Below are 50568 nucleotides of genomic sequence, written 5' to 3' on the forward strand. Positions count from 1 at the left end.
GGGCGGGTTCTGGCCGGTGAACAACACCATCCGCACCATGGGACCGGTGGCCGGGTCGAGTGAGGACTGGGCCGAGTGAACGCGCTCGGTCATCGCTTCCTCGGACCGGTCTGCGGGGAAGCCGGCCAGGTCCATCGTCTCCACGGCCGGTCCGACTTCCCCGGCCTCGTCGATCCGGACGTTGCCCGAAGCATCCATCCGGAGCCGGAGCATGTCGTGGTGCTCCAGGAGCGCTTCGGCCACCCGGGCCAGTGCGTCGGTGTCGGCGTCCTCCGCCAGATCGAGCAGCACTGACATGTTGAAGTGTTCCAGAGCCACCGGGTGGGTCTGCAGGAACCACCGCATGATGGGGGTGGTGGTCACCGGGCCGGAGACCGGTCCGGTCCAGGTGGGTTCGGTGTCCTGATCGGTCCGGGCGACCCGGGCCAGGGCCGCGATGCTGGGGTGGGAGAAGACCTGTTTGGAGGTCAGGGTGATGCCTGCCCGGCGGGCGCGCGAGACCAGCTGGATACTCAGGATGGAGTCGCCGCCCAGGGCGAAGAAGTCGTCGTGCACGCCGATCTCCTCGGTGCCCAGCACGGACGCGAACACTTCGCCCAGCTCCCGCTCCACCTCCGAACGCGGAGCAACGAAGCGACCCTCACCGTTCCCCTCGGTGGGCGGCTCGGGCAGTGCTCGGCGGTCCACCTTGCCGTTGGCGTTCAGCGGCATCGTCTCGAGCGGCACCAGCACCTGGGGCACCATGTACGCCGGGAGCTGACGGCCCAGGTCGCCCCGCACCTCCTCGAGATCCTGCCCGGTGGGGGAGCCGTTCGGGCCCACGACGTAACCGAGCAGGTACCGGCCGCCGGAGGCAGATCGGTGCACGAGTACCACTGCCTCGGCGACTTCGGGACAACGCAGCAGCGCCGCATAGACCTCACCGAGTTCGATGCGGTGGCCGCGGAGTTTGATCTGTCCGTCGGCGCGGCCGACGAACTCGATCTGCCCGTCAGCCTGCCACCGGACCAGGTCGCCGGTGCGGTAGAGGCGTCCGCCGGACCCGAAGGGGTCGGCGACGAACCGCTCGGCGGTCAGTTCCGGTCGCCGGTCGTAGCCGCGTGCTACACCATTGCCGGAGATGTAGAGTTCGCCGACCACGCCGGCCGGGACCGGCCGCAGCGCGCCGTCCAACACGTAGGTGCCGGTGCCGTCCATGGGGCGGCCGATCGGGCAGTTCCCCTCCCGTGCGCGTCCCGGAGCGATGGGGACGCAGGTGGCGAACGTGGTGGTCTCGGTCGGGCCGTAGACGTGCACGATCTCGGTGTCCTCACAGGCTTCCAAGACCCGGGTGAAGGAGGCCGGGTCGGCGGCCTCACCGCCGGTCCACACCTGACGCAACCCGGAGAAGCAAGCGGGATCCTGCTGGGCGAACAGGTTGAACAGGGCCGTGGTCAAAAAGAGCGCGGTGACCCCGTGCTCGTCCACGCCGGCTCGGACCCTGTCGGCGGTGATCCCGTGCTCGGGGGCGACCACCACGGTTCCGCCATTGAGTAGGGGAGTCCAGACTTCGTAGGTGGCCGCGTCGAAGGCGTGCGGGGAGTGGAACAGGACCCGTCCGTGCGCGTCGGTCCAGCGGGTGTCGCGGGTCAGGGCCACGATGTTGCGGTGGTCGACCACCACACCCTTGGGCTTGCCGGTGGAGCCGGACGTGAACATCACATAGGCGGCCGAGCCCGGCCGGGCCTGCTCGGGAGCCTCGGCGTGGCCGAGGGCCGGCTGTTTCGGTGGATGCTCGGCCGATGCGGTGAGCCCGGCCGGGCCGTAGCGGTGCACGGTGACGGGGAGACCGGTGTACAGCTCCAGCATCCCCGGGTCGGTGATCGCGGTGTCCACCCCGTTGTCGGCGGCCAGGGCGGCGACCCGTTCGGCCGGGACGCTCTCGTGCAGTGGGACGTAGGTGGCTCCGGCTTTCAGGACCCCGAGCATGGCGACCACGACGTGTGGCGAGCGCGGCATGGACAGGAACACCCGGGTCTCGTGGCCGGCCCCGTGGGCGCGCAGGTGATCGGCGACCTCCTCGGCCCGCCGGTCCAGCTCAGCGTAGGACCACTGCGTGCTGTCGCCGATGAGAGCGGTTTTCTCGGGATGGTTGCGCACCCGCTCGGCGAAAACCTCGGGGACGGTGACCAGGGGTCCTTCGGTCCCCTCCCCCTGCCAGGAGGACAAGGTACGGCGCTCTTCCTCCGGGCTGATGTCGAGCCGGGCCACCGTCAGATCGGGGGCGGACCCCATCAGTTCGGCGATGGTCCGGAGGCCTTCGGCCAACGCGGTGATCCGGGCGGCATCGTAGAGGTCGGTGTTGTACTCCAGGTACAGACGCAGCCCGTCGTCCTGCTCAGTGAACTCGAAGACCAGGTCGAACAAGGACGAGGTGCGCGGCAGGTCCACGGGGTACACGTCCACTCCGGGCAGGGCGAGCTCCCCGGAGTGGGCGTTCTGGAGCACCATGAGGGCTTGGAAGAGCGGGGTACGGCTCGGGTCGCGTTCGTCCATCACCGCGTCCACGATCAACTCGAGGGGCAGTTCGTGATCCAGCGCTGAGACGGTGGTCCGGTGCACTCGGTCCAGGAAACCCTCGAGCGTGGAGGAAGGGGCGACCTGCGACCTGATCGCCACGGAGTTGACGAAGAAGCCGACCATGTCGTCGACCTGGGGATGCTCCCGCCCGGCCGAAGCCACACCGAGTGTGATGTCCTGACTGCCCGAAGCGGTGGACAGCAGCAGTTGGGTGAGTGCGGTGAGCGTGGTGAACAGGGTCGTCCCACGCCGGTGCCCGAGCTCTTCGAGAGCTCGGGTCAGTTCCGGACCCAGGTCCATGCGGTGCACAGCACCCGCCGTGGTACGGACCTCCGGGCGCGGCCGGTCCGTGGGGAGGTCCAGTGCCTGGACCTCCCCCAGCTCCCGGTGCCAGAACTCCAGACGGTCGCGTGTCCTGTCCTTGCTCCAGCGGTCCTGCTCCCAGACCGCGAAGTCGGCGTAGTCCAGCTGCTCGCCCTCGGTCCCCTGCCCGGAACGGCCCTCCACTTCCTCCCGGTAGAGCGCGGCCAGGTCCCGGGTGAGGAGGTCCACCGACCAACCGTCGCAGGCGATGTGGTGGATGCTCAGCACCAGTACGTGCTCGTCGTCCGCGAGCCGGACCAGGAGAGCACGGAAGGGTGTGCCTTCCACGAGGTCGAACGGCCGTTCCACCTCGGCGGTGAGTACCTCCGTCAGCTGTTCCCAGTGGTTCCGGCCGTCCCCCTCCAGCACGTGCTGGTCCAACAGTTCGTGACCGGGCCACGGTCGGCGGACGGACTGGACGGGGCCCTGCTCGGAGTCGGCGTAGGTGGTGCGGAGGACCTCGTGTCGACGTTGAAGCCTGTTGAGGGCCTCCTGCAGCGCAGGAATGTGGAGCCGGCCGAGTAGCTGGTAAGCGGAACCGGTGTAGTACTCGACGCTGCCAGGATCGTGCTGGTACAGGAACCACAAGCGGCGTTGAGCCGCCGACAAGGGAAGAGGACGTTCCCTACCGGTACGTACGATCGGCTGGACGGGGGTCGCCACTTCGGCGCCCCGGGCCGCGAGCAGGGCAGGGGTCGGCAGGGTGAACAGCACCCGCCGGTCCAGGGTCGTGCCCAACCGGTCCTCGATCCGGGACAGAGTACGCAGCGCCAGGATGGAGTCGCCGCCCAGGGCGAAGAAGTCGTCGTGCACGCCGACCTTCTCGGTGCCCAGCACGGAGGCGAACACCTCGGTCAGCCCTTGCTCCAGCTGTGAACGCGGGGCCACGTACTCTTCCCGGTTCCTCGCTGCCAGGTCCGGCTCGGGCAGTGCACGCCGGTCCGCCTTGCCGTTGGCGTTCAACGGCATCCTCTTGAGCGGTACCAGGACCTGGGGCACCATGTACGCCGGGAGCTGACGGCCCAGAGCGTCCTGGACCTCTTCGAGGTCCTGCCCGGTGGGGGCGCCGTTCGGGCCCACGACGTAACCCACCAGCTGCCGGACCCCGGAGGCCGATCGGTGCACGAGTACCGCTGCCTCGGTGATCTCGGGCCGGCGCAGCAGGGCCGTCTCGACCTCACCGAGCTCGATGCGAAAACCCCGGATCTTGACCTGGTCGTCGGCACGGCCGTTGTATTCCAGCTGGCCGTCATGGTTCCAGCGGGCGAGGTCGCCGGTGCGGTAGAGGCGTCCGCCGGATCCGAAGGGGTCGGCCACGAACCGCTCGGCGGTCAGCGCAGGACGGTCGTGGTATCCGCGGGCCACACCTGCACCGCCGACGTAGAGTTCACCGACCGCGCCGGTCGGGACGGGCCGCAGCAGTTCGTCCAGCACGTAGGAGCGCATCCCGTCGAGCGGGCCGCCGATCGGGACCGGGGAAGGGGCAGGCCCCCCGTCCGCCAACGAGAAGTGGTTGGCGAACGTGGTCGTCTCGGTCGGACCGTAGGCGTTGGAGACCAGCAGGCCCGGACACGCGTCACGGACACGTTCCAAGGCCCCGGGGTTGGCGGCCTCACCGCCGCTGAGTACTTCCCGCATCCCGGTGAAACAGGCCGGGTCCTGGGAGGCGTACAGACTGAACAGGGAAGCCGTCACGAACGTGGCAGTGACGGCATACCGCTGCACCACGGCCGCGAACCCCTCGGCATCCAAGTACCCGGGCGGGGCGACCACGACGGTGCCGCCGTTGAGCAGTGGCGCCCAGATCTCGTAGGTGGCTGCGTCGAAGGCATGGGAGGAGTGGAAAAGCACCCGCTCGTGGCCACCGCTGCTCCAGCGGTGGTCCTTGGCCAACCGGACGATGTCGTCGTGGGTGACCATGACCCCCTTGGGGGCGCCGGTCGATCCGGACGTGAACATCACATATGCCAGACTCTCCGGGCGGATACGTACCGGATCGGCCCCGAGGGTTCCGGGCGGGAGCACCTCGTCCACGTGCACCACGGACAAGCCGGACCGATCCGGGACGTGTGCGGCCGTGGAGGAGTCGACCACCATGCAGCTCGCTCCGGTCTTCCGGGCCAAATGCAGGATCCGCTCGTCCGGGTCATCGGTGCGGACCGGGACGTAGGCCGTGCCCGCGCGCAACACCCCGAGCATTGCCGTGATCACGTGTGTGCCCCGCTCCAGGGCCAGGAGTACCGGGGACTCGGTGCCGGTCCCGTGCGCGCGCAGCCGTGCGGCCACGGCGGCCGAGGCAGTGTCGAGCTCGGTGTAGGACAGTTCGCCGTCCGGCCCTGAGACCGCGACCGCGTGCGGGGCGCGGGCCACCTGTTCGGCGAACGCTTCGGGAACAGTTGCCGAGGGGCCGTCGGCCCCGCGTCCCTGCCCGGAGAACGAGGTGGGGACGGACAGGTTCTGTGAGGACAGCACGATCAACTACTCCTGGGCTCGGTATGGGGGAGCGGCGAACCGATGACAGAGGTCGCGGAGGGGAGGGAGGAAGAGGGCGGGCAGCTCAGACCTGTGAACGGACCGGGAGCGGTGTCCGGCGGAGCGTGCGGCCGTTGTACTGCATCGATGCGATCGTTCCCGGGGCCTGGGGGGCGGGGAGGAAACGGCCGGTGAAGGAGATGCCGCCGAGGTCTCCCACGGTGACGGAGAAATTCAGGTCAGAGGTCGCGGTCAGGGGACCGGAGAACCCGTTGGCCAGGCCGAACCAGAACTCGTCGGAGCCCAGCCGGGTGACATCGACCTTCAGGTCGCCGTTGACGTATCGCCCGGTGATCTCCTCGCGGGTGACCGCTTCCGGGCTTCGGGGGGCCGACTGGCGGTAATGGCCCAGATCCAGGCCCAGGTCGCGCAGGCCGACCACCAGTTCCTCCCAGAGCTGCAGACCGGAGGTGCCGTTGGTGGTCAGGGCCAGAGCGGTGCCCCCTTCGGGGTCAACGCGGAGGTTGCAGGTGCTGCCCTCCAACGTGCCGTCGTGGCCGTACCAGAGCCGGTCGCCGGCCAAGTGCAGAGCCCAGCCGGCGCCCCAGCCGTCGGCCAGACCGAACGGGTCGGCGGCCGGAACCGAACGGCCCATCTCGTGCAGGATCCGCGGGTCGGCGATGTCGGTGTCCAGTGCCGCGTCCTCGGGGGACATGAAGGCGCGGCCGAAGTTCACCAGGTCGGTGGCGCTTCCGGCCAGACCGCCGGCCGGAGTCAGGGCAGGTTCGACGTAGGGGATGACCGCGTCGACCGAACCCGAGGCGGGGTCGACGGTGTGGCCGCTGACGGCCGTGGAGGCGGCCCCGGGGTCGCGGGCGTCATGGACGAAGGCCAGATCCAGGTCGGCGGGGAGGAGCAGGTGCGACTCCAGAGTCTCCCACCAGTTCTGGCCAATGACGGCCTCCACCAGGTAGGCCGCCAGGGAGTAGGCGCTGTTGGAGTAGGAGAAGGCGGTCCCGGGTGTGCTGACCGGCCCCTGCTCCAGGAGGGACATGGCTTGGCGGCGCAGGGAGGCGGATCTGACGGACCCCTCGTCGTGGTCGGAGACCAGGCCCGCGGTGTGGCTCAGCAGCTGTCGGGGGGTCATCGCGTGGACCGGGTGGCCGTCGGGGTGGCCCAGTCCCGGCAGGTAGGCGGGCACCGGAGTGTCGAGGTCGATGTCGCCGTCCTCGACCAGCTGGAGAACGAGTGCCGCGGTGAAGATCTTGGAGACCGAGCCGTAGGCGAAACGCGAACGGGCAGTGACGGGGGCGCCTGTGCCGGTGTGCTCGACACCCATGGTGAGTTCGTGCAGTCCGCCGTCGTGGTAGAAGGAAAGCTGCGCTCCGGGAACCAGTGCTTTGTGGGCCAGCCCTTCGAAGAGCCGCGAAATTTCTGTAATCACGCCATCTCCCATGGTGAACAGAGAATGATGGATCCGTCTGATGCGCGGGTGGCTGAAGATGTAGCCAGCATTACCGACGGCCAGATACTTCACCATACCTTCGAGGGGCGTCAAGGGATCCGGTTGTTTCCTGAAAAGGCACTTCATGGGTTGATCCTGTGGTACGGGAGGCTGCGCGCTCCGATGTCGTGCGATTTGCCTCAGTTGCGCCTCAATAAATGAATCGAAAGGTGCATGCTGTTCATTTTTCGTTGGTGGCGGGCGCGGTCCAGCGGGGCCAAGCGTGGGGAGGGTCGGCTCCTGTGCTTCTCTGACCTGTGTTTTTGCCCGTCCGGGGATACTTGCGAGCGGTGAGGGTTCTGGCGCGCCCTTTGTCCCAGGTGGGGTCGCCGCCTTTCGGTATTCGCTGGCCGGGCGGTGTCAGCCACTCTTTTCGGAGGCGATTCCGGTGAAAGGCGAACGGTCCTGTTAATGTGTCCTGGGTCACCCCGGGGTGCCGACGGAGCAATGGAGAATACGCTGAGGTATGTTTCGGGAGGGTAGTGTAATAACCGTCACCGGCGATTGGCCGATTTCGGTCATAAAAAATGCCCGCCCGGTGTGGGCAGGCTCCATCGGATCGAGCGGTAAGAGTGAAATGCTACCGCTTATGCGCTCAGCTTACGCATCAATTCCTGTGGCGTACATGGTGCATGATGAGCAGGACGATGCACACGACGGTCGACAACCCGAACGCCACGCTGACCAGCGGATGGAAGGGTCCGAAGGAAGTGGCTGCGTTCGCTGCGGCCCCGAGGACGATCAGCAGCCACAGGACCACCCGCACTGTGTGTCGGCTCCGGCGCGGAGAGGTGTCGCCGTTCCGGCCCCCAGAGCGGCTCGGACTCTGCGTGAAGCGGTAGGGATCGCTCATCTCATTCTCCTGGGGGCCTCGGGCGGCAGGACAGGGGGTGGACGCAGCCGGGGACACGGAACATACCCGCACAACCCTAGGGGCCGGGCACCGGTGGGTCGATCCCGCGCACTGGACGGTTCCGGGTACAGCAGGCTGTACCTTTCCCCTTCCTGCTGCCGTGCGGGAGCTCCTGCCGGTATGGTTGCGCATTGCACATGCGGCTCCGGCCAGGAAAAGAACATGCCCCCCACGAACAACGCCACCAGGCCGCTCCGTGAACTCATGGCGATCGGGTTCAACAACGTCTTCCTGAGTATGGAGCGCCTCGCCGGCGGACTGATCACCGCCTTGATGGCACTGTTCTGCCTCTCCGTCCTCGCTGCCGTTCTCCTTGCGAGCCCGCTGGGTGTGGGCCTGCTCCTGCTGCCCGTTGCCCTGCGGCTGATCAGTAAGGTCGCCGACCGGGAACGCCACCGTCTCTCCCGGTGGGGGACGTCAGTACCGTCACCCGCGGCGTTCGATCACCCGAGCGGTCCAGGAGAGGCGTTGCGGGCCCTGGTGTCCCGGCCCCGGGTCCGGCGCGAACTGCTCTGGTTGTTCTGTCACGCCACCCTGGGCCTGTTGACCGGGTTCCTCGGGGTCGTCCTGCCGATCATCGCCGTCCGTGACAGCACGTTCCCCCTGTGGTGGCGGCTGCTGCCCCCAGAGACGGCCGGGGCCTCCATCGGCGTACCCGTGCACACCTGGTCCGAGGCCCTGGCCGTCGGACTGCTCGGGGCGGGCTGGGGAGCGGTCACGTTCGGTGTGCTGCCGTTCTTGGCCCTGCTCCAGTCGTGCCCCGGACGTTGTTTCCTGCGGCCTCGCATACAGGCGGTCCTGGCCGAGCGCATCACGGTCCTCACCGAGACCAGAGCTGCCGCGTTGCGGTCGCACACGGCGGAACTCCGCAGGATCGAGCGCTCCCTGCACGACGGGGCGCAGAATCGGCTGGTGGCCGCCATCATCCGCACGGGCGCGGCACGCCGGGCCCTGTGGACCGATCCGGAGCGCGCGGAGGAGGCGATGGAACAGGCTCAGGCCGCAGCGGAGGAGGCTCTGGCCGAGTTACGGGGGGTGGTGCGCAGCATTCTCCCCCCGGCCCTGGAGAACAACGACCTGGAGGGGGCACTGACTGCTCTGGCCCCCGGTTGCTCGGTCCCCTGCACCGTCGATGTCGGAGACTGTGGTCCGATGGCTTCCTCCATCGAGGCGACGGTCTACTTCGCGGTGGCCGAAGCCGTCACCAACATCACGAGGCACAGTGGTGCCGACCGGGCCCGGATCCGTGTCGCCAGGGACGGAGACAGATTGCACGCCCGCGTCCATGACAACGGACGGGGAGGCGCGGACGAGCGAGCCGGGTCCGGCCTGGCGGGGGTCCGTCGCCGCGTGGAGGCACACGACGGCACACTCACCGTGGACAGCCCCGTCGGCGGGCCGACCGAGATCGGATTGGAGCTGCCGTGCGGATCGTGATCGCCGAGGACGACGCCCTGCTACGGGAGGGGATGGCGGCCCTGCTGCGGGACGAGGGGTTCGAGACCGTCGCAGCCGTCGGCGAGGTCGACGCGTTGGTGGAAGCAGTGGCCGAGCACCGGCCCGACATCGCCATCGTCGACGTACGGATGCCCCCGACCTACACCGATGAGGGCATCAGGGCGGTGAAACAGGCCCGCCGTGTCCGAGCGGGGTTGCCGGTCCTGGTGCTGTCGGCCTGGGTCGAACGGTCCTTCGCCACGGAACTGATGGAGAGCGGGACTTCCGGTATCGGTTACCTGTTCAAGGGGCGTGTCGGCCGGGTCGAACAGTTCCTCGACGTCCTGCGCCGGGTCGCCGGCGGAGAGACCGCCATCGATCCGGAGGTGGTGGCTCAGCTCTTCGTCCGCAAACACGCCGATGACGCCCTGTCCGGACTCAGCACCCGCGAGCGCGAGGTCCTGGCCCTCATGGCTGAGGGGATGGGCAACAGCGCGATAGCCGAGCGGATGGCTGTCACTGACGGGGCCGTGCACAAGCACATCCGTAGTATTTTCGGCAAGCTCGGACTGGCGCCCGACGACCGGTCGGACCGGCGGGTCGCCGCGGTCCTGCGCTACCTGAACGCCACCGGGCGCTGAACCGGTCCGCTGTCCCCGCCCCCGTACACGCGAAAGGCCCCGACCTTCCGGTCGGGGCCTTTCCCTCTGGGTGAGTGACGGGACTTGAACCCGCGGCTTCTTGGACCACAACCAAGTGCTCTACCGACTGAGCTACACCCACCATGTGCGCCTGGCCTCTCGGCCCTGCGTACGTTTCAATCCTAGCCCATCCGGAGGAGTGCTTCGGTCACTTCTCCTCGAGCCCGGCGGCCTCGGCTGCCGACGCCGCCTCCCGGGCCTGCTTGCCGTCACCGCCCTCGGTGATGTCGGCGGCCACGGCGCGGGCCACCGCGGTGCTCGGTCCGGGCTCGGGAACGAAGCCGGCGGCGCGGTAGTACCGCAGCTCGTGGATGCTCTCGGTGATGTCTGCGAGGGCGCGGTGGCCGCCGGCCTTCTCCGGCCCGGCGTAGTAGACGCGCGGGAACCAGCGGCGCAGGAGTTCCTTGATCGAGGACACGTCGATCATCCGGTAGTGCAGGAATTCGTCGATGCGTTTCATGTCGCGTGCCAGGAAGGTGCGGTCCGTGGCGATGGAGTTCCCGCACAGGGGTGCCTTGCCGGGTTCGCGCACGTACTGGCGGATGTGCTCCAGGACTGCGTTCTCGGCCTCCTGGAGTGTGAGGCCCTTGTCGAGCTCATCGAGGAGCCCGGAGGTGGTGTGCATGTCGCGCACGAAGTCGCCCATGCCGTCCAGTGCGGCCTGCGGGGGTTTGACCACCACGTCGATGCCCTCGTCGAGGATGTTGAGTTCCCCGTCGGTGATCAGACAGGCCACTTCGATCAGCGCATCGTTCTCGAAGTCCAGGCCCGTCATCTCGCAGTCGATCCACACCAAACTGTCATTCATACGGGTCAGCTTAAGTGCCACGGAAAGCGGCCGGGTACGCCGTTCGGCCTCGGGCACACGTACGGGCACACGCGTGTGCACCGCCGCGCGCACCCGTGGTGCGGGACCGCATGCGTCGGGGCGGGCACGCACATGCGCGCCCGCCCCGGACCCTGCTCCCGTGGCGGCCGAGAGCCGCCACGGGACCGCGCCGGGATCAGTCCCAGACGAACTGCCGGGGAGAACCGACGTCGAAGAGCTCGTACATCCAGTCGTAGACGCCCCACACCTGCAGGTAGGTCGCGACCAGCGCGACCACCACGATCAGGGCCAGGACGAGGCACCCGCAGCCGCACCCGCTCCGCTTCTTCTTCCGCGGGGGCTGTTGCGGACCGGAGCCCGGATAGGGGTGTGCGCCCCCGTGGCCGCCGGTGGGGCCCCACGGCGGGGGCTGAGGTCCCTGGTGTCCGGGACCGGGCGGCTGGCCGCCGGCGGGGCCGCCCATGGGTCCGGGCGGGTACGCGCCGTGCGGCGGCCCCCCGGGACCACCCGGACCACCGGGCGGCGGCCCGCCGGGGTGCCCCATCGGGCCGGGAGGCGGGCCGCCGGGTCCACCGGGCCCACCGGGGTGGCCCATCGGTGCTCCGGGCGGCGGGGGTTGTCCCGGACCGCCCATGGGGCCGTGCGGCGGATATCCACCGGGCGGGGGATAAGCCCCGGGCCGGGGCGGGCCGAAGCCCTGCTGCCCGCCGGAGTAGGGGTTCTGCCCACCGGGATGGGGAGGCTGTCCTCCGGACTGGTACTGGGGGTGGTGGCCGGGCTGCGGGCCCGAAGGCGGGTACGGGGGAACACCGGCACCGTACTGGGGACCGGAACCCGGGGCCTGCGGGGGCTGACCGGGGGCCCAACCCTGCTGGGGGCCGCTCGCGGGTGCGGGTTGTGCGCCGCTGGGCGCATTCCCGGGGGTCTGCGCGCCACTTGCGGCGGCGGCACCGGGGGCTGCACCGCCGTGGCCGGGGGCCTCGCCGGGCTGCGCCGGGGGCTCACCCTGAGCGGGGCCCTGCTGCTCCTGTACCGGGGCCTGCTCGGAGGAGACCTCCCCCGCCGCCGGTGCCCCGGGCTCGGGGGCGGCGGACTGCGGCTGCTGGGCGGCCTGGGTCCCGGCCTGGCGCTGGGCCCCGGCCTCCTGCTGGGCACGCTCCTCGTCGGCCTTGCGCTTGGCCGCCTCGTCGCGCTGCTCGCGGCGCTCCTCGGACAGGTCGGCCCAGCCCTCCTTGATGCTGCCCAGGAGTTGGTTGAACCGGCCGCCCTTCTTGCTGCCCTCCTCGCTCTGGGGCCCCTGACCGGGTGCTCCGCCGGAGAAGGCCGGGTCGTTCGGGTCGAAGACCGCGGTTCCGGCCACGCCGCCGGAGTTCCCCGCGTCACCGGCCCCGCCCGCGGCGCCGGGGTCGAAGACCGCGGTACGGGGCGCGTCCTGGCCGCCGGCGGGGCTCTCGGGGTCGAACACGGCGGTACGCGGGGCCTGGCCGACGGGGTCCGTCCCGTCCGGTCCGGAGTCCGGGGCGGTCCGTTCGGGGTCGGGATCCCGGGAGTCGCGGAGCTGGTCGGCCAGATCGGCGGTGGGGACCTCGTCGCCGTCGGTCAGGTCTGCGGTCGGCAGCTCGTCGTCGCTTTCCGACGCGTCTCCCCGGTCGGGCAGGTCGGAGGGGCTGATGCGTACGGTGCTGGGCTCGTCCTCGGCCGGGGTGGGGGACTGGTGGGACGGCGCGGGGGAGGAGGCTTGTTCCGGGGGTCGGGGGCCGGAGGGGCTGATGCGTACGGTGCCGGGCTCCTCCTCGACTGGTCGGGGTTCCGGTCCGGACGTACCCAGACGCACGGTTCCTTCCTCGTCGTCACCCGTTGCGGTGCCGTCGAGCCGGGTCGTGGGGGGTTCGTCGTCCTCGACGTCCCCGCCTCCGCCCTGGAGTTCGCTCAGTGAACGGGTATGGCGCGTCCACTCGTCACCGTTCCACCATCTGAGCGTCTGTGCGTCGCCCTGCGGGTCCGCGTACCAACCCGGCTCGATAGATCCACCCATGGCGGACAGACTAAGGGGTTTTGGCTGCGCGCTTAACCAGCGGTACCCGATTAGTGACGTTTGTCAGTAGGTGTTCCTTTTCTGGTTAGGTAGCCGAATTTCACGTGATTGCTGTGACGCGTGCGTTATCGGAGGTGTGCAGTCCGTTTTCCCCGGCCTCGGGGGTGAGGAGATGCCCCACGTCCAGGAGTCCGGGGCCGGGGAGGTGAGACCCCGGGACCTGGTCGTGGCCGAAATGCCCACCGCGCGCCCACATACGCACCGTGCGCTCGCGCGCGAGCCGGTCGCGGTCGGCGACCTCCGTCCCCGGGGGGCCGGACGGCCACCGCCGTACCACCCCCCACGAACCCAGCCAGTCCATGATCGCGGTCAGGCCCAGCATCGGGCCGTCGGTGAAGGGAACACTGCGCCGCGCCACCACCGCCACCACCAGGCACACCCGTCCCTCGTCGGCGTGGTCGACGTACTGCTCGTAGTACCGGGTCTCGCCCAGGGGCAGTTCGCTGCGGCGTGTGGCCGCCAGGATCTGCACGGTCTCGCCGGAGAGCGGGTGCCACACCAGGTGCGGGGCACGGCCCTCCGAGACCAGGCGTTCGGCCTCCGAACGGGCCGCCCCCGTTCCCCGGTCGGGGTCCGTGTCGGTCACGGTCCACACCGCCCGGGGGGCGCCCGCGCCCGGCGGCGCGTGTTCGTTCCCCCCGGTGAGTCGTTGCGCGCCGGGCATCCACGCGTTGGCCATGGCAGTCCAATCCGGTCGTCACGGGTCCGGCCCGAGGGGAGCGGGGCCGGCAAGGCCTCTGGTCCCTTCTGGGTACGCCAGGGCCAGGGAGAAGTCCATAGCCGTTCGGCGCAGGGACAGGGTCATGTCACTTCGGGGACGTGTGAGCGGCCCCCGAAGTCTCTCTCGCACATTTCGCACCCGCACGCCGTGGAGGGAGCGGGTACGGAACCGCTGCAGACCGCACGCGCCCCGGGCCCTCCCACCGAACGCGCCACGGGGCCCGACCGCTCGGCCGGGCCCCGTGGCAGGGCGGTCCTGCGCGGGTCAGCTGTCGTCGTCCCCGTCGCCCTCGTCCTCGATCCGCAGGGAGAACGCCTGCACGAAGATCTCTCCGATGTCGCGGGGGTCCTCGGTCATGTAGGCGGCCCCGCCGGTAGCGGCGGCGATCTCCTGCAGCGGTTCCAGGTGCTGCACGTCCGGGCCGAAGGCGATCGTGATGATCGGGATCGGACGCGAGGGGCTGGAGAGCTCGTCGATGCCCTCCAACAACTCCTCCAGCTCCATGCCGCCGGGGTGGTCGTTGTCGCCGTCGGTCAACATGAGGATGACGTTGGTCCGGTCGGGCCGGTAGGTGCGCGACATCTCCTCGTAGGCGGCCAAATAGGTCTCGTACATGGCCGTGTCACCCTCGGGCCGCGGCTGGAGGCTGTCGAATTCCCGGGCCACGGCGTCGCGGTGGTCGTTCCCGTCGTCGCCGGCGGCCTGCAGTTCCCGGACCGGTGCGAGTTCCTGGTGGTGCAGCCCGTCGTTGATGTCGGTGGAGAACTCCCACAGCCCCAGTTCCGAGGTCGGGGTGAACATGTCCAGCCCGTCGTCGGCGGCGGCCCCCGTGACCTGCATACGGGTCATGCCGGTGCCGGGGACCTCGGCCATCATCGACCCGGATACGTCGACGATGGTCAGGACCCGCGAGTCCATCTTCAGCTGGGTCCAGGACCGGGTGAGCTCCTCGATCGAACCCTCGGAGGGGACCGGGAGTTCCTCGGGCACTTCCTCCTGGAACCCGGCGTCGGCGGTGAGCACCCCGGTGTCCATACCGTCGTCGGTGTCGCGGAAGCCCTCTTCCAGGAAGTGTCCCCGGTTCTCCTCGGCACGCACCGTGTTGCGGAACTCCTCGGCAGCGCGGGTGATGGCGCTCTCCTCGCTGCGGACCACGTACGGGTAGTCGAGGTAGTAGGTGTTGTCCATGTACCCGGCCCGGGCGGGTGCCTCCGAGTGCATGGTGTTGTAGCGCCACACCGCCTGCTCGGACATGACCATGAGCGGCGGGGACTCCTCGCCGCCGCCGCTGAACGCCAGGAACGCGGCCTCCTCGTTGGCGGAGGCCCCCTGGTGCAGGGACTGCAGGGCCGCGGTCATCTGTGCGTTGAAGGTATCGGTGTCGGAGGAGGACTCCTGCAGGGCCCCGTGCAGGAGGTAGAGGGACCCCAGACCGGTGGCACTGCGCACGGGGTCGACCACGCGCACGGTGCGGTCCTGGCCCTCACCAGGGGCACCGGAGGGCACGACGTCCTTCCAGGTGCTCTCCTGCGAGTCGTCGGCGAACTCCTCCAGCTCGGCCAGCACCAGGGGCGTGCGGGCCAGGGAGGTGCCGGTCTCGGTGATGATCGCGTCGCCGGCCTCGCTCTGCACCTGGCGCGGCCACACCGAGGAATCGGGGATCCACACGTCGGACTCGGTGTCACCCATGGTGGCGCCCGACCCGGTGATGGAGTAAGCAACGTCGGCGGAGTCGGCCTGGCGCACGTCCACACGCACGCAGTCGCCGTCGACGGTGTGCTCCTCGGCGTTGAACTCATCGGCCACGGCCTGCACGGGCGGGGCCATCTCGGGGGCGACGGCGACGTCCAGGTTCAGCTGGGAACCGCAGCCGTCGGAGCGGTTGACGAGTATGTAGACGCCGGCCACCACGAGGGCGAGCACGATGGCCAGCGCACCGGCCAGGGCGGCGACGGCTCCGCCTCGGCCGCGTCGTCTCTGGCGGCCGCCGGAGGGTTCCTCTGCGTATTTTCCGCGGTGACGTCCCACAGCTTTCCTCACGGGGTGGTGTACGGACCGTGTGTCCTCAGGGGGATGGAGGCGGCCCGTCGGTAAGGGAGTGAACGGACCGAAACGGTGTTATTGGAGGGAACGGTACTCAACCGCCCCGAACCTTCGGGCGTTCCCTGTCACGTTTCGTGCCGGGGCGAGTGACTTCGTACGACCTGTAACCTCGGTGATCACCGCCAGGTTCGGCTGCTCGGGCGGTGAGGGGGCCGGTGTATTCCGATACCCGATCGAGATCGACGGGCGGGGGCGTGCGAGCCCCCGCCCCGGCCCGGACCTCAGTCGCAGTCGGGCACACACAGGCGCCGGGAGATGGAACTGAGGAAGATGTCGCCGATCTCGTCCGGGTCGTCGGTGACGAAGGCCGAACCGCTGGTTGCCGACGCGATCGACTGCAGCTCGGCCTCATCGGCCTCGTTGCCGAAGGCGATGATGAAGAAGCTGACCGGGCGCTCGGGGTCGAACCGGTCCTGGAGCGTCTCCACCAGCTCCTGGTGGCTGAGGTTGCTGCTGCCGTCGTCGATCCCGGCGGTCAGCATGATGACGCTGTTGATCTTGTCCTCGTGGTAGTTGTCCTGGACCTCGTCGAAGGCGTCGAGCATGTTGTCGTACAGGCGCGACTGCCCGCCCTCGACCTCGATGGTGTCGGCGACCTCCGCGAGTTCCTGGCGGCGGGTGACGTCGGCGTCGTCGGTCGCCCCGAGCTGGTGCATCTCGGCCGCCTCGTCGCGGCCCTGTTCCCCGAACTCCTCGGAGAGCATCCACAGGCCCATGTCGGTCTCGTCGGGGAAGAGCTGCAGCCCCGTTCGGGCCGCCTCCCGGGCCGCGTCGATGCGGGAGGGGCCGCCGTTGAGGTCTTCCTCCATGTTCTCGGAGGTGTCGGCCAGCACCAGGGCCCTGCTGGGCATCGACAGGCGGTTCCAGTCGTTGACGGAGTCCAGGAGAGCGTCTCCGGTCAGGCCGCCGTGTACCTCGTGCCCGTCGCTGACGATGCCCGACCGTCCTTCCAGGGTCGGGGTGGGGGAGCCGTCCGGTTCGCGGAAACCCAGCTCCCGCATCCGGTCGCGGTGGGCATCGCCGCTCACCACCTCGTACAGGTCGGCCGCGGCCGAACGCAGGTCGGGGTTCTCGGTGGTGGTCACGTACGGGTAATCGAGCCTGACGGTGCCCTCCTCCGGGTAGTAGGCCTCCAGGGAGGGAGCGCTGTCGGGGCGGGTCGTGTTGTAGTCGACGACCTCCTGCTCGGGCACGACCGTGAGCGGGTCGCGGCGTTCCTGGGCGGCCTCGGAGCCGCTGTAGAACGTGCGGAGGTCGATCTCCCCGAACGCGCTGTCCTGCTGGACGTCGCGTACGAAGTCGGTCATGTCGGTGTCGGCGTCGTCCCCGGTGCCCAGGTGGTCGCGGATCGCGTACATCGCGGCCATGCCGTCGGCACCGCGGTTGGGGTCGACCATGACGACCTGGCGGTCCGGGTCGAGCTCCTCGGGCAGGATCGTCGTCCACGGTGCTTCGTTGCCGCCGGGCAGGCCCTCGGAGTCGGCGGGCGCGGCCATCACCACCGGCGACGCGGCCAGGGAGGGCGGGTCGGTCTCGATCCCGTGCGCGCCTTCGGCCGAGACACGGGCCAGCTCGACCCAGGCCGAGGACTCGGGTACCCACACGTGGGGGGCGATCGTGGAGTCGTCGGGCCGGGTGCCCGAGATGGCGCTCATGATGCGGTGCGGGGCGATCTCGTCGACCTGTGCGTACACGCAGTCGCCCCCGTAGGAGGACGACCCGGCGTTGAACTCCGAGGCGGCCTCGCGCAGGACCGGGGCCATGCTCTGGGTGGTGGACACCCGCAGGTACCGGGTCTCACCACAGCCGAGCGCATTGAGGCCGACCGGAACCAGGATCGCGGCGACGGCGACGAGCGCGACGGCGATCGCGGTGATCCCCAGTGGCGACCCCACCATCCTGCGTGTGTGGGCGGCGGTCGGTGAGGGAAGTCGATGGCGTCCAGTCGACACAAGCACTCCGGGGCGTAGCTGCGTCCGGCTCCGGTGCAGGGGCGTCCGGGAACCGGAGGGTCGGGGCGGCCGCGGGCGCACGCCCTGGGCGTGGTCGGGCGGGTGCGCGACCGCGAGCACTCTGCGGACGATGGACGTGAACCAACGGTCCGTGGATCACATCACACCTTATGGGTGGAGAAGTACGAACCAAGGGCCGCAAAGGCTTTGAAATGGGACCTTACTCGTTGGTAATGCCGAAGCGAAAGAGGCGCACAGCCGCAGCACACCGGCGGTACACCCCGTTCCGGGGTGCGGGCGCGTGTCCGTAGCGGGGTGATCGCTTTGTTACCGTGCTCCCCCAGAAGCACTCCCGGGCAGCGCTAGTCTTGGGTGCCTCTCCGTCGATCCGTGCGCGACCCACGCCTCCCCCGCGCGCCGGACACCACCGTGACCGACTGACCCCCGAGGGTTTTGGCATGTCCCGAACGCACCGTAAAGAACGGAACCGAGTCCCCCTCGGAACCAAGCTGCTCGCCGGCTCCTGCTGCGCCGGAGCGCTGGCCTACGCGGTTCTCGTCGGCCCGTCCATGCTCCCGCCCCAGGACGTGGAGACCACCAGCACCACAGGCAGCGAGGGACGGGCCGAGGAACCGGTGGAGGAACCGGTCGAGGAACGCGAACTCGAAGGCCCCGTCGGTCAGCTGGAGGTCCGGGTCAGCGACCGCGACCGCGCCTGGGTGCAGACCCTGAGCTGCACCGGCGACCTCGAGAGCGACCACTCCGCATGCAGAGCCTTGGCCGAGACGGCCGAGGAGTTCGAGACCGACAGCGACTCCACCGTCGAAGTCCCCGAACTCCAGGAGGACGAACCGGTCGAGGCCGGTGTGGACGGCGGCGGCCCCACGGAGGCCCCGGAGCAGGGCACCGAGGTGCTCTTCACCGAGGTGCGCGACGGCACGGTGTGCACCGACACGGTCTACGGCCCTCAGGAGGCCACGGTCACCGGCGTGTGGGAAGGACAGGAGATCGACACCTCACTCTCGCGCCAGGGCTCCTGCGAGGAGGCCCGGTGGCAGCGGCTGCGCCCCCTGACGGAAGAACTGGACTGACGGAGGCGCCGGCTCTGCCCCCGCGGGAAGCTCTCCACCCGAGCCGTGGCAGCACCCGAAGGTCGCCCCGGACACACTGTCGGCCCCCGGCAGCCCCGGACCTGGGACCGAGCGGTGTCCCCGCGACAGGAACAGTGCCCGGAATCGGGGAAAATGCAGGACATGGAGATCATCAGGGTCAGTGACCCCGCCGACCCGCGCCTGGCCGACTACACACGACTGCGCGACGTCAACCTGCGCCGCCACCTCGAACACGAGCACGGCCTGTTCATGGCCGAGGGCGAGAAGGTCATCCGGCGCGCCGCTGCTGCCGGGTTCACCCCGCGCAGTTTCCTGCTGACCGAACGCCGGGCCCGCGCTCTGGACGGCCTCGTGACCGGTGCCGACGCCCCCCTGTACGTGGTCGAGGAGGAGACCGCGCGCGAACTGGTCGGCTTCGACCTGCACCGCGGTGCGCTGGCGGCCTTCCACCGGCGCGCGCTGCCCGACCTGGGAACGGTGCTGGAGAAGGCACGCCGCATCGTGGTTCTGGAGGACCTGGTCGACCACACCAACGTCGGTGCGATCTTCCGCAGCGCCGCAGGGCTCGGAGTGGACGCCGTCGTGCTCGCCCCCCGGTGCGCCGACCCGCTGTACCGGCGCTCGGTCAAGGTGTCCATGGGCGCGGTCCTCACCCTGCCGTACACACGTCTGACCGACTGGTACGGCGGACTGGACACACTGCGCGGGGCGGGGTTCCAGCTCATGGCGCTCACCCCGGGGGAAGAGTCGGTGCCGTTGCGCGAGGCCGTCGCGGGGCTGGACGCCGACACGCGTGTGGGGTTGCTGCTGGGAACCGAAGGGGACGGACTGTCCTCGCGGTGGCTGGAAGGGGCCACCGCCCGGGTCCACATCCCCATGGCCGACCGGGACGTGGACTCCCTCAACGTCACCGCAGCCGCGGCCGTGGCCTGCTACGAGCTCGCGCAGAGCTGACCGTCCCCGCTCCGGGCTCCCGGGACGCGCCCGAGCCGAACACGCCCCCGCCCCGCCCCTCCGTCCCCGCCGACGACCTAGTGTGGCGCGTGAGGAGCACCGATGCGGAAAGGTTGTGCAGCCACATGGGCGGCCGAGCACTCGTGCAGTGGGAACAGAACCGGGACAACGCCCCCGCTTCCCTGGAGGTCGACCTCTACGCGGGCGGACCCGCGCCCACGAGGGGGCTGGACGGGGTGACCTTCTACCAGGTGCCCTACGCCCCTTCCACGCAGGGCGTGGACGAGTCCACCGACGTCATCGCGCGCATGCCGAACCTGGAGGTCGTGCAACTGGTCTCGGCCGGCTACGAGCAGGTCCTGCCACTGCTGCCCGACCACGTGACCCTGTGCAACGGGCGCGGACTGCACGACGCGAGCACCGCAGAACACACGCTCGCCCTCCTGCTCGCGGCCCAGCGCGACCTGCCCCGGTGGGCCGTCGACCAGCGCGACCACCGGTGGGGAACGGTGCCGCAGCGCTCACTGGCCGACTGCCGGGTCCTCATCGTGGGATACGGCAGTATCGGGGCGGCGATCGAGCGACGCCTGCTCCCGTTCGAGACCACCGTGACCCGAGTGGCGAGCAGGGCCCGGCCCGAGGAGGACGTGCACGGGGTCGAGGGGTTGCACGAACTCCTGCCCGACGCCGACGCGGTCGTCCTGGTCACCCCGCTCACCGAGGCCACCCGCGGCCTGTTCGGGGCACGCGAGTTCGCGCTCCTCGCCGACGACGCACTCGTGGTCAACGTGGGACGCGGCCCCGTCCTGGACACCGGAGCGCTCCTGGCGCAGAACGGGCGGGTGCGCGCGGCCCTGGACGTCACCGACCCCGAACCGCTGCCGGCCGACCACCCGCTCTGGGAGGCCCCCGGTGTGTACATCACCCCGCACGTGGCGGGTGGTGCGGCCTCCTTCTACCCGCGTGCACGCGCGTTCATGGACGCCCAGCTCACGCGCTGGGCGGCTGGAGAACCCCTGGCCAACGTGGTCCGCACCGGACGCTGAGGCCGTCCGGGCCCCGGACACCGGATCCGGTGTCCGGGGCCTCCTCCCGTGCCCGAATGTCGGTCCCGGACGGGAGCCCGGGGACATGCGGATCGCGGTTGCCCGGTCACGCCGGACGCCACGAGGAACCGCGCCCCCGGGCGCTGCCCGGGCGCGTCTGCACGGTCTCCCGGTACCCGAGGACCCGGTCCGTAGGACGGGGGAGGGCGCCCACACCCAGCCCGCCCTGTTCGAGCCCGACCGCTCCACCCTGCCCCCGGCACCGACCGCCTCACCGCCCTGATCGAGGTCCACGACCAGGTACGCCGCCTGGCAGACCTGCCCGATGCCGGGGACTGCGCCTGCTGGCCGCGGTGGAGTCGGCGGGCGGGCCCGCGGCGGCCGAGACGAGCCGCGACGGTCTCCCGCTGCGCCCCGACCTCCACGACAGGCTGCCCACCGAACTCCTGGGGCCGCGTCCGGCAGCCGGGCAGCGTCCCCGTGTTGCCCGAGGGGCGGGGTGGTTTCCTTCGTGCAGGACGAGGAGGTCCTGCACGTGCCCGCCGACCGTGCCGGTGCGACGGTGGAGGCGGTCGCCGCCGCCGAACGTGAGGCCCGTGAACTGCTCTTTCCCTCCTCCCCAGTCCGGTTTCCGCTGGTCACAACCGTTTCGGGCGAGCGAACCCATATCTGACCGTGTTCCGACGTCACGCACGGAAAATGAACCGTTCCATGAACAATTCTCCCCGCCGGGCAAGGAGGACGAGGATCTTCGTTCGAAGGGTGTGAACCGCTCTCCAGTGGAGTTTTCCCAGGGTACGGAGACCCTGTGCCGCAGGGGATCCCGCACGTGATGCAAAAATCCCGAAAGGACGCGTGGTGTCCGGGGGGTGGACGTCCGATATCGGACAGCTTCGGATCCTTGCAAACTCGGTGCGGCACGACCATTCTGGTCTCCCGGAAACCATCGACGGGCCGTGCGGCGCAGGGGGAACCGGTCCCCGAACGGCCAGAGGAAGGGTGAGATCTCCCCGTGCGAACCCGTGCCCGCGCCTGTAGCTCCGCGGCCCTGGTGGCCGCTTTCACGGCCTTGGGAGCCGGCCCTGTCTGGGCCGAGCCCGTGGTCGAGGACCGCCCGCCGGTGAGCCAGCAGATCGCCGCTGCCCCCGCCGCCCCCGACTCCGAGGCCCGGCCCAGCGGCTCCGACCCCCGTGCGGACGACGAGGCCGAGGAGGCCACACCGGACACCGCCGACACCGACGACCTCGACGGTGACATCCCTGTGGCCCCCTTCGACGGGGCCCGCAGTGTCGAGTACTTCGCGGTCGCCCCCGAGAGCCTGCCGCGCGAGGCCGTGGAGGCGGTCCGCGGCATCGAGGGGGTCGAGGACGCCCTCCACGTGGACGCCGCACGTTTGGAGGTCGAGGGGGAAGAGACCTCGCTGCTGGGCGTGAACCCCTCCCTGTTCCGCAACCACGCGCCCGAACCCTCCGCCGAGTCCGACGACATCTGGCAGGGCGTGGCCGAGGGCGCCATCGCCCTGTCCAAGGACGCCGGCACCGAACGCGGCCTCGACGTCGGCACCGACGTGGCCGTCGCGGGCGGTGAGGGCGAGGTCTCGATGGAGGTGTGGACCCACGCCACGTCCGGGATCTCCGGGATCGACGCCCTGGTCTCCCGCGAGCGCGCGGCCGAGCTCGGTATGCCCGAGGGCAACGCACTCGTGATCTCCGCGCCCGACGCGGACCTGGCACAGCTGAACGAGGACCTCGAGCAGGCCCTGGAGGGCCAGGACGCCTCCCTGCAGCTGGTCACCGACGCACCCGAACCGATGACCGAGGGCGAGGCCGTGCCGCCCACGGTCGTGGAAGAGGTCATCGCCAACGCCGAGACCCAGCTGGGAGTGCCCTACGTGTGGGGCGGCACGACCCCGAACGAAGGGTTCGACTGCTCGGGCCTGCTCCAGTGGGCCTTCGCCGAGGCCGGTGTCAGCATCCCGCGTGTCACCCACGACCAGTGGAACGCAGGCACCCGCGTCGACTACGCGGACATGGAACGCGGTGATCTCATCTTCTGGCGCTCCGACCCCACGGCGCCCGAGTACATCTCCCACGTGGCCATCTACCTCGGTGAGGACCAGATGTTGGAGGCGCCGCGCACCGGCCTGGACGTGCAGGTCACCCCGGTGCGGACGGAGAATCTCGCGGGCGTGGTGCGCGTCCACGCCTGATCCGTGCACTCGCCCCAGGGCACCCCGGTCTTCACACCGGGGTGCCCTTTTCGTGGTACGCCCGGCATGGGCAGTTGCTTGAGGGTGAAAGTCCCTTGCGGGAAGAGATGGTGCTAACCGCGAGCCGGAGGCAACGGCGTCATCGCGAGGTGGGGTCGGAAGGAAGCCCGAGGCGAAACCCTGCACTGAGGAACACGAACCGTGTATGAGGCATATCCGTCGGGGTGAGCCCGCTACGTAGGGTGAAGCCCGTCACCGTCAAGACGGCGGAGTGTAAACACGGCAGGGGTAGGGGGACAGTAGCTGTTCTTACCCGGGGAGGTCTGCCTGGGTGTCGGTTGTGCTGAGGATGTCGCCGCGCCGACGGCTGGTCCTGTAAAGGGCTGGCTGACCAGGCAGAAGTCAGCAGAGGTCGTAGTACCAGCCGGGATCAGATGGTGGGCTGGGAAGGGCCGAACGTTGGAATGAGACGGAATATCTGGTGCTGCTCGTGCCCGCCGCGGTGAGCGCGGCCATCCCACGCGTGTGGGTCAACAGGGGGAGGTAGCGGTGCATACGCGAGATAACCCTGTTGGGCGTAGTGGTGGGTCGGCGCACTCCGGGGAAGCCGTTTCCCGCCCTGAGGGGGCCTGTGGGGGGAATTCCTGTCACCGGCCAACCTTGGGGCGGCGTTGAGACGCGTCCAGGCCAATAAGGGCGCACCCGGTGTGGACGGAGTCAGGACCGAGGAGCTTCGGGACTGGCTGCGCGAGTACTGGGAGCAGGTCCGTGCGGACCTCGACGCGGGGAGCTACCGGCCGCAGCCGGTTCGCCGGGTGACGATCCCCAAACCTGGCGGCGGCGAGCGGATGTTGGGGGTTCCCACGGCACTGGACCGGTTGATCCAGCAAGCGTTGGCGCAGGTGCTCACACCCGTCTTCGATCCCCACTTCAGTGGTGCCAGTTTCGGTTTTCGCCCCGGTAAGTCGGCGCACCAGGCGGTGCGCGCGGCCCGGCGGGCGATCGCGGACGGGCACCGGTGGGTGGTGGATGTGGATCTGGACCGGTTCTTCGACCGGGTCAACCACGACATGGTGATGGCGCGTCTTGCGCGCAAAGTCAAGGACCGTCAGGTGCTCAAGCTCGTGCGCCGGTTCCTTGAGGCCGGTGTGATGATCGACGGGGTCAAGCTCCCGGTGGCGGAGGGGACCCCGCAAGGGAGTCCGTTGTCTCCACTGTTGTCGAACATCATGCTGGACGAGTTGGACCGGGAGTTGTTCGAGCGCGGGCACCGGTTCGTGCGCTATGCCGATGACCTTCGGGTGTTCGTGCGTAGCGAGCGGGCTGCCCAGCGGGTGTTGGACTCCATCACCAAGGTGGTGGAGAAGCGATTGAGGTTGAAGGTGAACCGGGAGAAGTCCTCGGTCTCTCGCGCGTCCAAGGCGACGCTGTTGGGTTTCGGGTTCTACTTCTCCCGCAAAGGGGTGGGTACCCGATTGGCTTCGAAGTCGATCACTCGGCTCAAGGAGCGGATCCGGGAGCTCACCTCGCGGAGGTGGTCGGTGGCGATGGAGTATCGCCTCGATCGGCTCAATCGGTTCATCACCGGGTGGATGGGCTACTTCCGGCTCGCGGACGCCAAACGGCTGTTCCGTGATCTGGACGAGTGGCTACGGCGCAGGTTGCGCCAGATCCGGTGGAAGGAGTGGAAGCGACCCGCGACTCGTCGAACGATGTTGCGGAAGTTGGGCATCCCGGACTTCAAGGCTCGGGAGTGGTCCAGCTCTGGCAAGGGGTACTGGCGGATCGCGAACTCGTGGATCCTGGCCCGGTCGCTGCCCAACGCCTATTGGGATGACCTTGGTTTGCGTTCGCTGAGCCAGGTCTACCGTCGTTTCTCACAGGCGGTCTGACGAACCGCCGGATGCGGGCCCGCATGTCCGGTGGTGTGGGAGGCGGGTCGGGCGACCCGACCCGCCTACCCGATTTCCGAATGTGACCGGAATTCCGTGCGCCGCATTTCCTCGCGGGCCATTGAATTGGACCCGTGGTAAAAGGGCGGGTCCGAATGCCTGTACACACAAAACACGTGGGCCGTGGCACTGCTCGGGAAGCAGCACCACGGCCCACGGATCTCTCCTTGTCCGAACAACCCAGCCGGGAGGGGAAGGCAGGTCTCGGTGAGGAGGGGAGAAGCAGGGACGCCACTGAGGGAGGGGGAGACAGTCGCGCACCCTGCCGGGGAAAGTATGGAGTTCTGTACAGGAACGCTACACGATGGTTGTCGCGTTTCCCGTCACTGGATCTACATAAGCAGTGACACGGAGATTTTGCAAGAGGTCGGACCAAGAGAGGAGCACAGTACGAAGTCCGCTCTTCCCGAAACCCCTTCCCGCACGGCCGACAGGGTACTGGAACAGCCGACTCCGCTTCCGGCTCCTGCCTCAGCGCCCGGCCGCGTATCCCTGTGCGCCCCGCGCGTCGGCGGCGGCACGCAGCTCACCGGTGTCGGGGTCGCGGCCCACCGCGGCCAACCGTCCGAGCGACCAGGACCCGGCGACGGTGACCTCGTGCCCGCGCCTCCGCATCTCCTCGACGGTTTCCGGTCCGACCTCGGGCTCCACGACGAGGTCGCCGGGCACGGTCTCACGCGGGTGGAAAGAGCTCGGAAACGCGTTGGTGTGGAACATCGGGGCGTCCAGGGCCTCCTGCAGGTCCTCGGTACCGTGCAGGATCCGCAGCAGCGCCGTGAAGGTCCACTGGTCCTGCTGGTCGCCGCCGGGGGTGCCGATGGCGAGCACCGCCTGCCCGTCCTCGCGGGTCACCAGGGTCGGCGACAGGGTCGTGCGCGGGCGGCGCCCCGGGGCCAGGGCATTGGGGGAGTGCTCGTCGAGCCAGAACATCTGAGCACGGGTGCCGAGCGGGAACCCGAGCTCGGGCACGACGGGTGAGCTCGACAGCCACCCGCCGCTGGGGGTGGCCGAGACCATGTTGCCGCGGGCATCGACCACGTCCAGGTGGCAGGTGTCCCCGCGCCGGTCGGCGGGGTCGGCGGCGTTGCGCACCGTCGGTTCCCCGGTGGTGCGGTCCTGCGCGGCCTTCCCGGGCAGATAGGACGGCGGCATGTAGGGCGTGCGGGAACCCGGAGCGCCCGGGCGCTGCTCCAGGCTCGCAGCGGCGTCCTCGACCAGCCCCGCACGGGACCGGGCGTACTCGGCGGACAGGAGCTCCTCCAGGGGCACGTCAGTGTGGTCCGGGTCGCCGTACCAGGCCTCGCGGTCGGCGAAGACGAGCTTGGCGGCCTCGGTCACCCGGTGTACGAAGTCGGGGTCGGCCCCCTCGCGTGAGCTGCCCGCCAGCTCCCCGGTGCCCAGGGCTTCGGCCAGGCGCAACTGCTGGAGCATGGTCGGCCCCTGGCCCCACGGCCCGGTCTTGTGCACGGTGTGCACACCGTGGCGCACCGAGACCGGATCCTCGTAACGGGCGCTCCACTCGGCCAGGTCCTGACCGCACAGGAACGCACGCTGGGGCCGGCCGGTCGAGCTGGGCACGTCCTCGGACAGGAAACCGTCCAGCGCCTCGGCCATGAAACCCTGGGACCATGCCCGGCGAGCGGCGTCGATGCCGGCCTCGCGCCCGGCCCCGGCCGCTTCGGACTCGGTGACCAGACGCCGGTACGTTGCGGCCAGAGCCGGATTGCGCAGCCGGGAACCGGGGGCCGGGGGGCTGCCGTGGGGCAGGTACAGCTCCGCCGAACCCGCCCAGTGCCGGCCGAAGACCGGGGCGAGCGACTCCACGGCCGCCGCGACCCTGGGCAGCACGGGATAACCGCGCTCGCACAGGCCGATGGCGTGGTCGAGGACCTCACGCACACCCATGGTCCCGTGGTCGCGCAGCAGAAGCATCCACGCGTCGAAGGCACCCGGGACCGTGGCGGCCAGCACCCCGCTGCCGGGGACACGGTCGAGCCCGAGTGCGGTGTAGGCACCGATCGTCGCCCCGGCGGGGGCCACACCCTGCCCGCAGAGCACACGCGCGGGCCCGCCCGCGGCCTGGAAGACCACGGGTACCTCGCCTCCGGGGCCGTTCAGATGCGGTTCGACGACCTGGAGGGTGAAGCCCGCAGCCACCGCCGCGTCGAAGGCGTTGCCGCCGCGCTCGAGGACCGACATGCCGGTGGCACTGGCCGACCAGTGGGTGGAAGCGACCATGCCGTAGTCGCCGCGCAGCTGTGGACGAGTGGTCGGGGCTGGCATCGGGGCAGGCCTCCTCGGGCAGGGGAGAGGCGCGTCCCGGGACGCGCCAGGAGGGAGCGGGGGACCGGCGGGACTCGTGTCCGCGGGGCGACCGTATCGGACCGAGAAGTGCACAGCGATAACGATTCGTCCGCCGAGGAGGCCGGAGGGAGCGAACCCGCCGGGGCGGTCCGGGCAACGTCCTGGAGAGGTACGGAGGAGATGGTGGGAGCGGCCCGGAGCCCCGGCACAGCACAGGGTCCACCCGGGTGCGACGGCGGTCGACGGTGCGTGCGCACCGCCGACCGGCCCTGCGCAGCCCGCACCTCAGGTGTCGACGGTGGGCAGGTGCCAGGGCAGGTGTTCTTGTATCCGCTCCCACTCCTCGGGCCCGACCGGGGCCGTGACAGGCTCCGCGGCGGCCGTGGCCCCCGCGTCCGTGCGACCGCCCGCACGCACGTTGTCGAAGGCCGCGCGCGACTGGGCGTCGAGCTCGACGACGACCTCGGAGACGGTACCGAAGGGCCGGTCGGCGTCCTGGGCGGCGGAGCCCTGTTCGGAGACGCACTCCTCGGCCGCGCGGAGCTTGTCGTCCCGGCTGCCGTGGTACCAGGAGGTGGCCAGGAGGCGGTTGCGCTCACCGCCGGCGAGTTCCCCGGTCGCCTGGACACGGTCGACGAAGGCACGGGTCTCCTCGGACAGTCCCTCCTGCTCGGGCCGCAGACCGCCGTGTTCCTCGAAACGGTTGACGAGGCACTGCTGGAACGCGGGTACCCCCTGCCGGTCGGACTTGTCGGGGAAGACGATGCCGTCGGGGAAGGCGGTGTCCTCGGGGAGTCGGGTGACCTCCGCGGGGGAGAGCTCTTCCAGGGGCTGCCCGTTCCTCTGTTGCCGTAGTTCCGGATCCCGGTCTGCCCGGGCCGGGGCGGGCATGTCCTCAGGGGCTCCGTCGGCCACCGCCTCGGGCCTTTCGGGGTCGTGCTGGGTGGGCACGTCCAGAACCGGTCCCTCCTCCGGGCCGAGCCCCTCGGGACCGCCCTCGGAAGAGGCGCCCTCGGAGGAGGTACCACCGTTCCCGTCGGGGGAGCCTTCCTCGGGGGAGGGCTCCCCGGTGTCCCGAACAGGGGGAGGTGCAGCTTCCTCCGTACCCCGGACCGGCCTGGGGGCGCTCTCCTCCGCGGCCGGGACGATCGCTCCTGCTGTCCGTTCGAGCTCCTCCCGGGTCCACCGCCCGGGGTCCAGGTGGGCGAGCACGGCAACGCCCGGGCTCTCCACCCAGAAGAGTTCGCCCGTGTTCTGTGAGAGGTAGGCGCCGTTCTCGAAGCCCTCGTCCCGGCCGAGGCGCTCCAACGCATCGGCGCGCACGTGGCCGAACCGGTCCCGCCTCAGATCGTCCAGCTCTTGGAGGGCTTCCGAACGCAGGACCGCCACGCGCCCCGCAAGCTCGTCCGACCCCTGGACCCAGGTGATCTCGGAGCGGCGGACGTCCTCGTCCTCGTGGGAGGACGAGGCGTTGACGCGGTGCCGTTCCAGCCCCTCGGGCAGACGGCCGATCGTGAAGCCGTCGAGACCGTGGTCGGACCCGCCCCGTTCGGCTCTCGGGCGGGCCGGTCCCCCGCCGTCGGCGGAGACCGGTACGGCCGTCCCGCAGACGGTCAGTGCCCCGGCGCCCAGGAGCGCGACCCACCAGGTGCGGTGCTTGCGCATGCGTGTTCCTTCCCATTGACTACGGATAGTAATGGTTCCATATCCCCAGGTGACTGACGAAGGACTTTGCGGTCAAAAAAGTACACAAAGTGATCAATAGGATTCATGTGGTGATAAAAGGCGTGGAATTGGGTACCCACCACCGGACGGTGAGGCGGGCCTCATTCCACGCTCGACTCATGGTCACCGTGTAGTCACCAATTGCTCTCAGGCTGAGGTAGCACTCGGCACATAACTCGTACATGGGAGGTCCGGTGCGTCGCATCGCGATCGTTGTCGGAGCCATAACGCTCACAGTGACGGCAGGCGGAGCCCCCGCCCTGGCCGCGCCGTCATTCCATCCCTCAGGACCGGTCGGCGCCGTGCGGGTCTCGGCGGAACAACCGTCCCCCGAACGCCCGCTCGTCGCCGTCGCCCACCGCGGAGCCTCCGGGCACGCACCCGAGAACACCCTCGCCGCAATCGACGCCGCCGACGAGCTGGGGGCCGTGACCGTCGAGATCGACGTCCAGCTCACCGCCGACGGCGAACCCGTACTCATGCACGATGCGTCCCTGGAACGCACGACCGACATCGAGGAGGTCCACCCCGACCTCGACTCCTACGACATCGCCGACCTGACCCTGGAACAGATCGAGGCGGTGGACGCCGGCAGCTGGTTCGACCCGGCCTTCGAAGGCGAACCCGTCCCCACCTTCGAGGAGGCCCTCGACCGGCTGGAGAGCCTGGACCTCAACCTCTTCCTCGAGGTCAAGGACCCCGAAAGCCACCCCGGCATCGAGGAGGTCCTGGCCGAGGAACTCACCTCCCACAGCTACTGGATGAGGAAGAACCCCCCTCGGGAACCGAACCGCCTCATGATCCAGAGCTTCGACTGGGACTCCATGGAGACCTCCGAGGACCTTCTGCCCTCGGTCCCGCACGGCCTGCTCGGTGAGGTGCCCGTGGACGAACTCGACGACCACGACTGGGCCGACATGGTCAACCCCAACCACACCGGCCTGACCGCCGACTACGTCTCCAGCGTCCAGGAGGCGGGCTTCGAGATCATGCCCTACACCGTCAACGAGCAGGACCGTATGGTCGAGGTCCTGGAAATGGGCACCGACGGTTTCGTCACCGACTTCCCCGACATCGGCCAGGACGCCGTCGCCGAGTTCGAAGGCGCCCGATGGTAGGCCGGTCTCCGACAGGAGACACAGCAGGAAGGGCCTGAGGCCCCCTCCGGGCCGGCCCGGGACCCGCCCGCCCCACAGGTGGGAGGATCGCCTCCGACACACACCGGGTCCGCCCCGGACACCTCTGGCGTCCGGGGCGGACCACTGGCGCGAAAGGTGGGACCGACCAAGTGAGCGAACGGTTGACCATCCCGCAGGAACACGTCGACTGGCGCACCAAAGGGGTGTGGTGGCCCGAGGGCGCCCTCACCCTCGACGAGTTCGCCCGACAGGCCGGAGGACTGTTCACCGGCCCCTTCACCTGGCCCCTCATGGTGCTGCGCGAACCGGAACTGAGCCGCAACATCACCGCGCTGGCCGACTTCACCGAACACCACGGACTCACCTTCGCCCCGCACGGCAAGACCTCCATGGCGCCCGCACTCATCCAGCGCCAACTCGACGCCGGCGCCTGGGGCGTGACCGCCGCGACCGCCAACCAGGTGCTGGCCTACCGCCGCTTCGGGGTAGGGCGCATCGTCCTGGCCAACGAGCTCCTGGACACCCGGGCCCTGTCCTGGATCGCCGACGAACTCGACCGCGACCCCGGGTTCGAGTTCCTCTTCTACGCCGACTCCCCCGAAGGTGTGGCCGCGGCATCCTCCGCGGCCGCCCCCGACGGGCGCCCGCTGAGGATCCTGGTCGAACGCGGCGTGCCCGGTGGACGCACCGGGTGCCGCGACCGCGCCGGTGTGCTGGCCGTGGCCGAAGAGGTGGCAGCCGCCCCCGGCCTCGAACTCGCCGGTGTCGCCGGGTACGAGGGACCGGTGGCCGGAGGGGCCGACGCCGTGCGCGGATTCCTGCGCGACCTGCGCGCCGACGCCGCCGAGCTCGCCCGGGTCCACGGCCTGGAACGCCCCGTCCTGTCGGTGGGCGGCAGCGCCTGGTTCGACCTGGTCGCCGAGGAGTTCGGCGGGGCCCGGGACGTGTGGACGATCCTGCGCAGCGGCGCCTACGTCGCACACGACGACGGCCTCTACCGCCGCACCACCCCCTACCGGCGCCTGGCCGAGGGGCCCGACGCGCTGGCCGGGGCCCTGGAACTGTGGGCCCAGATCACGTCGACCCCCGAGGAGGGGCTGGCCATCGCCGGGCTGGGAAGGCGCGAGGCCAACTTCGACGCGGGCCTGCCCGTGCCGCGCTACCTGCGCCGCTCCGACGGGACCCGGAGCCCGGCCGAGGGCGCCGAGATCACGGCTCTGAACGACCACCACGCCTACCTGAAGGTGCCGCCGGAGCTCCGGGTGCGCCCCGGTGACCTGGTCTCCTTCGGTATCTCGCACCCCTGCACGGCCTTCGACCGGTGGGCGCTCATCCCGGTCGTGGACGCGGAGGACACCGTGGTCGAGGCCGTGGCCACCTACTTCTGACCGCCTCCGGAACCGGCCGGGGCGCGGCACGCGGCCTCGCCCCGGCCGGTTCCGGTCAGTCCCGCCCGAGCACCCCGGGTCGGGTCTGCCACGGGCGCGGACCCTCCAGGGGCCGGTACTCCACCCCCGCGCAGTCCAGGCGGAGCAGGTGCGCACGCAGGCGCGGTTCGAACTCGGCGTAGTCACGCGGGCCCGCCGACCACACCTTCTCCGCGAAGGCCGACAGGCGTGGGAAGACCATGTAGTCCAACCGACGGGGCGTGTCGATGTGCTCGGTCCAGACGTTGACCTGCGCCCCCAGTACGTGTTCGGCCTCCTGCGGGCTCAGCCCCTCCGGGACGGGTTCGGAGAGGTAGACCTCCTCCGTCGGCAGGAGCGTGCCGACCTTGACCGGCTCCTCCTCGGACTCCGACTGGCGGTAGTCGAGGTAGGAGGTCGCAGTGGGCGCCATGATGACGTCGTGGCCGGCCCGCGCCGCCGCGACACCGCCCACCTCGCCGCGCCAGGACATCACGACCGCGCCCGCCGACAGGCCCTTGCGTCCGTCCCCGGGTGCAGGGGCCTCCTCGTCCCCGGCCCAGAGCCAGCCCTGCAGGATCTCGTCCCAGCCGACCGTGCGCCGCCCGCGCGAGGCCAGGTGCCGGTCGAGCTGCCGGACGAACCAGTTCTGCAGTTCGTGCTCGTCGGCCAGTCCCTCGTCCCGGATCCGCTGCTGGGCCGAGGGGCTCTCCTTCCACTGAGTCTTGGGGCACTCGTCGCCGCCGATGTGGAAGAAGGGGGACGGGAACAGCTCCACCAGCTCGTCCACGACGTTGCGGTAGAAGTCCAGGACCTCGTCGGTCACGGCCAGGACCTCGTCGAAGATCCCCCACTGGGTACCGACGGGCACACGTCCGGTCTCGCCGAGTTCGGGGTAGGCGTGGATCGCGGCCAGGGAGTGCCCGGGCACATCGATCTCGGGCACCACCGTCACGTGGCGCTCGGCGGCGTGAGCGACGATCTCGCGGACGTCGTCCTGGGTGAGGTACCCGCCGTGGGGACGCCCGTCGAAGACCGGTGGCCGCGCCGCTCCCACCTGGCTCTCTGCACGCCAGGAACCTTCCTCCGTCAGTTTCGGATACCGCCGGATCTGCACCCGCCAGCCCTGGTCGTCGCTCAGGTGCAGGTGGAGCACGTTGAGTTTGTGCATCGCCATCAGGTCGACGAAACGCATGATCTCGCGTCTGGGCTGGAAGTGCCGGGCGATGTCGAGCATCGCACCCCGCCACCGGAACCGGGGCGCGTCGGTGATGCTCACTGCCGGCAGGACCCACTCCGACCCGGCCGGGGCGGCAGCGCGGTACGCGTCGGCGGGCAGGAGCTGGCGCAGGGTCTGCGCCCCGTAGAACACACCGGCGGCGTCGTGGCCGATGACCGAGGCGCCCTCGGCGTCGACGACCAGCCGGTACCCCTCGGGGGAGAGTCCGGCGCCGGGGTCCACACTGAGCCGGATCTGTGCGTCGGCCTCGCCACCGCGTTCCAGGGGCAGTCCGGTCGCCGGACCGACCTCGCGGCGCAGCCAGGACAGGACCCCGGCGGCCCCCGCTCCTGCGTGCACACGCGTTCGTGGGGTCAGCACCAGGCCCGGGCCCTCACCGGGGGATGACTCACGGGGGCGGGGGATCAGGGAGTCGGACACGGCTGCTCCTATCCGGTCTAGACCATTGACCGACATCGTGCCATGCGTGCCGGGAACGGCACAGGGGTACGAACAAATGGATCGACAATCCCCACATTCGGGATGTGCCGATACCCAACCTTGCCCCCGTGTTGATGTTGGCTCTGCCCCGAACGAGGCAAATCCAGGGCCAGGGGCCGGACAGAGCCCCCTGGACGGGCTGCGTATCCGCCCCTCTCACAGGGGAGGGGACGGGTGCGCGGTCCGCTGTGCGCGTCCGGTGGTTCCGCGACCGTGCCCGAAAGGGCCCGGCACACATGACCGGAAGGAGTGAGGGCGACGATGTTGTGGGCGGTGCCCGTCGCCGTGTTGGGGGCCTTCGCCCTGGCCCTCGGTTCGGCCCTCCAGGAACGCGACGCGGTCCGGGCACCGGGCGGCCGGGTCGCCCGCGCCGGTGTGCTGTTCCACCTGTTCGGGCGCCCGCGCTGGCTCCTCGGCGGGGCCCTGGTCGTTCTCGGGGCGCTCCTGCACCTGGTGGCGCTCAGCGGTGCCCCGCTCACCATCATCCAACCCCTGGGCGTGACCGGCCTGCTCTTCGCGATCGTGCTCTGGTCCTTCTTCACCCACCGATCGGTCGGCCCGTACCAGGTCGTCGCCGGCCTCGCCGTCATGGCCGGGCTGACCGGGGTGCTGTGGCTGTTCCCGCACGTGGACGAGGCGCCCGTGCTGGGGACCCGTGCCGCCCTGACCCTGGCCGGGGTGGTCATCGGCGCGGGGGTCCTGCTGCACCTGGTCGCACGCTGGTTCCCCAGCCCCGTCCGCGCGATCCTGCTCGCCATGGCCGGCGGGGCCGCCATGGGCACCACCTCCGGGCTGGCCCGTGTGGTGCTGGTCGGTGCGCACGGCGACTGGTCCCGGTTGATCAGTTGGTTGACCCTGCTGGCCGTGGTCACCGCCGTCTTCGGCGCCCTGTTGGTCCAGAACGCCTACCGCAGCGGCCACTTCGCCGCCGCCTACGCGACCCTGCTGGTCACCGATCCCGTCGTCGGTGTCGGTATCGGCGCGGTGATGCTCGGCGAGGGCGCCCCGGACACACCGCTCACCCAGGCCGGCGCGCTGGTCTTCGCGCTCATGGCCGTGGTGGGGACCGTCGGCCTCGCCCGGAGCCGGGACCGCAACCCCGAGGCAGAGCAGCCCCCGCGGTCCGTCCGCACCCGTTGACCCAAGGAGTACCGCCATGCTCAGAGCAGCACACCCGCTGAGTGTCCTGGTCGTCACCGACACCTATCCGCCCGATGTCAACGGTGCAGCCTACTTCACCCACCGGCTGGCCGATGGGCTCGCCGGGCGCGGCCACCGGGTCCACGTGCTCTGCCCCTCCGCGCAGGGGCAGCCGCACGTGACGATGGCCGGGGAGGTGACCGAACACCGGGTGCCTTCGGCCCGGATCCCGCTCCAGCCGACCATGCGGGCCGCACTGCCCCTGGGACTGCGCGGGCACGTCGACCGCCTGTTGGCCCGTTTGGCGCCCGACGTGGTCCATGTGCAGAGCCACTTCACCCTCAGCCGCACGGCGCTCGCACGGGCCCGGGCGGCCGGGATCCCCACGGTGCTCACCAACCACTTCATGCCGGACAATCTCTACGCCCACGCCCGTGTGCCCCGCTCCCTGCAATCGGTGGCCGGTTCGCTGGCCTGGCACGACATGGTCCGTGTGGCCGAGCAGGCCGACCACGTGACCACCCCGACCCCGCGTGCGGCCCGACTGCTGCGGGAGCAGGGGCTGAGACGGGGGGTGGAGGAGGTCTCCTGCGGGATCGACCTGGACCGTTTCCACCCGCGGGCCTCCGAACGTTCGGCCGCACGCGCCCGCCTGGGTGTGCCCGACCGCGATTCGATCGTCTTCGTGGGCCGCCTGGACGAGGAGAAACGTGTCGACGAGCTGGTGCGGGCCCTGGCTCTGATCACCCCTGACCTGGACACGCAGTTGGTGCTGGCCGGCACCGGGCAGCGCGAGGAAGAACTGGCCGAACTGGCCCGGGCCCTGGGGATGGAGGAGCGGGTCCGCTTCCTGGGGTTCGTCCCCGACGAACTGCTGCCGTCGGTGTATGTGGCCGGGGACGTCTTCGCGATCGCGGGGGTGGCCGAACTGCAGAGCATCGCGACCCTGGAGGCGATGTCGACGGGTCTGCCGGTGGTGGCCGCCGACGCGATGGCTCTGCCGCACCTGGTCGCCGAGGGGCGCAACGGATACCTGTTCCCGTCGGGGGAGGTGGAGGTGCTGGCCGACCGGTTGCGTGCGGTCCTGTCCTCCCGCACCGAACGCGGGTTCCTGGGCGCGGCCGGCCGGGAGATGGCGGCCGAGCACGATCACCGCCGCTCCCTGGAGCGCTTCGAGTCGCTCTACGCACACCTGGGCGGGGCGGTGCTTGCCTCGGTCCCCTCCGGACCGAGGGTGCGCGGTGACCGATATGCACGCATTGTTCAAGGATGACGTTTCCGTGTTTTTTGCGCTCCAAACGGTGCCATTTATGCATTGCCGGAAACAAGGCAGGGTGTGTGGTTCCAAGGCATCACCGGACAAGCGGGCCAGAAGCGGGAACCGACCGCCGACGGCCTGATGGACAGGTTGAAGGACGCCGAGAACGACGCGGGCTGCCACGAACGTGACATGTCGGAGATCGAGCGCGAGCGCATCGACCTGGAACACCGGGTCAACCGTATGGAGGCCGAACTGGACTCCTTGCGCAAGAGGCGGCTCGAGGCCTACGCACGCTGGTGGAACGCCCGCGACGACAGGGACAGGGCCCTGCACGTGTGCCGCAAGCTCCGCCGCCGCATCGATCGCACCCGGCGCACGGGTGGGAGGGGATGAGCCCGGAGCGACCCACCGGAAGAACACGAGAGCGACCGACCCGAAGTGGTCCGGCCCCACGGCCGGGCCGCTTCTTCGTGCGAGGGGCCTGCGCGCTCACCGGACCGAGCCCTCCGGAGCCTGGTCGGTCAGCTCGGCCAACTGCTCCTCGACCGTGTGTGCCGCCCCGCGCAACGCCGAGAGCGTCACCTGCACCGCCGGGCGCCGCAGGGTCCCCGTGCGCAACACCGCGTAGACGTGCCGTTCCGGTGTGGGTGCAGGCAGACTGCGGCACACCAGCCCCGACGGCGCGCTCACCGCAGCCAGGGCCGGTACCGCGGCGATGCCGATCCCGCTGGAGACCAGGCTCAGGATCGTGCCCAGCCCCTCGAACTCCCAGGTCGCCGAGGGCAGACCGCCCACCTCGGCCATGAGGCGGTCGGTCCCGTAGCGGGAACGCTCCCCCTCGGGCGCCACCACCCACGACTCGCCCAACAGCTGTCTCAGCACCACCGGCCGGGAGGGATCGGCCAGGCGGTGGTTCTCCGGCACCGCCAGCACGAGCGAGTCCTTGAGCAGATGCACGTGGCGCAGACCGCTGTCGGAGGTGCGCCCCGGATGCTGTCCGGTCCAGTCGTCGATCAGGGCGATGTCGACCTCGCGGGACTGTACCTTCTGGGTCCCGGACGCCAACAGGGTCTGGCGCAGCACCAACTGCATCTCCGAGTGCCGGCGCAACGGGGGAGCGAGCAAGGGGGCGAAGGCCACGGCCGCGGTCGGAAAGGCCGTCACCGTGACCGTCCCCAGGGCCACGTCCGACTGCTCGGCCAGGATCGACTCGGTGGCCTCCACCAGCGCCAGAATTTCCTCACTCTGTGTGACGAGGAGCCGTCCCGCGTCGGTCAGTTCAGCGCCTCTGGGAGAGCGGTCGAGCAGTGCCACACCCGTCTCGCGTTCGAGGGTGGCCAATTGTTGCGAGACCGCGGAAGGCGTGTAACCCAGTGCGTTCGCCGTGGCCACGATGGTGCCGCGTGCGCTGAATTCACGGAGCAGCTGGAGGCGTCGAAGGTCGAGCATAAGGACATCTTACGCTCACCATCGAAAAGGCGTGCTTGTGCTGATGGGGGAGTGCGGGCAGGGTTGTAGTGACGGACCGTCACCCAAAGGTGCGGTCAAGCGCACAAGATGATCCGGAGATGAGTCAGACATGACCGTCACTGTGTCCGCGACCCTCGCCGTGAACGAAGCCCTCCAGGAGAAGCGTCGCCAGGGGGTGCGCGTGCTTCCGCTCGGCTTCGGTGAGGCCGGGCTCCCGGTCCACCCGGTCATGCGCGACCAGCTCTCCGCGGGCAACGGGGCCAACGCCTACGGGCCCGTCGCAGGGTCCGCCCGCCTGCGCGAAGCGGCCGCAGGCTATTGGGAGCGCCGCGGCCTGCCCACCGACCCGTCCATGGTCATCGCCGGCCCCGGAAGCAAGCCGCTGCTCTACAGCCTGCTCCTGGAACTGGGAGGGGACACCGCGATCGCCGCCCCCAGCTGGGTCAGTTACGCTGCCCAGAGCCGCCTCGTCGGCAGCCGCCCCCTCATGGTGCCCACCGCCACCGGGCAGGGCGGGGTCCCCCAGCCCGACCTGCTGCACGCCGCAGTCACCGACGCCCGTGACCAGGGCCGTACCGTCAACGCCGTCGTGGTGACCGTGCCCGACAACCCGACCGGGACCGTCGCCGGCGAGGAGACCGTGCGCCGCCTGGCCGAGGTCGCCCGCGAGCTCGAGCTCGTCATCATCTCCGACGAGATCTACCGCGACCTGGTCCATCCGGGAAAGGACGAAGTACGGGTGCACAGCCCCGCCGACTTCGCGCCCGAGCGCACCGTCGTCTCCACCGGGCTGAGCAAGAACCTCGCCCTGGGCGGCTGGCGCATCGGGGTGCTGCGCCTGCCCGACTCCGAGATCGGACACCGACTGCGCGGCGGGCTCCTGGGCGTGGCCAGCGAGATCTGGTCCAGCCCCGCCGCACCGGTGCAGGAGGCCGCCGCCCACGCCTTCACCGAACCAGCCGCGCTGGCCGACCACATCGACCGCAGCCGCCGCCTGCACGGCCTGGTCGCAGCAGGGGTGGCCCAGGTCTTCGCCGACGCCGGCGCCGAGGTCGCGCCCCCGCGGGCGGCCTTCTACCTGTACCCGGACTTCGCGCCGCTCCGCGAGCGCCTGGCCGCCCTGCACGGGGTCACCACGGGGCCGGAGCTGACCGGCCTGCTGCTGGACCGCTTCGGTATGGGTGTGCTCCCGGCAGTGGAGTTCGGCGAGAGCACCGACACCCTGCGCATGAGGGTCGCCACCAGCCTGCTCTACGGAGAGACCGAGGAACGCCGCTACGCCGCGCTGGCGGCCGCCGACCCGCTGGCCCTTCCGTGGATCTCCGGCCACCTGGAGCGCCTGTCGGAGGTGCTGGGCGAGCTGCTGTCCGACAAGAGTCCCAGCAGCGTCATCGCCGCACCCGCTGAGGTGGCCACCTCGGTCTAGTGCCACTCCCCAGCTGAGGCGCCCGCCCCGAGAAGGGTATGGGGCGCACACCTCACACGAGGGGTCTCCCGGGATCTGCGACCCCGGGAGGCCCCTCACCGTGCTCGCCGGCTACGGCCTCGGCATCCGATTCCAGTGGGCAAGCCACCCTCGCCTGTGGAGATCGGCTGCCGCGCCTGATCCGGCGATGTGACTCAATCCCGTGCGATCTTGGGCCGCAAGAGCCGACCGACGGCATCTCCGGCGATGTTGGCGAGGCGCCGAGCCGGGCTGCTGCGATCGCCGAGCCTCCCCAGCCTGCGGCGGAGGTAGGTATCGGTGGCCTCACGTGGAGTGCCACCGAAGGAGATCCGGGACACTCCGAGCCCGCGGATGACACCGATCCTCGGGTCGGTGAACGGGAAGAGCAGGGCGGTGCGCTTGGCGGGGACGTGGGCGAGGAAGCGACGGAACTGGTGGGGCGAGTGCAAGCCGATGGGGAACACCACATCAGCACCGGCGTCCAGATAAGCGCGGGCCCGGTCGATCGCCTCGGTGACCGCAGCCTCTGTCCGCGGGCTGTCGCCTCGCCCGTCGCTGTGGAGGACATCGAGCATCGGGTCCACGCGTGCGGTGAGGACCGGATGACCGGGTAGCTCGGCCAGCCCTTCCGCAAGGCTGCTGAGTCGGTTCGCCTGGTCCTCTGACGAAAGAAGACGGTCGTGCTCGTGGTCGGTGTCTTCCAGGTTGATGCCCGCACATCCGAGCGCTTGCACGGTCTCGATGAGCTCGGGGACGGTGAGGCCGTACCCGGATTCGAGGTCGACATTGACCGCGGCCGGGGCCGCAGCGCGGACGATCCTGCCGGCCCAGTGCAGCATCTCTTCCCGATCGGCCCCTTCGGCGTCCTCGCTACCGAGCATCGCGGCGATCGCGGCGCTGGAGGTGCCGATCACGGGGAACTTGGCCTCGCGGGCGATCCGTGCCGTCTGTACGTCCCAGACGTTCGGCATGAGCAGCGTCGCAGGCTGGGACAGTGACCGACGCAGAGCGTTCGCCGTCGAGGTCCCCATGTCGTTATGTGCCATGAGGGATCTCCGAGCGCGTATCGTTGTGGCGAGCCGAAGTGCCGGGTGCGGCGAGTCCTACGGCCGCAACGGTCCGACACGCTTCTGTGGCGACTACCTGCATAATGACCTTCCGTCTTGGCCTTGGTTTTCAGATAATCCCTGATATAAGATCTATCTGTCAGTATATTGGATGTCGAATAAACTTTGTAAGACAAGGCCTTGCTGAACGGGGTTCATTCGTACGATGATGGTACTTGCCTCCAAAATCACGGGAGCTCCTGTGCGCTGCTTTTCATGATTCCGTCTGTTTATCCGCAGCGGCCTCGAATAGTGCGGCTGCGGCCAATCGGGACTTGATCAAAGTTTCCTGGTATTCGAGCTCGGGGTCCGACAGCTGGGTAATGGCACCGCCGACCCCGAATGTAGCCCGATCGCGCTCGACGATGACACTTCGGATCACGATGTTCAGTGCGAGGGCTCCGCTGAGCGAGATCCATCCGATCGCTCCGGAGTAGATGCCCCGGGGTCCTTCTTCGAGTTCATCGATGATCTGAAGAGTTCTGACCTTGGGTGCGCCAGTCATAGAACCGCCCGGGAAAGCCGCGCGAAGGCACTCGATGGACGAGCTTCCGGGGTGGAGGCTGCCCCGAACTGTACTGATCAGTTGATGCACAGAGGGGAAGGACTCGACATCGAACAGTGTCGGAACATGAACCGAACCCTCTCGGCACACCGAGTTCAGATCATTGCGCATGAGGTCAACGATCATGAGGTTTTCTGCTTGATCCTTCTCCGCTGAGAGCAGGTCCTTCTTCAGGAGCTGATCTTCCTCCTCTGTCCGCCCACGTGGCCTTGTTCCCTTGATGGGGCGGGTCTCGACAGAGCCATCGGCGTCGACGGTCAGAAAGCACTCGGGGGAGGCGCTCAATACGGAGAAATCATCGTATCTCAGGAAAGCGCCGTACGGCACCTGAGCATATTTTCTGAGAAGCGAGTATGTCTCGTACGGGTCCACGCGCCTGGGGAACTCGAGCATGTTCGTCAGGCAGATTTCGTAGGACTCGCCCGCGCCGATGAGCTCCTGGCTCTCACGGATCTTTTCGATGTAAGAGTGCCGATCGTGTCGGAATTTGAGCTCGGATTCCAGAGTCGAGTCGTCCGGCAGGTCTGCAGGAGGGAGAACCTCTCCGGATGGCTGGCACTTCTCAAGACCGAATATCCGCTTCTCGGTGTGTTCGAGCCATTCCTTCGAGGTTACATCGAGCAGCGACCCGGGATCATTGGACCGGAGGGCGAGCAACAGGAACTCTCCGTTGCTGTGGTCGAACACCACAGCCCTCTCCACGAATGTCAGCCGGCTGTCCGGCAACGCTGACGGTGACGGGTCAGCGACCGCGCATGTGTCGGCCTTGAGGCCGTATCCCAGGTAGCCGACGTAGCCGAGGTAGAAGTCTGTGGTCGTCTGTGGCCAGCGAAGGCAGTCGAAACGGGTCAGCTCGTCCTCAACCACCTGGAAGATGTCACCGTCCACCTGCTCCCGGTGGCCGTTGGCGAACTCGCGCAACGTCGTTCTGCTTTCCGCATGGTAGGACAAGACGTGTGACAGTATCCCCTCGCACGAGCCCATGACGCTCATCTCGGAACGGCTGTCGTCGCTATTGCTGTCCAGCCAGAAGCTTTTCTCGTCGTCCTTGTAAAGGGCTTCGTAGACTACTGCGGGAGAAAGGTCTTTACGGACCCGGCGGACGTCCACCCACCAGCCATTCGCGGAGCCCCCGGCCTCAGCAGAGTCCACAGCGAGGAAGTTGGTGATGATCTGCAACCCCCACTGGCTCAGGATCGACTCCGGATGGAACTGCACACCCCAGAGAGGGCGGTCGACGTGGCGCAGTCCCATGACTACTCCATCGCGCGTGGAGGCCGTCACCTGGAGCGCGGGCGGTACCTCCGAGACCGCCAGTGAGTGGTACCTGACCACGTCCAAGGTGGGAGGGAGGCCGGCGAACAGGGCGTCGCCGTCCTGCTGAATGGTGGAGACCCGGCCGTGCATGGGCTCTGCCGCCCGAGTCACACGACCCCCGAAATGGGTGGCCATAAGCTGGTGACCCAAGCAGACCCCGAGGACGGGAACGGTGACGCGCTTTAAGATGTCCGCGCATATCCCCACGTCCTTGGGTGCATCGGGAGCACCTGGACCTGGGGAGAGGATTACGTGAGTGATCCGCTCCCAGTCGATGCTGTCGAGGGGAACGTCGTTGCGCACGACGGTGGGCCAGTTACCTGTGCACTGCGCGACCTGTTGAGCGAGGTTGTAAGTGAACGAGTCGTAGTTATCAACGATCAGAACCTCGCTCGTGGTGGGAATCGTCATTTTCCGTCCTTGTACTCACGAGCTTCGCGCTGTTCCGGTGATGCTGTGCTCGGCGAAGCGACGAGCCACATGGCGACGTCTTGTTCGAAGGTCTGTAGGTGTTCGCGAAACTCCGCTGCTATGCCCGCTTCAGAGACCGGTTCGCCGTCCCAGGCGGTGACCACGCGGATTCCGTGCAGGGAACTGAGGGTCCACACTTCGTCGGCGGCACGGACCTCACGTGGTCCGCAGGGGCGCCTCATGACGGGGTAGCCGCTGGAGATCGCCGCGCGAACCACGGCGGACTCCGTCACACTCGGCAACCGCTGGGGGGCCGACGACACGACGAGGGCTCCATCGACCCAGTGGACCACGCTGCTGTAGGCACCCTCGCGCAGGATTCCGTCTGCGCCGATCATGAGCGCCTCCTCTGCCCCGTGGCTCTTCGCCTGGCGCTGGAGAGAGGTCTGGAGGGGGAACTCCGGTCCCTTGTGCCACGGAACGCGGCGCGAGTCAGGCTCTTCCGGGGTCCATACGGTCACGGTGGTGCGCAACGCGTCAGGGCTGAGGGGGCGCAGCTTGTAGGTGAGCTGCCCCTCTCGGAGGGTGACCAGAGGGAAGGACCACCCCGGAGACGCGGCGGCCGCACGCAGCAGGTTTTCGTAGAGGGGGAGGAATGCGGTCCTGGGCCACCCGCTGGAGGCGACCATTCGGTCGATGTGACCGTCTACGTCCAGGACTCGGTTCTCACGCACCAGAAACGAGTCGTGCAGGACCGTAGGGGTATCCCTGTCCCTGGGAACGGTGGTCCTTCCTGGCGGCCTCGGATGGTGAGGACTCATGTCAGTACCGCCCTCCGGCTCGGGCACTGGTGCTGTACGGAGCGTCCTCCAGCCACTGGCCGGCCCGCTGTGTCAGGTGGCTCGCCCGGGCGGCCGCCCACTGCATCGCCCGCATCCGCCTGTTCGAGTGCAGGACGCGGAAGCCCCTCGCGGCGGCCTTGGCGTTGATCCTCGCCGCGGGGAGCCGTGAGGACGCAAAGCGTGCGACGCCCGCAGTACCTCCTGACCTGGTGTCCAGGGCGACAGCCGCGGCGGCCGCGTCGGAGTCGGCGATGGCCGAGTTCATTCCGCGGGCTCCGAAGGGGGGGAACAGATGGGCCGCCTCACCGACGAGGAGCACGCGTCCCGACGCATCGGTCATGGAGTCGGCGACGACGCTGGAGAACCGGTAGGTCGACACCCATGTGACCTCGTCCATCGAAACGTGGGGGACGACTCTGGGGAGCCACGCCGCCACGTCTTCAAGTCTCTTCGCCTCTTGCTGCGACTTCGCCTGCACGTCGAGCTGGAAACCGCCCGCGAAGGGAATGACCAGGAGATTGCGCCCCCCGAAATCGGGGACACGGTAATGCAGGATTCGCTCCGTCGGCCGCTTCTCGGCGCTGTCGGGCATGACGTCGACCACCACGTGGTAGCCGTCCAGTCGAGGTCCGGTCAGATCGATGCCGACGGCCTTTCGGACTGCCGAGCGTGCACCATCAGCCGCGATGACGTACTCGGTGTGAACGGGCCCGGCCTCGGTATCGATGACGACGCGGTCGGATCCAGGGCGGACACCCTTGACTGTGGTCGACATCCGTATGGGAATGTCCAGCTGATCGCATGCCTGTCGCAGGATCTCGACGGTGCGGGACTGTGGCAACGACGCGTAAGGAGCGATCCCTCCGCCGTGGTACTCGGCGCCGCCGTCACGCCGGCCGAAGACCTGCCGACCCGCGTACCAAGTGGCGCGCCCGGACCACATAATGCCGATGTCGGAGATGCGTTGCCCGGTCCCCGGGCTCACGGAATCGATAGCGGACATGGATTCGTGGTGGACGAACAGCGCCCGGCTGCCCGGTACCGGCTCTTGTGGCGCACGTGCTTCAAGCACCTGCGGGCGAAGGCCGCGCGCGTGCAGTGACAGGGCTGCGACGAGACCCGCGGGGCCGGCTCCGACGACGGCGACCTGACAATCGTTACTCGTCACTCGGTGCCCCCTTTCCGGACGACTCGAGCAACTCACCCGCGGCCTCGGCGACCAGGTGGCGGCGGATCTTTCCGCTCGGTGTCCTGGGGACCGTTTCTCCTGCGAGGAACCGCTTCGGTACGCAGAAGCGGTCCAAATGCTCCCGGCAGTACGCGATCAGTCTCCGTTCGACGTCCGCTAATGCTGATTCCTGTTCTTTCCCCACGACGATGAGCGCCGCGAGGTACGATTTCCCCTCCGGGCCGATCAGGGACGTGAGAGCCGTGTCCTCGACGAGCCCGGAAGCTCGAATGCACTGCTCGACCCGGACTGCTGAAACCGAAATGCCGCCGTTCATCAGGATGTCGTCTGAGCGACCGACCACCACCAGAGCCCTGTCCTCGTTCCAATAGGCCAGATCCCCGGTGCGCAGCCAGCCGCTCTCATCCGTGAGACGCACGGCACCGTGAACGGTGTGGGCCCAGGTGGGGATCGTCGGGCTGCGAACCCACAGGTCACCGACGTCCTGTTCTCCGGGTGACGCCGCACGGGCAGCCTCCGGTGACTTCGCCTCCCGGATCTCCACTGCCGTCCCGTCGCACGGGAAACCGGTGCTGAACGGCGAATGGGCGTGGAACCCGTTGGCGCAGACGGCATTGCCGTGCTCGGTGCAGCCGATCTGCTCGAACACCGGCACGCCGAGCACGTCGGTGACGTCGTTCTCCACGGATGCTGATAGGCGTTCACCTGCGGACACGACGGCTCGCAGCGGGAACGACCGTACCGCACGGGCACTGACGAGCGAGGGCACGGATGCGAGGTTGGAGGGCACGGAGAACAGGATGGTGGGGCTGAACTGTCCGAGGCCCACAGCTACGTCCTCGGCACTGCGTCGCGCCGGCCGGAGGACCGCGGCACATCCCGAGAACATGGGGTACACGAACTGGTTGTTGAACCCGTAGGTGAAATAGAACTGGGATACCGAGTACAGGAGGTCGCCTGGGGCCAGGGCCAGCGCTGTCCCACCGACCGTGTGGTAATACACCGGCAGGTCCACGCTTCGGTGCACCACTCCCTTGTGCAGCCCCGTGGTGCCGGAGGAGAACTGTAGGTACAGCGGAACGTCCTCGAGGTCCTGCCCCTGTGCTCCGGTGTCCGGGGTCGGTTCCGGCCGAGGTGCCTCAAGGGCGTCAGCGAGCCGCCAGGCTGCGCGAGTCTCGCCCGACTCCCGGTCCACGAGGCTCACGGTTCCTTCCGACCAGGTCAAGAGGGTGGACACCTTCCCCAGTCGGTAGAGCTCGTCCAATGTCGGCGGTGAGGCTTCGGGGTTGACCAGTACCGCCAACGCCCCTAAACGCGCGCAGGCCAGAAAGCCGACCGGCCACTCCAACCGGTCGCCGACCAGTAGGGCGACGGGTTCCTGGGAACGGACACCGGCCTGGCGCAGGGTGTTCGCCAGGTGCTCGGCGCAGTCCAGAACCTGGGCGTGGGTGAGCGAGAAGTCCCTGTCCTCCTCCACGAAGGCCGGGGCTTCGCTCCACAGGCCCTGCTCAGCACGGTGCCGCAACAGATCTACGATGTTCACGAGATGTCTTCCTTGCCAAGACCAAGGTCGGGCCAGGACTCGGGGTCGTCGCCGAAGGCGTCCATGCAGGCGATGGTGAACCTTTCCAACCCGATGGCGAAGCACGCCGAGAACGCCGGCCCATCGGGGGTGGTGATGCCGAACCCCTTGCCGAAGACCTGACCGTGGGAATTCACCGAGCCGATCGACACGGAGCGACCATCGGTCAGAGTGGCCTCCAGCTCGTACTTGACCTTGACCCGCTCCTGATACGCCTGCTTCTGGGCCGCCGCCGGTCCGAAGAAGGCATCCGTGGCTACAGGGACGGTGGCCCCCGGGAACCGCTCCGCGATGCGCTCGAGCAAGTCCCGGCAACGGTGGAAGTGGTCGATGGTCTGCTCCCGGGGACCGAGGCTCACAACCTCGAAAGCGTTGAAGCTTGCGAGCCGGAGAGGGTCCTCCCACGAACCCGCCTCGTAACGACCGCAGTTCGCTGTCAGCCCGTAGGTGACCCTGCTCTCCAGCGAAGAGTCGCGCAGGGCTTCATAAATGCACAGGCATGCCGCGGGTGACGTCGCATAGCCGACAGGTGGCTGCTCGGTGCCCTCCTGGAGGTACGGGCTCTTGGTGAAGACGTGCTGTGGGAAGTTGGCGAAGTATCCGGCGGCATGGACGGTGTCCGTCGTGAGTGTTCCGGTGCTTCGAACACGGGAGCCCCCCAGGAGACGGGTCCAGCTGCGGGCGAAGTCCTCCACGGCGTCGAAGGCCCGAGCGAACCTCTCATTCCCGACGACGAGTCCCGGGCCGATGAAGCGGAGGCCGTGCGGTTCCCGGCCCTCTTCCTGCTGCTCGAGGATCATGCTGAACTCACTCTCTTTCCAACGTTGGGCCAGGAATGCCGAGCATCGTGCGCAGGGAGGTCAGATCGGTCTTGCCCATAGCGGTGCGGGGAATGCTCTCGATCTGCCGGATGGAGTCCGGAAGCGTTGTCGCCCCTTCGTACGTTGCTCGCAACCACCGCATGACTTCGTCTACCGAGGTCCCCGGGGACAGTTCCACCATGGCCTGGACGATCGACTCGAACAGTGGATGCGGGCGGCCGAGGACGGCGATTCCGCGGACACCGGGATGAGAGGCCACCAGGGCCTCGACCGCGGAGGGGTCGATCAGCTCTCCGGACCGATTGATCATCTCGTCGGCACGGGACAGCACGCGCAGACGCCGTTGGTCGACGGGGGCGGCCAGATCCCCGGTCCGAAGCCAGCCGTCCGGGGTGAACTTCTCCTCGTTGACCTCGTCGGGGGCGATGTACCCGTGGATGGTGTACGGCCCCCGCACTTCGAGGCTTCCGGCGCCGTTTTCCGCTGGGTCGACGATCCTGTATTCGTCGTTCTCGGACAGCATCCGTCCGATCCCCGACAGGCGCATGTCGTCGTCGTCCTCGAGCGTCGACTGTGCCAGGAGTCCCTCGGCCATACCGAAGGAGGTTTGGACCTGGCAGGAGAACAGCCGCTGCAAAGTGGTCACGTCCGTCGCGGAGACAGGTGATCCGCCGACCTGGACCAGGCGCACGGTATCGACTCTGTTCCCTTCATGCCCGGACCACTGGCGAGGCATGGATGGGACGAAGGGGAGCACCGTGGCGCCGTGCCGGCGAATCGATTCCAAGGTCTCACTGTAGGAATTGCCCCGCGTGACGCGGAAGGATGCGCCGAAGAGCAGAGCCCCGAGGATTCCCGGGCATGCCAGGGCGTAGTTGTGGGCGATCGACAGCGGGGTGAGATAGAAGTCGTGCTCGTCCAGGCCGGCGTTGCGTGAGCACAGCCAGGCGGTCTGTAGATAGCTGCTGTGGGTTCGGGGGATGATTTTCGGCCGCCCCGTCGTTCCGCCCGTCGTCAGGAAGAGGGCGGTGTCCGGTGGGACGTCGCCTGCGTCCATCGCCGCCTGAAGGTAGGCAAGGTCGGGATCCGCGGCGGAGGGCACGAGAATCACCGGCTGCAGATCGGCCACGAAGAAGGCCAGGATCTGAGCCACTCCTCGCAGGGAGTTCTCCGGTCGAATGATGCACGGGTGGCCCTCCGCCTGGCCCGTCAAACCGTCGCGGACCTCACCGAGGGTTTTCCACATCTCCGCGAACGTCATTGAAGCCTCATCGTCATGGATGACCAAGTTCGGCCAGGCCTCGACGGCGAGTTGCAATTGCTGCCCGACCGTTGATGTATCAGCGATGGCGCGTGCAGCAGATTCGTCTTTCTCGCGGAAGATCTGCGCGGTCATCGGTCACCCTCGGCGAACCACTCATCGAAGCGAGGGCCCACGGTCTCGGCACTCGGTCCGGGGACGAGTGCGCCCTGGCGCATGGCCTTGCCCGCGGGGCCGGGGGCGGGGACCGACAGCGGCAGCGCGCCCTTGTTCCGCAACACCCGGGTCATGCTCCACAGCGACATGACCTCCGGTCCGCAAACGTCGTATGCCTTTCCCTGGCGCTCACCGTCGATGCACTCGGCCACGACTTCAGCGACAGCGTCCAGTGCGACGGGCTTCACCTTCATCTGCGGAACGATCGCGAAGGGGCCGACCTTCATGCGATTGAGGTTCTTCCGGGCGAACTCGTACCACAGGGTCGAGCGGACCAGAACGGTTCCGTGGTTCTCCTCCAGAGCGACTTTCTCCTGGGCTGCATTGCCGGCGTAGTAGCCGTTGGAGGACATGGCGTCGACTTCGCAGTTGACGATGGAGATCAACACATGCTTGCTGATCCCAGACTCCTGTGCCCAATGGTTGATGTTCCGAGTGGATGCTTGGAAGAATTTACGAGCAACATCGAACTTCTGGGTAAATACATCCGTCGCTTCGACCACGGCGTCGATGTCCGGCCGCGGTGTCATGGTCTCCGGTTTGGTCACATCAAATCCTGTGCGCCTAGACAGGACGACTACTTCGTGACCTCGATGCCCCAGAGCCGATTCGACAGAACTTCCGAGGATGCCGCCTCCGACAATTGCGACCTTGGTCATGAATTAACACATTCTCCTTCATTTTTCTTCTTCTCGGTCGGACCGCGGACGAGGCTGGAGACGAGTTGTTCCAATCCGCCCAGCGACTCAACGGACGAGAGGCGTTCGTAAGGGATGCTGAACCCGAGAAGATCTTCCACTCGAACCACCAAAGCCACGATGTCCGGACTGCTGAGGCCCAGGTCCGAAAGTGAGGCGTCGTCTACTGCCGTGGACACGTCGATGTCTCGGATGTCGGCTATGACTTTACGGATGTCGATGCTGTTCATACGGTCACCCTTCTGGCAGAGAACACCGGGAAGAGGTCCTGTTGATCCTCCGCGGTCCGCCGGACAAGCATCGAGGTGTTCCCCGGCCATCCGGGCAGGGCGTTGGGTGTGCCGCCGCGGAAGAACCCACCTCGTGAGTCGTGCGTGCCCCAGAGACGCTCAGAATGCAGCTGTAGCAGAGGGTCGAACCGCTTCCACCGGTGATCGCTGTCCAGAACGTCGATCCAGACGTGCTGGGCATCGAGCAGGCCGAGCACCCGCCCCCATTGTGTTCTGACCTTCATCCCGTGCTGCTGAAGCATGTCGGTGGCCATGCGGGCAATAACCACGCAGTCTGCCCGTCCCGAGCTCCAGGTGCTGGCGTATGCATCGCGGCCGGCCGGGGTAATCCACTGGAACCTGACCTGGTCGTGGTGGAACGCTTCGATCACCTGGTCGTACAACTGCGCCAACGGCGGGTTGAGGAGCCCGCCGTCCTCTCCGCGGGTCTCAAGAGTTCCCTCCACGACCACGGGCTGGTCCTGTGGCAGGAGCCACCCGTCGCCTGTATCGGTGCGCTGGTACTCGCCATGCAGCACCATGCGTGCGCTCGTGGGGTCCCTCAGGACCAGTTCTCCTTCGCCTGTGGTATCGGCTTCCGTCAACGACAAGCGGAACGACCACGAAGTGGGAGCGAGCATCCCGTCCAGACTTTGGTCAGCGAAGCGCATCATCACTCGCAAACCCAGTTCCGGAACGCTGTGCGGTAGACCCCAGTCCAGTGCCACAGCCACCAGATCGTGGTAGGCGTAGCTGTCGTCCGCCTCAGGAAGACTCGCTCGTGTGCGGATTTCGGTGTCAAAGACCTCAGGACTTACGCCCAAGAACTTCCTGGCCTGCTCCGTATCGAGCCGTTTGTCCCGAGCACGCTCCTGCGCGGCGGGATACCGCACGGGGGGCCGCTGAGATCGATGCTTTCCAATCGTGGCCATGTCAGATGCTTCCACCCTGTGTGCTGAACGAGACGTCTTTTGACTTCAAACTCTCCAGAAAGACCGATCTACGGACCTTCCAGGTAGAGGTCATCGGGATGTCACGCCAGTCGACCTCAGCGACAGTCAACGAATCGCTCGCTCTCAGACCCGCGGCCTCGAGAACCCGTTCCGGGCTCACTGTCGTGCCTTCGTAAGGGGTGTAGGTGAGGAACTGCTGTTGATCGTCTCCGACCAGGACGACCTCACGGATGTCTTGGATCGCCTCGGTCACGTGGTCCTCTACCCGCAACACGCTGTGGACGCCGGGGAGCCGGTCGGTCCCGCGGTCCACCATCATTACTTCACCGGTTCGGCTGACGGATCCGTAGTCGCCCATCAGCCACCAGCCGTTCGCGAAGTTGGACGAGAACCGCTCACTCTCCTGCAGGTAATCCAGCCCCATGCCCTTGGAGCGCACGCTGATCCGTCCGACTTCGCCGCGGGGAACACGTCGGCCGGCTTCGTCCAGGATCCGTACTGACGTCATTATCGGAAAAGTGTGTCCGACGGTGCGACTGTCTGCGGTCAGCAGGTTCTTCCTCGTATACGTCTTGTTGGAGATCGGCCCCGTTTCGGTCTGTCCGTAGCTTTGGAACAACATCGGCGATCGCCGTGAAGACGAATCCATCAGCCGGCGCACGGTGCGGGGGTGGATGGCGTCGAAAGTGCTGAGGATCGCTCGGACGTTCGCAAGCGGGGTGGGATCGACGGCCAGTTGGGCCTCCCAGTACTACAGTCGCGCTTCCGTTTTGCTCTGACCTGATGTTGTCTGGGATGACCTGA

General features: G+C 68.6%; 38 protein-coding genes, 1 tRNA gene and 1 pseudogene. 16 read left to right on the forward strand and 24 right to left on the reverse strand.

The annotated features are described in order from the left end of the window. On the reverse strand, positions 1–5394 hold a 5394-nt coding region (locus D456_RS24660; protein WP_160166742.1), incomplete at its 3' end, for a non-ribosomal peptide synthetase. Between the two features lie 85 nt (positions 5395–5479). Next, positions 5480–6838, reverse strand: a complete 1359-nt coding sequence (locus D456_RS0120480) for a serine hydrolase domain-containing protein (protein WP_152442634.1) — start codon at positions 6836–6838, stop codon at positions 5480–5482. A 48-nt stretch (positions 6839–6886) separates the two neighbouring features. Between D456_RS0120480 and D456_RS27290 the strand changes: the two genes are divergently transcribed. Beyond that, positions 6887–7060, forward strand: coding sequence for a hypothetical protein (locus D456_RS27290; protein WP_204366792.1), 174 nt, complete (start codon positions 6887–6889; stop codon positions 7058–7060). Positions 7061–7505: 445 nt separating this feature from the next. Here the strand turns inward: D456_RS27290 and D456_RS26700 are convergent, their stop codons facing one another. After that, complete coding sequence (locus tag D456_RS26700) at positions 7506–7751, reverse strand: hypothetical protein (RefSeq protein ID WP_040699766.1); 246 nt, start codon at positions 7749–7751, stop codon at positions 7506–7508. A 222-nt stretch (positions 7752–7973) separates the two neighbouring features. Here D456_RS26700 and D456_RS0120490 point away from each other — a divergent pair, with 222 nt between their 5' ends. After that, a complete protein-coding gene (locus tag D456_RS0120490) occupies positions 7974–9248 on the forward strand; it encodes a sensor histidine kinase (protein WP_017578049.1) in 1275 nt (424 codons plus the stop codon). Further along, positions 9236–9889 carry a response regulator transcription factor gene (locus D456_RS0120495; RefSeq protein ID WP_017578050.1) on the forward strand — a complete coding sequence of 218 codons (654 nt, stop codon included), beginning with the start codon at positions 9236–9238 and terminating at the stop codon, positions 9887–9889. The genes D456_RS0120490 and D456_RS0120495 overlap by 13 nt, the downstream gene beginning before the upstream one ends. A 69-nt stretch (positions 9890–9958) precedes the next feature. On the opposite strand, the gene D456_RS0120500 is transcribed toward D456_RS0120495, so the two are convergent. The 6 genes from D456_RS0120500 to D456_RS0120525 all read right to left on the reverse strand — a co-directional run bounded on the left by D456_RS0120500 (position 9959) and on the right by D456_RS0120525 (position 17595). Next, positions 9959–10031: transfer RNA gene (locus tag D456_RS0120500), tRNA-His, on the reverse strand. A gap of 66 nt (positions 10032–10097) precedes the next feature. Then, the gene (orn, locus tag D456_RS0120505; RefSeq protein WP_040699768.1) at positions 10098–10757 is read right to left on the reverse strand and encodes an oligoribonuclease; all 660 of its coding nucleotides are present in this window, start codon (positions 10755–10757) and stop codon (positions 10098–10100) included. A gap of 196 nt (positions 10758–10953) precedes the next feature. Continuing rightward, complete coding sequence (locus D456_RS27640) at positions 10954–12813, reverse strand: DUF2510 domain-containing protein (protein WP_239643892.1); 1860 nt, start codon at positions 12811–12813, stop codon at positions 10954–10956. Positions 12814–12913: 100 nt separating this feature from the next. Continuing rightward, on the reverse strand, positions 12914–13552 hold the full coding sequence (locus D456_RS0120515; RefSeq protein ID WP_017578052.1) for a hypothetical protein: 639 nt from the start codon (positions 13550–13552) through the stop codon (positions 12914–12916). Between the two features lie 306 nt (positions 13553–13858). Beyond that, the gene (locus D456_RS0120520) at positions 13859–15622 is read right to left on the reverse strand and encodes a substrate-binding domain-containing protein (protein ID WP_017578053.1); all 1764 of its coding nucleotides are present in this window, start codon (positions 15620–15622) and stop codon (positions 13859–13861) included. Between the two features lie 296 nt (positions 15623–15918). Next, complete coding sequence (locus D456_RS0120525; RefSeq protein WP_017578054.1) at positions 15919–17595, reverse strand: substrate-binding and VWA domain-containing protein; 1677 nt, start codon at positions 17593–17595, stop codon at positions 15919–15921. 512 nt (positions 17596–18107) lie between these two features. Between D456_RS0120525 and D456_RS0120530 the strand changes: the two genes are divergently transcribed. The 7 genes and pseudogenes from D456_RS0120530 to ltrA all read left to right on the forward strand — a co-directional run bounded on the left by D456_RS0120530 (position 18108) and on the right by ltrA (position 24862). After that, positions 18108–18740, forward strand: coding sequence for a hypothetical protein (locus tag D456_RS0120530; protein WP_026116069.1), 633 nt, complete (start codon positions 18108–18110; stop codon positions 18738–18740). A 162-nt stretch (positions 18741–18902) separates the two neighbouring features. Then, the gene (locus tag D456_RS0120535) at positions 18903–19715 is read left to right on the forward strand and encodes a TrmH family RNA methyltransferase (protein WP_026116070.1); all 813 of its coding nucleotides are present in this window, start codon (positions 18903–18905) and stop codon (positions 19713–19715) included. 125 nt (positions 19716–19840) lie between these two features. Further along, the gene (locus D456_RS0120540) at positions 19841–20761 is read left to right on the forward strand and encodes a 2-hydroxyacid dehydrogenase (RefSeq protein WP_017578056.1); all 921 of its coding nucleotides are present in this window, start codon (positions 19841–19843) and stop codon (positions 20759–20761) included. Positions 20762–20900: 139 nt separating this feature from the next. After that, a pseudogene (locus D456_RS27645) lies at positions 20901–21246 on the forward strand (bifunctional 3'-5' exonuclease/DNA polymerase); the annotation flags it as partial. A 14-nt stretch (positions 21247–21260) separates the two neighbouring features. Next, positions 21261–21434, forward strand: coding sequence for a hypothetical protein (locus D456_RS26945; RefSeq protein WP_017578057.1), 174 nt, complete (start codon positions 21261–21263; stop codon positions 21432–21434). 339 nt (positions 21435–21773) lie between these two features. After that, positions 21774–22970 carry a C40 family peptidase gene (locus tag D456_RS0120550; protein ID WP_017578058.1) on the forward strand — a complete coding sequence of 399 codons (1197 nt, stop codon included), beginning with the start codon at positions 21774–21776 and terminating at the stop codon, positions 22968–22970. 644 nt (positions 22971–23614) lie between these two features. Further along, on the forward strand, positions 23615–24862 hold the full coding sequence (gene ltrA / locus D456_RS0120555) for a group II intron reverse transcriptase/maturase (RefSeq protein ID WP_275040499.1): 1248 nt from the start codon (positions 23615–23617) through the stop codon (positions 24860–24862). Between the two features lie 531 nt (positions 24863–25393). Here ltrA and D456_RS0120560 read toward each other — a convergent pair. Together D456_RS0120560 and D456_RS24670 are read right to left on the reverse strand one after the other, a co-directional pair. After that, a complete protein-coding gene (locus D456_RS0120560) occupies positions 25394–27205 on the reverse strand; it encodes a gamma-glutamyltransferase family protein (RefSeq protein WP_017578060.1) in 1812 nt (603 codons plus the stop codon). 306 nt (positions 27206–27511) lie between these two features. Continuing rightward, positions 27512–28891 carry a hypothetical protein gene (locus D456_RS24670; protein ID WP_040699770.1) on the reverse strand — a complete coding sequence of 460 codons (1380 nt, stop codon included), beginning with the start codon at positions 28889–28891 and terminating at the stop codon, positions 27512–27514. 296 nt (positions 28892–29187) lie between these two features. Between D456_RS24670 and D456_RS24675 the strand changes: the two genes are divergently transcribed. Continuing rightward, a complete protein-coding gene (locus D456_RS24675) occupies positions 29188–30069 on the forward strand; it encodes a glycerophosphodiester phosphodiesterase (RefSeq protein WP_152442635.1) in 882 nt (293 codons plus the stop codon). 170 nt (positions 30070–30239) lie between these two features. Beyond that, complete coding sequence (locus D456_RS0120575; RefSeq protein WP_017578062.1) at positions 30240–31478, forward strand: alanine racemase; 1239 nt, start codon at positions 30240–30242, stop codon at positions 31476–31478. Between the two features lie 55 nt (positions 31479–31533). Here the strand turns inward: D456_RS0120575 and D456_RS0120580 are convergent, their stop codons facing one another. Beyond that, entirely contained in the window at positions 31534–33192 is a 1659-nt protein-coding gene (locus tag D456_RS0120580) for a beta-N-acetylhexosaminidase (RefSeq protein WP_051049514.1), read from the reverse strand. Positions 33193–33477: 285 nt separating this feature from the next. Between D456_RS0120580 and D456_RS0120585 the strand changes: the two genes are divergently transcribed. From D456_RS0120585 to D456_RS0120595, 3 genes are all read left to right on the forward strand, one after another. Beyond that, positions 33478–34356, forward strand: coding sequence for a DMT family transporter (locus D456_RS0120585; protein WP_017578064.1), 879 nt, complete (start codon positions 33478–33480; stop codon positions 34354–34356). A 16-nt stretch (positions 34357–34372) separates the two neighbouring features. Then, complete coding sequence (locus D456_RS0120590) at positions 34373–35629, forward strand: glycosyltransferase (protein ID WP_017578065.1); 1257 nt, start codon at positions 34373–34375, stop codon at positions 35627–35629. Positions 35630–35692: 63 nt separating this feature from the next. Then, positions 35693–36010: a hypothetical protein gene (locus D456_RS0120595; RefSeq protein WP_017578066.1), complete on the forward strand. Its 318-nt coding sequence runs from the start codon at positions 35693–35695 to the stop codon at positions 36008–36010. Positions 36011–36106: 96 nt separating this feature from the next. On the opposite strand, the gene D456_RS0120600 is transcribed toward D456_RS0120595, so the two are convergent. Beyond that, a complete protein-coding gene (locus D456_RS0120600) occupies positions 36107–37066 on the reverse strand; it encodes a LysR family transcriptional regulator (RefSeq protein WP_017578067.1) in 960 nt (319 codons plus the stop codon). 130 nt (positions 37067–37196) lie between these two features. Here D456_RS0120600 and D456_RS0120605 point away from each other — a divergent pair, with 130 nt between their 5' ends. After that, complete coding sequence (locus D456_RS0120605; RefSeq protein WP_017578068.1) at positions 37197–38513, forward strand: pyridoxal phosphate-dependent aminotransferase; 1317 nt, start codon at positions 37197–37199, stop codon at positions 38511–38513. Positions 38514–38707: 194 nt separating this feature from the next. Here D456_RS0120605 and D456_RS24680 read toward each other — a convergent pair whose 3' ends face one another. The 11 genes from D456_RS24680 to D456_RS24695 form a co-directional block, all read right to left on the reverse strand. Further along, entirely contained in the window at positions 38708–39580 is an 873-nt protein-coding gene (locus D456_RS24680) for an isocitrate lyase/PEP mutase family protein (protein ID WP_083904649.1), read from the reverse strand. A gap of 274 nt (positions 39581–39854) precedes the next feature. Next, the gene (gene pabB / locus D456_RS0120615) at positions 39855–41933 is read right to left on the reverse strand and encodes an aminodeoxychorismate synthase component I (protein ID WP_017578070.1); all 2079 of its coding nucleotides are present in this window, start codon (positions 41931–41933) and stop codon (positions 39855–39857) included. Continuing rightward, positions 41930–42667, reverse strand: coding sequence for an aminotransferase class IV (locus D456_RS24685; RefSeq protein WP_160166743.1), 738 nt, complete (start codon positions 42665–42667; stop codon positions 41930–41932). Before D456_RS24685 ends, pabB begins: the two co-directional genes overlap by 4 nt. A gap of 88 nt (positions 42668–42755) precedes the next feature. Next, on the reverse strand, positions 42756–43979 hold the full coding sequence (locus D456_RS0120625) for an FAD-dependent oxidoreductase (RefSeq protein ID WP_338036330.1): 1224 nt from the start codon (positions 43977–43979) through the stop codon (positions 42756–42758). After that, positions 43933–45507, reverse strand: a complete 1575-nt coding sequence (locus D456_RS0120630; RefSeq protein WP_017578073.1) for an AMP-binding protein — start codon at positions 45505–45507, stop codon at positions 43933–43935. The genes D456_RS0120625 and D456_RS0120630 overlap by 47 nt, the downstream gene beginning before the upstream one ends. Next, positions 45504–46346 (reverse strand): class-II aminoacyl-tRNA synthetase family protein, encoded by an 843-nt coding sequence (locus D456_RS26950; protein WP_017578074.1) that lies wholly within the window; start codon positions 46344–46346, stop codon positions 45504–45506. Before D456_RS26950 ends, D456_RS0120630 begins: the two co-directional genes overlap by 4 nt. Before the next feature lie 7 nt (positions 46347–46353). Then, positions 46354–47763 carry an AMP-binding protein gene (locus D456_RS24690; RefSeq protein WP_083904653.1) on the reverse strand — a complete coding sequence of 470 codons (1410 nt, stop codon included), beginning with the start codon at positions 47761–47763 and terminating at the stop codon, positions 46354–46356. Continuing rightward, positions 47760–48392: an SDR family oxidoreductase gene (locus tag D456_RS25225; RefSeq protein WP_083904654.1), complete on the reverse strand. Its 633-nt coding sequence runs from the start codon at positions 48390–48392 to the stop codon at positions 47760–47762. The genes D456_RS24690 and D456_RS25225 overlap by 4 nt, the downstream gene beginning before the upstream one ends. Positions 48393–48499: 107 nt before the next feature. Further along, positions 48500–48772: an acyl carrier protein gene (locus tag D456_RS26100; RefSeq protein WP_160166744.1), complete on the reverse strand. Its 273-nt coding sequence runs from the start codon at positions 48770–48772 to the stop codon at positions 48500–48502. Beyond that, complete coding sequence (locus tag D456_RS0120650; RefSeq protein WP_083904656.1) at positions 48769–49743, reverse strand: transglutaminase domain-containing protein; 975 nt, start codon at positions 49741–49743, stop codon at positions 48769–48771. The genes D456_RS26100 and D456_RS0120650 overlap by 4 nt, the downstream gene beginning before the upstream one ends. 1 nt (position 49744) lies before the next feature. Further along, complete coding sequence (locus D456_RS24695) at positions 49745–50500, reverse strand: AMP-binding protein (RefSeq protein ID WP_083904657.1); 756 nt, start codon at positions 50498–50500, stop codon at positions 49745–49747. Positions 50501–50568 lie beyond the last annotated feature (68 nt).

The organism is Nocardiopsis kunsanensis DSM 44524 (assembly GCF_000340965.1).
GTDB classification, from domain to species: domain Bacteria; phylum Actinomycetota; class Actinomycetes; order Streptosporangiales; family Streptosporangiaceae; genus Nocardiopsis; species Nocardiopsis kunsanensis.

Excerpts from the sequence above, each read along its gene's own strand:
- D456_RS0120525 (WP_017578054.1), bottom strand. The coding sequence starts at position 17,595 with ATGGTGGGGTCGCCACTGGGGATCACCGCGATCGCCGTCGCGCTCGTC.
- D456_RS27640 (WP_239643892.1), bottom strand. The coding sequence starts at position 12,813 with ATGGGTGGATCTATCGAGCCGGGTTGGTACGCGGACCCGCAGGGCGAC.
- D456_RS0120540 (WP_017578056.1), top strand. The coding sequence starts at position 19,841 with ATGGGCGGCCGAGCACTCGTGCAGTGGGAACAGAACCGGGACAACGCC.
- D456_RS0120490 (WP_017578049.1), top strand. The coding sequence starts at position 7,974 with ATGCCCCCCACGAACAACGCCACCAGGCCGCTCCGTGAACTCATGGCG.
- D456_RS0120605 (WP_017578068.1), top strand. The coding sequence starts at position 37,197 with ATGACCGTCACTGTGTCCGCGACCCTCGCCGTGAACGAAGCCCTCCAG.
- D456_RS24670 (WP_040699770.1), bottom strand. The coding sequence starts at position 28,891 with ATGCGCAAGCACCGCACCTGGTGGGTCGCGCTCCTGGGCGCCGGGGCA.
- D456_RS0120580 (WP_051049514.1), bottom strand. The coding sequence starts at position 33,192 with ATGTCGGTCAATGGTCTAGACCGGATAGGAGCAGCCGTGTCCGACTCC.
- D456_RS0120560 (WP_017578060.1), bottom strand. The coding sequence starts at position 27,205 with ATGCCAGCCCCGACCACTCGTCCACAGCTGCGCGGCGACTACGGCATG.
- D456_RS0120530 (WP_026116069.1), top strand. The coding sequence starts at position 18,108 with ATGTCCCGAACGCACCGTAAAGAACGGAACCGAGTCCCCCTCGGAACC.
- D456_RS26950 (WP_017578074.1), bottom strand. The coding sequence starts at position 46,346 with ATGATCCTCGAGCAGCAGGAAGAGGGCCGGGAACCGCACGGCCTCCGC.
- D456_RS0120600 (WP_017578067.1), bottom strand. The coding sequence starts at position 37,066 with ATGCTCGACCTTCGACGCCTCCAGCTGCTCCGTGAATTCAGCGCACGC.
- D456_RS24680 (WP_083904649.1), bottom strand. The coding sequence starts at position 39,580 with ATGGCACATAACGACATGGGGACCTCGACGGCGAACGCTCTGCGTCGG.
- D456_RS24690 (WP_083904653.1), bottom strand. The coding sequence starts at position 47,763 with ATGACCGCGCAGATCTTCCGCGAGAAAGACGAATCTGCTGCACGCGCC.
- D456_RS0120515 (WP_017578052.1), bottom strand. The coding sequence starts at position 13,552 with ATGGCCAACGCGTGGATGCCCGGCGCGCAACGACTCACCGGGGGGAAC.
- D456_RS26700 (WP_040699766.1), bottom strand. The coding sequence starts at position 7,751 with ATGAGCGATCCCTACCGCTTCACGCAGAGTCCGAGCCGCTCTGGGGGC.
- D456_RS0120590 (WP_017578065.1), top strand. The coding sequence starts at position 34,373 with ATGCTCAGAGCAGCACACCCGCTGAGTGTCCTGGTCGTCACCGACACC.
- D456_RS26100 (WP_160166744.1), bottom strand. The coding sequence starts at position 48,772 with ATGAACAGCATCGACATCCGTAAAGTCATAGCCGACATCCGAGACATC.
- D456_RS0120585 (WP_017578064.1), top strand. The coding sequence starts at position 33,478 with ATGTTGTGGGCGGTGCCCGTCGCCGTGTTGGGGGCCTTCGCCCTGGCC.
- D456_RS0120535 (WP_026116070.1), top strand. The coding sequence starts at position 18,903 with ATGGAGATCATCAGGGTCAGTGACCCCGCCGACCCGCGCCTGGCCGAC.
- orn (WP_040699768.1), bottom strand. The coding sequence starts at position 10,757 with ATGAATGACAGTTTGGTGTGGATCGACTGCGAGATGACGGGCCTGGAC.
- D456_RS0120650 (WP_083904656.1), bottom strand. The coding sequence starts at position 49,743 with ATGGCCACGATTGGAAAGCATCGATCTCAGCGGCCCCCCGTGCGGTAT.
- pabB (WP_017578070.1), bottom strand. The coding sequence starts at position 41,933 with ATGACGATTCCCACCACGAGCGAGGTTCTGATCGTTGATAACTACGAC.